The 57671-nt window shown below is 40.1% G+C and carries 52 protein-coding genes (1 of these 52 running past the window's edge); 6 read left to right on the top strand and 46 right to left on the bottom strand.

The window, feature by feature from the left end; genetic code table 11:
- From H5159_RS07405 to H5159_RS07280, 26 genes are all read right to left on the bottom strand, one after another.
- On the bottom strand, nt 1-312 hold the beginning of the coding sequence (locus H5159_RS07405; RefSeq protein ID WP_024595391.1) for a flagellar motor protein. The gene continues 453 nt to the left of window position 1, outside the view; the window shows 312 of its 765 coding nt (coding positions 1-312); the start codon lies at nt 310-312; its stop codon lies off the left edge, out of view.
- Nucleotides 305-1468: a chemotaxis response regulator protein-glutamate methylesterase gene (locus tag H5159_RS07400; RefSeq protein WP_165723525.1), complete on the bottom strand. Its 1164-nt coding sequence runs from the start codon at nt 1466-1468 to the stop codon at nt 305-307. The genes H5159_RS07405 and H5159_RS07400 overlap by 8 nt, the downstream gene beginning before the upstream one ends.
- Nucleotides 1469-1526: 58 nt before the next feature.
- Complete coding sequence (locus H5159_RS07395) at nt 1527-3746, bottom strand: chemotaxis protein CheA (RefSeq protein ID WP_182716006.1); 2220 nt, start codon at nt 3744-3746, stop codon at nt 1527-1529.
- 15 nt (nt 3747-3761) lie between these two features.
- Complete coding sequence (locus H5159_RS07390; RefSeq protein ID WP_165742705.1) at nt 3762-4535, bottom strand: protein phosphatase CheZ; 774 nt, start codon at nt 4533-4535, stop codon at nt 3762-3764.
- Nucleotides 4536-4552: 17 nt separating this feature from the next.
- The gene (gene cheY, locus H5159_RS07385) at nt 4553-4936 is read right to left on the bottom strand and encodes a chemotaxis response regulator CheY (RefSeq protein WP_008132609.1); all 384 of its coding nucleotides are present in this window, start codon (nt 4934-4936) and stop codon (nt 4553-4555) included.
- Nucleotides 4937-4976: 40 nt separating this feature from the next.
- Nucleotides 4977-5687, bottom strand: coding sequence for an RNA polymerase sigma factor FliA (locus H5159_RS07380; RefSeq protein WP_002959310.1), 711 nt, complete (start codon nt 5685-5687; stop codon nt 4977-4979).
- Nucleotides 5688-5713: 26 nt separating this feature from the next.
- Nucleotides 5714-6574: a MinD/ParA family protein gene (locus tag H5159_RS07375; protein WP_002959312.1), complete on the bottom strand. Its 861-nt coding sequence runs from the start codon at nt 6572-6574 to the stop codon at nt 5714-5716.
- Nucleotides 6567-8048, bottom strand: a complete 1482-nt coding sequence (gene flhF / locus H5159_RS07370; RefSeq protein ID WP_154903545.1) for a flagellar biosynthesis protein FlhF — start codon at nt 8046-8048, stop codon at nt 6567-6569. Before flhF ends, H5159_RS07375 begins: the two co-directional genes overlap by 8 nt.
- A 21-nt stretch (nt 8049-8069) precedes the next feature.
- Entirely contained in the window at nt 8070-10181 is a 2112-nt protein-coding gene (flhA, locus tag H5159_RS07365) for a flagellar biosynthesis protein FlhA (protein ID WP_039484610.1), read from the bottom strand.
- Nucleotides 10182-10253: 72 nt separating this feature from the next.
- Nucleotides 10254-11384: a flagellar biosynthesis protein FlhB gene (flhB, locus tag H5159_RS07360; RefSeq protein ID WP_024596365.1), complete on the bottom strand. Its 1131-nt coding sequence runs from the start codon at nt 11382-11384 to the stop codon at nt 10254-10256.
- A gap of 9 nt (nt 11385-11393) precedes the next feature.
- Nucleotides 11394-12173 carry a flagellar biosynthetic protein FliR gene (gene fliR, locus H5159_RS07355; protein WP_024596364.1) on the bottom strand — a complete coding sequence of 260 codons (780 nt, stop codon included), beginning with the start codon at nt 12171-12173 and terminating at the stop codon, nt 11394-11396.
- A gap of 2 nt (nt 12174-12175) precedes the next feature.
- Nucleotides 12176-12445, bottom strand: a complete 270-nt coding sequence (gene fliQ / locus H5159_RS07350) for a flagellar biosynthesis protein FliQ (RefSeq protein WP_002959325.1) — start codon at nt 12443-12445, stop codon at nt 12176-12178.
- Between the two features lie 40 nt (nt 12446-12485).
- A complete protein-coding gene (gene fliP / locus H5159_RS07345) occupies nt 12486-13226 on the bottom strand; it encodes a flagellar type III secretion system pore protein FliP (protein ID WP_002959327.1) in 741 nt (246 codons plus the stop codon).
- A gap of 4 nt (nt 13227-13230) precedes the next feature.
- Nucleotides 13231-13614, bottom strand: a complete 384-nt coding sequence (gene fliO, locus H5159_RS07340; RefSeq protein WP_002959331.1) for a flagellar biosynthetic protein FliO — start codon at nt 13612-13614, stop codon at nt 13231-13233.
- Nucleotides 13611-14009 carry a flagellar motor switch protein FliN gene (fliN, locus tag H5159_RS07335; RefSeq protein WP_002959332.1) on the bottom strand — a complete coding sequence of 133 codons (399 nt, stop codon included), beginning with the start codon at nt 14007-14009 and terminating at the stop codon, nt 13611-13613. Before fliN ends, fliO begins: the two co-directional genes overlap by 4 nt.
- A 20-nt stretch (nt 14010-14029) precedes the next feature.
- Nucleotides 14030-15121, bottom strand: a complete 1092-nt coding sequence (gene fliM / locus H5159_RS07330; RefSeq protein ID WP_002959334.1) for a flagellar motor switch protein FliM — start codon at nt 15119-15121, stop codon at nt 14030-14032.
- 9 nt (nt 15122-15130) lie between these two features.
- The gene (gene fliL, locus H5159_RS07325) at nt 15131-15661 is read right to left on the bottom strand and encodes a flagellar basal body-associated protein FliL (RefSeq protein ID WP_002959335.1); all 531 of its coding nucleotides are present in this window, start codon (nt 15659-15661) and stop codon (nt 15131-15133) included.
- 57 nt (nt 15662-15718) lie between these two features.
- Nucleotides 15719-17740, bottom strand: coding sequence for a flagellar hook-length control protein FliK (locus H5159_RS07320; protein ID WP_182780089.1), 2022 nt, complete (start codon nt 17738-17740; stop codon nt 15719-15721).
- Nucleotides 17741-17829: 89 nt separating this feature from the next.
- Nucleotides 17830-18276 (bottom strand): flagellar export protein FliJ, encoded by a 447-nt coding sequence (fliJ, locus tag H5159_RS07315; protein WP_002959337.1) that lies wholly within the window; start codon nt 18274-18276, stop codon nt 17830-17832.
- Nucleotides 18276-19610, bottom strand: coding sequence for a flagellar protein export ATPase FliI (gene fliI / locus H5159_RS07310; protein WP_002959338.1), 1335 nt, complete (start codon nt 19608-19610; stop codon nt 18276-18278). The genes fliJ and fliI overlap by 1 nt, the downstream gene beginning before the upstream one ends.
- A gap of 18 nt (nt 19611-19628) precedes the next feature.
- Nucleotides 19629-20435 (bottom strand): flagellar assembly protein FliH, encoded by an 807-nt coding sequence (fliH, locus tag H5159_RS07305; protein ID WP_002959339.1) that lies wholly within the window; start codon nt 20433-20435, stop codon nt 19629-19631.
- A 3-nt stretch (nt 20436-20438) separates the two neighbouring features.
- Nucleotides 20439-21479, bottom strand: a complete 1041-nt coding sequence (gene fliG, locus H5159_RS07300; RefSeq protein ID WP_007581881.1) for a flagellar motor switch protein FliG — start codon at nt 21477-21479, stop codon at nt 20439-20441.
- Nucleotides 21472-23187 (bottom strand): flagellar basal-body MS-ring/collar protein FliF, encoded by a 1716-nt coding sequence (gene fliF / locus H5159_RS07295; protein WP_039484629.1) that lies wholly within the window; start codon nt 23185-23187, stop codon nt 21472-21474. Before fliF ends, fliG begins: the two co-directional genes overlap by 8 nt.
- Nucleotides 23188-23207: 20 nt before the next feature.
- Entirely contained in the window at nt 23208-23540 is a 333-nt protein-coding gene (gene fliE, locus H5159_RS07290) for a flagellar hook-basal body complex protein FliE (RefSeq protein ID WP_039484631.1), read from the bottom strand.
- Between the two features lie 156 nt (nt 23541-23696).
- Entirely contained in the window at nt 23697-25163 is a 1467-nt protein-coding gene (locus tag H5159_RS07285; protein ID WP_182695477.1) for a sigma-54 dependent transcriptional regulator, read from the bottom strand.
- Nucleotides 25160-26272 (bottom strand): PAS domain-containing sensor histidine kinase, encoded by a 1113-nt coding sequence (locus H5159_RS07280; protein ID WP_008168789.1) that lies wholly within the window; start codon nt 26270-26272, stop codon nt 25160-25162. Before H5159_RS07280 ends, H5159_RS07285 begins: the two co-directional genes overlap by 4 nt.
- 132 nt (nt 26273-26404) lie before the next feature.
- Between H5159_RS07280 and H5159_RS07275 the strand changes: the two genes are divergently transcribed.
- A complete protein-coding gene (locus H5159_RS07275) occupies nt 26405-26998 on the top strand; it encodes a DNA-3-methyladenine glycosylase I (protein ID WP_182721181.1) in 594 nt (197 codons plus the stop codon).
- A 302-nt stretch (nt 26999-27300) separates the two neighbouring features.
- Here the strand turns inward: H5159_RS07275 and H5159_RS07270 are convergent, their stop codons facing one another.
- Complete coding sequence (locus H5159_RS07270; protein WP_182675115.1) at nt 27301-28737, bottom strand: sigma-54-dependent Fis family transcriptional regulator; 1437 nt, start codon at nt 28735-28737, stop codon at nt 27301-27303.
- Nucleotides 28738-29169: 432 nt separating this feature from the next.
- Between H5159_RS07270 and fliS the strand changes: the two genes are divergently transcribed.
- The gene (gene fliS / locus H5159_RS07265) at nt 29170-29571 is read left to right on the top strand and encodes a flagellar export chaperone FliS (RefSeq protein WP_182712652.1); all 402 of its coding nucleotides are present in this window, start codon (nt 29170-29172) and stop codon (nt 29569-29571) included.
- Nucleotides 29572-29579: 8 nt separating this feature from the next.
- On the top strand, nt 29580-29894 hold the full coding sequence (locus H5159_RS07260; RefSeq protein ID WP_182693698.1) for a hypothetical protein: 315 nt from the start codon (nt 29580-29582) through the stop codon (nt 29892-29894).
- Nucleotides 29895-29990: 96 nt separating this feature from the next.
- On the opposite strand, the gene fliD is transcribed toward H5159_RS07260, so the two are convergent.
- From fliD to H5159_RS07170, 18 genes are all read right to left on the bottom strand, one after another.
- A complete protein-coding gene (gene fliD, locus H5159_RS07255; RefSeq protein WP_182721216.1) occupies nt 29991-31391 on the bottom strand; it encodes a flagellar filament capping protein FliD in 1401 nt (466 codons plus the stop codon).
- 61 nt (nt 31392-31452) lie between these two features.
- A complete protein-coding gene (locus H5159_RS07250; protein ID WP_182712649.1) occupies nt 31453-31878 on the bottom strand; it encodes a flagellar protein FlaG in 426 nt (141 codons plus the stop codon).
- Between the two features lie 155 nt (nt 31879-32033).
- A complete protein-coding gene (locus H5159_RS21185; protein ID WP_182712670.1) occupies nt 32034-33518 on the bottom strand; it encodes a flagellin in 1485 nt (494 codons plus the stop codon).
- A gap of 133 nt (nt 33519-33651) precedes the next feature.
- Complete coding sequence (locus tag H5159_RS07240; RefSeq protein ID WP_182724509.1) at nt 33652-35088, bottom strand: tetratricopeptide repeat protein; 1437 nt, start codon at nt 35086-35088, stop codon at nt 33652-33654.
- 67 nt (nt 35089-35155) lie between these two features.
- On the bottom strand, nt 35156-36643 hold the full coding sequence (locus H5159_RS07235) for a flagellin (protein ID WP_182712647.1): 1488 nt from the start codon (nt 36641-36643) through the stop codon (nt 35156-35158).
- 276 nt (nt 36644-36919) lie between these two features.
- Nucleotides 36920-38173, bottom strand: a complete 1254-nt coding sequence (gene flgL / locus H5159_RS07230) for a flagellar hook-associated protein FlgL (RefSeq protein WP_182712646.1) — start codon at nt 38171-38173, stop codon at nt 36920-36922.
- A gap of 2 nt (nt 38174-38175) precedes the next feature.
- Nucleotides 38176-40179 (bottom strand): flagellar hook-associated protein FlgK, encoded by a 2004-nt coding sequence (flgK, locus tag H5159_RS07225; protein WP_182780088.1) that lies wholly within the window; start codon nt 40177-40179, stop codon nt 38176-38178.
- A gap of 1 nt (nt 40180) precedes the next feature.
- On the bottom strand, nt 40181-41197 hold the full coding sequence (flgJ, locus tag H5159_RS07220) for a flagellar assembly peptidoglycan hydrolase FlgJ (RefSeq protein ID WP_182724507.1): 1017 nt from the start codon (nt 41195-41197) through the stop codon (nt 40181-40183).
- 166 nt (nt 41198-41363) lie between these two features.
- Nucleotides 41364-42458: a flagellar basal body P-ring protein FlgI gene (locus H5159_RS07215; protein WP_182693935.1), complete on the bottom strand. Its 1095-nt coding sequence runs from the start codon at nt 42456-42458 to the stop codon at nt 41364-41366.
- 11 nt (nt 42459-42469) lie between these two features.
- Complete coding sequence (flgH, locus tag H5159_RS07210) at nt 42470-43153, bottom strand: flagellar basal body L-ring protein FlgH (RefSeq protein WP_002959418.1); 684 nt, start codon at nt 43151-43153, stop codon at nt 42470-42472.
- Between the two features lie 16 nt (nt 43154-43169).
- Nucleotides 43170-43958 carry a flagellar basal-body rod protein FlgG gene (gene flgG, locus H5159_RS07205; protein ID WP_002959420.1) on the bottom strand — a complete coding sequence of 263 codons (789 nt, stop codon included), beginning with the start codon at nt 43956-43958 and terminating at the stop codon, nt 43170-43172.
- Nucleotides 43959-43979: 21 nt separating this feature from the next.
- Nucleotides 43980-44723 carry a flagellar basal body rod protein FlgF gene (locus tag H5159_RS07200; protein ID WP_024589964.1) on the bottom strand — a complete coding sequence of 248 codons (744 nt, stop codon included), beginning with the start codon at nt 44721-44723 and terminating at the stop codon, nt 43980-43982.
- Between the two features lie 157 nt (nt 44724-44880).
- Entirely contained in the window at nt 44881-46251 is a 1371-nt protein-coding gene (flgE, locus tag H5159_RS07195) for a flagellar hook protein FlgE (protein ID WP_182724506.1), read from the bottom strand.
- A 60-nt stretch (nt 46252-46311) separates the two neighbouring features.
- On the bottom strand, nt 46312-46992 hold the full coding sequence (locus H5159_RS07190) for a flagellar hook assembly protein FlgD (RefSeq protein WP_002959427.1): 681 nt from the start codon (nt 46990-46992) through the stop codon (nt 46312-46314).
- Nucleotides 46993-47005: 13 nt separating this feature from the next.
- Nucleotides 47006-47437 carry a flagellar basal body rod protein FlgC gene (gene flgC, locus H5159_RS07185; protein ID WP_002959429.1) on the bottom strand — a complete coding sequence of 144 codons (432 nt, stop codon included), beginning with the start codon at nt 47435-47437 and terminating at the stop codon, nt 47006-47008.
- Between the two features lie 5 nt (nt 47438-47442).
- Nucleotides 47443-47850 (bottom strand): flagellar basal body rod protein FlgB, encoded by a 408-nt coding sequence (gene flgB / locus H5159_RS07180; protein WP_002959431.1) that lies wholly within the window; start codon nt 47848-47850, stop codon nt 47443-47445.
- A 145-nt stretch (nt 47851-47995) separates the two neighbouring features.
- The gene (locus H5159_RS07175; protein WP_138488696.1) at nt 47996-48826 is read right to left on the bottom strand and encodes a protein-glutamate O-methyltransferase CheR; all 831 of its coding nucleotides are present in this window, start codon (nt 48824-48826) and stop codon (nt 47996-47998) included.
- 20 nt (nt 48827-48846) lie between these two features.
- Entirely contained in the window at nt 48847-49779 is a 933-nt protein-coding gene (locus H5159_RS07170) for a chemotaxis protein CheV (RefSeq protein ID WP_182732723.1), read from the bottom strand.
- A gap of 140 nt (nt 49780-49919) precedes the next feature.
- Here H5159_RS07170 and flgA point away from each other — a divergent pair, with 140 nt between their 5' ends.
- From flgA to flgN, 3 genes are all read left to right on the top strand, one after another.
- On the top strand, nt 49920-50627 hold the full coding sequence (flgA, locus tag H5159_RS07165; protein WP_182716019.1) for a flagellar basal body P-ring formation chaperone FlgA: 708 nt from the start codon (nt 49920-49922) through the stop codon (nt 50625-50627).
- Nucleotides 50628-50703: 76 nt separating this feature from the next.
- Nucleotides 50704-51024 carry a flagellar biosynthesis anti-sigma factor FlgM gene (gene flgM, locus H5159_RS07160; RefSeq protein ID WP_002959436.1) on the top strand — a complete coding sequence of 107 codons (321 nt, stop codon included), beginning with the start codon at nt 50704-50706 and terminating at the stop codon, nt 51022-51024.
- Nucleotides 51017-51448, top strand: coding sequence for a flagellar protein FlgN (flgN, locus tag H5159_RS07155; RefSeq protein WP_024595784.1), 432 nt, complete (start codon nt 51017-51019; stop codon nt 51446-51448). Before flgM ends, flgN begins: the two co-directional genes overlap by 8 nt.
- A gap of 178 nt (nt 51449-51626) precedes the next feature.
- Here flgN and H5159_RS07150 read toward each other — a convergent pair whose 3' ends face one another.
- Nucleotides 51627-57641 (bottom strand): Ig-like domain-containing protein, encoded by a 6015-nt coding sequence (locus H5159_RS07150; protein WP_310742392.1) that lies wholly within the window; start codon nt 57639-57641, stop codon nt 51627-51629.
- Nucleotides 57642-57671 lie beyond the last annotated feature (30 nt).

The following is a 57671-nucleotide window of genomic DNA, read 5'->3' as shown; positions in this document are numbered from 1 at the left end:
TGGGTGAGCTAAAGCTTCATTCTCAAGCGCTAAGTAACCTTCTTGACGTGCTTTATGAGACCATCGTTTAACTTGCTCTATTGCGTCTTCAATATCGTATTGTGGTGCAACAAAAACCCACGAGCTCATATTTAGCATTTTTTTGAATGTGCTAGCAGAGGTTTGCAACATAACAGCGCCAAGCGTGCCACCAAGTACAATAATAAGCGCAGGGCCATTAAATAAAGCTGAAACAACACCGCCTTCTAAAGAATAGCCTAAACCTATTGCACCAAGTGCTACCAATAGTCCAAATATTGAGAGTTTATCCACAACCTACCTCTCTCATTATACGTGCTGCAACATCGCTCAATGCTAAGCTTTCACTTGAAAGCCCCGCATTAGCAATTGCTTGGGGCATTCCATAAACGACACAGCTTTTCTCATCCTGTGCCCAAATAGTTGCCCCCGTTTGTTTTAACATTCTTGCACCATCACGACCATCAGCGCCCATACCTGTTAAAACAATAGCAAGTACATCACCTTGGTACGTTTTAGCTGCACTAGCAAACGTTACATCTACGCTTGGTTTATAACTTATTCTCTCGCTATGATCTTCAAATACGCGCAGCGTTCTATTTGCTCCACGCCCCTCTACCATCATCTGCTGTCCGCCAGGCGCTAAATAAGCAGTTCCTGGTTGTAAGCGATCGCCCTGTTGTGCTTCTTTCACTTTTATTTGGCACAAACCGTTTAAGCGCGCTGCAAACGCGGGTGTAAATGCAGCGGGCATGTGCTGAATAAGTAAAATAGGGTGAGGAAAATTAGCAGGCAATTGAGTCAATATAGTTTGCAGAGCAACAGGACCACCTGTAGAAGTACCAATAGCTAAAAGTTGATATTGTTTTCCACTTGCTCGCATTGAGGCAACATTTGAACTTGTCGATGCAGCAGGCGCAGCTCTTTGAAAGCTTCTATCAGGCTGCTTGATTTGAGTTGTTGATGTGCTTGTGCTTTGCGAAAGTGAACTTGTTGGTTTCGTTGAAATGACTGGTTTAGCTGGTGTTGCCGCTCTAAATGTTCGCGGTAAACGTCTTCGTCCTATATCTTTTACTTTACTTTGCAAAAGCTTAATTGCATCTTCATTATTGCGTGCAATATCTTCAAATTTTTTCGGTAAAAAATCCATTGCGCCAGCATCTAACGCATCAAACGTTGCTGTTGCACCATCACGTGTAAGTGATGAAAACATTAAGATAGGAGTTGGGTTACTCGCCATTATCTCTTTAACTGCGCTAATACCATCAAGCACAGGCATTTCGACATCCATGGTGATCATGTCAGGACGCAATTGAGCTGCTTTCTCAACAGCCTCTCTGCCATTAACAGCAAAGCCTATAACTTGTATATCGCTATCTTGCTCAAGGATTTCGCTTACTCTACGGCGAAAAAAGCTTGAATCATCAACAACTAAAACTTTAACGGCCATTTAGCTCTCTTATTAAATTTATGCGTAGGTATATATTAAATATATACCTACTTTATTATTAGCCTGCGTAATGTTTTAACATGTTTGGAACGTCTAAAATCAGTGCAATGCCGCCATCTGAAGTTATTGTAGCGCCTGCCATACCTGGCGTTCCTTGAAGTAACGCATCAAGCGGCTTAATCACTACTTCTTCTTGGCCAATTAATGAGTCAACAACAAAACCAATTTGTTGCGTACCAATTTGTACAATAACGACGTGACCTTTAGATTTTCGCTGAGAACGATCTGAGCCTTTTACTAACCAATGCTCAAGGTAAAATAACGGTATCGCCTTTTTACGCACAATAATTGTTAATTGCCCATCAACTACATTCGTCTTCGTTAAATCTAAATTGAATATCTCACTAACACCAGCCAGTGGTAACGCAAATGTTTGTGCGCCAACAACGACCATTAATGTCGGTAATATAGCCAAGGTAAGTGGTACTTTTATTTCTAAAATAGTACCAACACCAAGTTCAGACTGAATGCTTACTGAGCCATTAAGTTGCGTGATCTTAGTTTTAACTACGTCCATTCCTACACCACGGCCTGAAATATCAGATATTTCTTCTTTTGTAGAAAAGCCAGGTGCAAAAATCAGGTTATATGCTTCGGTGTCAGAAAGTCGACTCGCTTGGTCATGATCGAGTACGCCTTTACTAATTGCAATTTTTTTCAGTTTTTCAGCATCCATACCTGCACCATCATCTTTGATGGTTAGCAAAATATGGTCGCCCTCTTGAGACGCTGATAAAGTAACATTACCTGTTCTAGGCTTACCAGCTGCTTCACGAACAGCGGGCATTTCAATACCATGGTCAACTGAGTTTCTAACTAAATGCACAAGCGGGTCGGCAAGTGCTTCAACTAAGTTTTTATCTAGATCGGTTTCTTCACCAATAAGTTTTAAATCAATATCTTTATTTAAGCTACGTGCTAAGTCGCGTACAACGCGAGGGAAGCGACCAAATACCTTCTTAATTGGTTGCATTCGTGTTTGCATAACCGCACCTTGAATATCCGCAGTCACTACATCTAAGTTAGAGATTGCTTTACCCATCGCTTCACTGTCTGAGTTAGTCGCTAAACTAACCAAACGATTTCGTACAAGAACTAACTCACCAACCATATTCATAATTTGATCGAGTCGTTTTGTATCTACGCGAACAGTGGTCTCTGCTGCTGGTGGCGCTGATTTTTTTGGAGCTGCTGCTGGTGGTACTTTAGCTACTGGCTTCTCTGGCGCTTTTTCAACTGGTTTTGGAGTAGGAGCTTTAGCTGGCTCAGCTTTTTTTACTGGTTCACTCACTTGTTTAGCTGGCGGTGAAACAGGTTCAGGTTGTTTTGCAGCTGGCGCACTTTCTATCGATTTAGGAGCAGTGCCTTTACCATGAAGTTCATCAAGAAGCGCTTCAAATTCGTCATCACTAATTTCATCATCTGATGAATTAACTGTATTTACAGCTGGTATAGCAGATTCTACAGGTGTTTTATTGGCATCATTTTGTTCAGGTTTGCTCGTAACTTCACCAAAACTGCCAACACCATGTAACTCGTCTAATAAGCTGTCAAATTCATCATCAGTAATATCACCACTAAAATCACTACTACTTGCTACTGGTTTTTCAACTGCAGGACCTTGTCCTTTACCGTGCAGCTCATCAAGTAAGCTTTCAAATTCGTCTTCAGTGATTTCATCTATTTCAGCATCGCTAACCGAAGGCGCTCCGCTAAATAGTTCATCAAATGCAAACGGATCTTCATCATCAGCTACCGGTGTATCCACCACTTCATTATGAGGTTGTTCAACCTCTGTTTGTGAAGAGGCTTCAGTGGCTTCGGCTTCTGTTGGAGGTAGACCTAAGATATGAAGAGTATGAAGTAATTCAGGATCTGCAGGTTCAGGCTTGTCTCTGTTTTGGATAGTCGCAAACATCTCATTAATGGTGTCTAGTGCTTGTAAAATAACATCCATTAACTCTGAGTTGACTGTTCGCACGCCTTGACGTAGTAAATCAAATACGTTTTCAGCACCGTGACAAGCATCAACAAGTTCTGTCATAGCTAAAAAGCCTGCACCACCTTTTACAGTGTGAAAACCTCTAAATATAGCGTTTAGTAACTCGGTATCTTCTGGATTATTTTCCAGCTCAACTAACTGTTCAGATAAAAGCTCTAGGATTTCTCCAGCCTCTACAAGAAAGTCTTGTAAAATATCTTCATCGACTTCAAACATGCAGTTACTCTCCTCTTAGAAGCCCAAACTTGATAAAAGATCATCAACTTCATCTTGATCAGATACAACATCATTACGCGATTCTTTATCAATAATAGGGCCTTCAGGACCTGCTAAAGTTTGTGTGGCAACTGGTTCTTTTATTTTTTGTTGTTCTACTTTATTCGCGGTGCTGTTACTGTCGTCTTGTTCAGCAAACGCAGTTAAAAGATGCAGTAAACTTTCTTCTACTTCCCTAACAAGTTCGATAACACGGCGAATAACTTGACCTGTTAAGTCTTGATAGTCTTGAGCCATTAATACATTTGTCATTAAGTTTTGAAGCTCATCAGTCTTATGATGAGAGTTGTTCATAAACTTATCGATGCTATGGCAAAGTTGCTTAAACTCACCAAGCTCAATCTCGCGGCTCATTAAACGATCCCATGTCGGTTTAATATGAGATATTTCGTCCGCTAACTGTTGGGCTATAGGTAAACTGGCCTCCACTGCATCCATTGTTTTATTAGCCGCATTTTCTGTCATTTCTATAACATAATTAAGCCGCTTTTTAGCATCTGGAATCGCATCTGTCGTTATATCAGTTAAGCGAGTATCAAGCTCAAAACTTTTAAGGGCTTCGTGCAGTTGACGAGTCAACTTTCCAACTTCAGCAAATAATTCAGACTGCTCTTTAGATGCAGCCTCTAAAATCAACTGATTTGCTTTGTCTTGCTCATCATTTTCTAAAAAAACAACGAGCTGACGAGCTTGTTCTAACGTTATTTGAGGCGCAGCTGGTGCTGGCATAAGCCTCTCCCCCATCATTAGCCTAAGCGTTCAAATACTTTTTCTAATTTAGTTTTTAATGTTCCAGCCGTAAATGGCTTAACAATATAACCATTAACACCAGCTTGCGCTGCAGCTATTATTTGTTCTTTTTTAGCCTCTGCCGTTACCATTAATACAGGGATATGTTTTAACTTATCGTCTGCACGTATTGCTCTTAAAAGATCAATACCCTGCATTCCAGGCATATTCCAATCCGTAACTACAAAATCAAACACTTGATTTTGCAACATAGGCAAAGCTGTAGACCCATCATCAGCTTCTTGAACGTTAGTGAAACCTAAGTCACGTAACAGGTTTTTTATAATGCGTCTCATTGTTGAAAAATCATCAACTACAAGAATTTTCATGTTTTTATCCAAAACATCCCCCAGTGAGGTATTAACCTTTGTTTACTTACTACTAATTTATCCAGTCATTGATTTTAGCTTTAAGCTTAATCATCGCCTGACCATGTATCTGACTTACACGCGATTCACTTACATCGAGTATATGTCCTATTTCTTTTAAATTCATTTCATCGTTGTAGTACAAAGAAAGCACCATTGCATCACGCTCTGGTAATGACTTAATTGCACTTAGCAAAGACTCATTAAACCTATCATTTTTAACATTATTAAAAGGTTTATCTTGTGCTAAATCTTGGCCTACAGGAGTAATAACATCCTCATCTACACCAAGGTCTTCAATGCCTAATATTTTACTCGTATTCGCATCATTTAAAATATGATGGTACTCATTGAGCGAAATTTCAAGTTTTTCAGCAACTTCTATGTCCGTTGGTTCGCGGTTCAGACTACTTTCGAGCTCAGTAATTGCTTCTGCAACTTGCCTGTTTTTACGGTGAACTGAACGAGGAGCCCAATCACCACGGCGCATTTCATCAAGCATAGCACCGCGAATACGAATACCTGCAAAAGTTTCAAAGCTTGCGCCTTTTGTTGCATCAAAGTTTTTCGAAGCTTCTATTAAGCCTATCATTCCTGATTGAATTAAATCATCAAGTTGAACGCTAGGTGGTAATCGAGCAATTAGATGACATGCCACTTTTTTAACAAGTGATGCATGCTTCTCAACAATCACATTTAAATTTTGTGTTGATTGATATCCCATAGCTCTATTCACCAGTGTTGTCATAATTAACCGTTTACTAGTTTCTCAATGAAAAACTCTAAATGCCCAGATGGTTGGTTGGGTATTGGCCATTTAACTGCTTTTGTTGCCAGCGTTTTAAACGCAAGAGCGGCTGGCGAATTTGGAAAGAGCTCTACTATTACTTTTTGACGACGTGTTGCTTTGCGCATATTTTCATCATAAGGAACCGTTGCTACTAGCTCCATTGATACATCTAAAAAGCGGTCGGTAACTTTAGATAGCTTTGCAAACAATTCAGTGCCTTCACGCATACTGCGCACCATATTGGCAACAATTTTAAATTTATAAACGCCGTGCTCACGACTTAATACTTTAATAAGTGCGTAAGCGTCGGTGATTGATGTCGGCTCATCGCATACAACAACCATTACATCTTGCGCTGCACGCGAGAAGCTCAGTACCATGTCTGAAATACCAGCAGCTGTATCTACAATTAAAATATCAAATTCGGTATTCAATTCGCTAAACGCACGAATTAGCCCAGCATGCTCAGATGGTGATAATTCAACCATACTTTGCGAACCCGATGTAGCGGGTACAATTTTAATTCCTGCAGGGCCTTCAACTAAAATTTCATCAAGCTCACATTCACCAGACAAGACATGTGACAAGTTACGCTCTACACGTAAACCAAGCATCACATCACAGTTTGCTAAACCCAAGTCAGCATCCAGCACTAATACTCGATTACCTTGCTGCCCAAGTGCAATAGCTGTATTTAGAGAAACATTTGTTTTCCCTACTCCACCTTTACCACCGGTTACAGCGATAACTTTTACGCCGTTGTTATTGTTTTGACTCATTTTGCGCAGGCCGCTTGCTTGATCTAATACTGTGTTAATCATACATCCCTACTGTGCTTGGCGCCACTGCTTGGTGCCTTGAATGTTGTTCTTTTGTTCTTTTTAAATATAATTGCTCAGCCTTTTTAACTAGTTTCTCAGCATTTGCAACACGAATATCCTCTGGTACTCGTTGACCATTAGTAAGATACCCTATTGGAAGGCGATTTTGAATCGCAATACTAATAATCTCACCCAAACTTAATGATTCGTCTAACTTAGTGAAAATACAGCCACTTAACTGTACTTTTTTAAAGTGACGTACAGTTTCTTGCAATACATTAATTTGTGCTGTCGCGCTAAGTACTAAGTAGCTGCGAATATCTACACGTTGGTTACGCATTAACGTGTTTAATTGCTCAGTTAAACGTAAATCTCGCTGGCTCATACCTGCTGTGTCAATTAATACTAGACGTTTATTTCGTAAATGATATAAAACTTCAGCTAATTCATTAGCATCTTTAACTTGCTTAACACCACAACCAATAATACGACCATATGTTGCAAGTTGTTCATAAGCACCAATTCTGTATGTATCAGTGGTTATTAACGCCACTTTATCGGCACCATATTTTTGTGCGCCTAGAGCTGCAAGCTTAGCAACAGTCGTTGTTTTACCCACACCTGTTGGACCCACTAACGCATATACACCACCTTGGCGAAGTATTTCATTATTGGTTGTTTGCATTTGATCTTCGACCATAGTTAACAATGCTTTCCAACCTTGCTTACGAGACACATCATCAGGTACAAAACATGCCATTTGCTGTGCTACTTCTTTATCGATACCCATACCGACTAAACGGTCAACCATACAAGCGCGTGTTGGATCGCGACGCGCCATATCTTGCTGCATCAAGCCTGATACTTGGTGTTCTAATAATTGACGGATTGCGTTCATTTCTTCACGCATTGTTGTCATTTCTTCGCTTTCATTATTAGGTGCTTGTTGGCGAGTGGTTACTGGGCTATCTAAATCATCAAAGTCGCGGTCTAAATCATCAAAACCTAAGCTATCCGCTTGAGTTTGTGGACGAACTGGCGCAGCAACTTCAGGAGCAAACATATTTTTAGTACGCTGCCCCATATCAGGTTCTTGATAGTTATCAGTAGTATCAATACCCGATTGTGAAAACATCGATGCAAGCTCAGGAGAACGAGGACGCGGTGATTGACGCTCTAATAATGCTTGTAGGCTGTCAGCAACTTTTGCTTGAGGCTCAGGCTTGGCACGCTGTGGCTCTGGTTTTACAAAGTTATGCATGCTTTGTTGTGGCGCCTGAGTACGCGGCTCTGCAGGGCGTTGTGGTTGCGCTGCTACTTTAGGGGCTGCTTTGTCATAATCAACTGCCGCTACAATTTCTACACCGTTAGCCAGTTTTTTATTTGACATAATAACCGCATCAACACCTAACTCATCTTTAACTTCTTTAAGTGCTGTGCGCATATCTTTAGCAAAAAAACGTTTAATTTTCATGATTCAACCCCTGTTAAAATCTTATTGTTGGCCTACCGAGCTTACAATTTTGATCTGTCTTTCGTCTGGTACCTCTTGATAAGACATCACTCTCAATCCTGGAATGGTGTACTTAACAAAACGAGATAACACAGTGCGTAACATTCCTGACGTTAGCAATATAGAAGGTTCGCCGGCCATTTCTTGATTTTGATGCGCTTGTGTCAATGACACTTGAAGTCGCTCTGCAAGTCCTGGCTCAATACCGGCACCTTCATCGCCTGCATTTTGTAATGACTGATGCAACATCTGTTCCAACTCAGGCGCCAAGGTTATGACAGGGATTTCTGATGACATTCCCACCGCATCTTGAACAATTAATCTACGCAGTGAAATACGCACTGCAGCCGTTAATACATCAGGGTCTTGACTACGTGGGCCATACTCAACAAGGGTTTGAACAATTGAGCGCATATCGCGAATAGCCACGCCTTCATTTAATAAATTTTGTAGTACTTTTACAATAGCAGTTAATGGCAATACATCAGGTACTAGTCCTTCCACTAAGCGAGGATGGCTTTTAGCAAGCATATCAAGTAGGTTTTGAACTTCTTCATGCCCTAGTAATAACGCTGCACTGTTAGTTAATAACTGGCTAATATGAGTGGCAACTACCGTAGCTGAATCTACAACGGTATAACCTAGTGATTGTGCTTCATCTTTTTGATCAGGCTTGATCCATACGGCATCAAGGCCAAACGCAGGATCTTTTGTTTCAACCCCTTTAATTGGACCAAATACTTGTCCTGGGTTAATCGCTAGCTCGTCGCCATGCTTAAGCTCGCTTTCACCGGTTGAAACCCCCATTAGTGTTATTCTGTAAGCGTTAGGGTCAAGCTCTAAGTTGTCGCGTATATGTACCGGCGGCACTAAAAAACCAAGCTCTTGAGAAAGCTTTTTACGCACCCCCTTAATACGATTAAGTAGCTCACCACCTTGTGATTGGTCCACTAACGGAATTAATCTATAACCGACTTCTAAGCCAATTACATCAACCTGCTGAACGTCATCCCAGCCTAGTTCTTTTTGTTCTTGTTTATTAGCAACACCCGTTGCAACGCTTCCGCCATTAGCGGCCTCTTCAGCTTCTGCCGCAGCAGCTTTTAATTTACTTTGCTGTGTGTAGTAAGCTAAGTAACCCAGTAACGCACCTAAACTTAAAAAAGCAATATGCGGCATACCAGGCACTAAGCCCATGATGATCAAAATACCAGATGCAATAAAGAGTGACTTTTCGTTGCCTAGTTGTTTCTTAAATTGGTCCCCCATATTGAGCGACTCATTTTGGCGTGTTACAACAATCGCGGTACCAATTGAAAGCAGTAAAGAAGGGAGTTGAGCAACTAAGCCATCGCCAATGGTAAGTAATGTATATACTTCCATTGCATTGCCAAAACTCAAATTGTGCTGGATCATACCGACAAATAAACCACCAACAATATTGATGATTAGTATAACAATACCTGCAATCGCATCACCTTTTACAAATTTACTCGCACCATCCATTGAGCCGTAAAAATCAGCTTCGCGAGTTACTTCCTCGCGGCGGTCACGCGCTTGTTCTGCGCTGATAAAGCCTGCGTTCAAATCGGCGTCAATTGCCATTTGTTTACCCGGCATTGCATCAAGGGTGAAACGCGCAGATACCTCAGAAATACGACCAGCACCTTTAGTAATTACTACAAAGTTAATAATGATCAGGATTAAAAACACAACCAAACCAACAGCGTAGTTACCACCAATAACAACTGAGCCAAATGCTTCAATTACTTTACCGGCAGAGTCACCACCATTATGGCCTTCAAGTAACACAACTCGAGTACTGGCAACGTTAAGTGCTAAGCGCATAATTGTAGCGATTAGTAATACAGAGGGGAAAATACCAAATTCAACTGGCTTCATCGTGTAAACAGTTACAAGTAAAACCACTAACGCGAGAGCAATATTAAACGAGAAAAGGATATCGAGTAAAAATGGCGGTAGTGGTAAAATCACCATTCCCAAGGCAGCAAGCACAAGCAAAGGTGTACCTACCCCTTTGGCATAGTCTTTTTTGTCTCTGTTAAGTTGTTGTAATACCGCTTTAAAACTCATAATTCTACAATTTCAAAAAATTGACACTACGTAGAATTTGCAATAACTATTCCAAGTTACTCAGTTAACGGTTTAATACTTGTAGGCATCGGGGATTGGCAGCTTTTTATTGAGCTTAGTTGGACGTTTACCGCGCCCTTTATTAAAGCGCTTAAGCTGAAATACATACGCTAAAACTTGCGCTACTGCGGTAAATAGCTGATCGGGTATTTGCTCTCCTACTTCAGCCGTATGATAAAGCGCTCGGGTCAACATGGGGGATTCTAATATAGGTACTTCATTCCCTATTGCTACTTTTCGAATTTGCATCGCCATTTCATCAATGCCTTTAGCAAGCACTATAGGCGCACCTGCGCGCTCCGTGTCGTATTTTAATGCTACAGAGTAGTGAGTTGGGTTGGTAACAATAACATCAGCGTCAGGAACATCTTGCATCATGCGGTTTTGCGACATTTGCCTTTGTGTTTGCCTAATGCGCGCTTTTATTTGTGGGTCACCTTCAGAGTTTTTATACTCATCTTTAATTTCTTGCATTGTCATTTTAAGTTGTTTGTTATGGTTGTAACTTTGAAATGGTGCATCAATGGCGGCAATAACAATTAAAGTGCACGAAAGGCCTAAAAACATCCACCCTAAAATCTCTAAGGCATGAATAATATTACCCGGCGCACTTTCTAAACTTAAATGCAGTATTTCATCAAAATAAGTATTAATTAAAAACACTGCAAAACTTGCTACTAAACCAAATTTTAAAAGTGACTTTACAAGCTCAATAGCCGCTTGTGGGCCAAACATCCGCTTAAAGCCTTTCATTGGCGACATTTTACTTGCTTTAGGTGCAGCAGCTTCCCAGCTAAAGTTAAAACCACCGAGTAACGTATTACCAATAAATGCAGCCAAAACGATAATTAACACAAACATAGCCATAGGAAACATCAACGCGTCTGCAACCTCTCCCCACACGGCAAACATTTTAGTAGTATCAAAGGCTTCGTTGCGGTTTAAGCTAAGGGTTCGGCCCATTACATTGTATAAACCTTTACCAATTTCAGGACCATACATCAAAAGCGATATAGCCGAAAAAATAAGTACAAACATGGTACCTAACTCTTTTGAGCGTGCTATTTGGCCTTTCTTTTTAGATTCTTCAAGCTTTTTGGATGTCGGTTCTTCTGTTTTTTCTTGTCCTGAGTCTTCAGACATGACTTTCTCCTAAGGTGAGCAACCAACTAAAGTACACATTAGCTCAACCATTTTTAACCATTGAAACTCAAACTGAGTAACAAAGTTACCTAGTGTTGCCCAAATAATAATAAGTCCAGCTACCAAGGTAAACGGAAAACCAATAGAGAAAATATTTAATTGCGGCGCTGCACGCGTCATAATCCCAAACGACATATTAATAACGAGCATTGCGGTAAGCGGTGCAAGTGAGAGTACCAGTGCTGTAGTAAACATCCAGCCACCCCAAGTCACTATGTCCCAGTAATGATCTACAGACCACCATGTGCCATCAATGGGTAGCACTTGAAAGCTATGCACCACCATTTGAATCATCATTAAATGACCGTTAAAAGCAAAAAATAGCAAGGTGGCCAAAATAAGGAAAAACTGGCCAACCGCTGGGACGCTTGCGCCATTAGAGGGGTCAATAACCGAAGCAAAACCTAAACCGGTTTGCATCGCAAGTATTTGCCCTGCTAACACAAAAGTATTTAATAAAAGTATAGATGCAAAACCAATAGCAACACCAATCAGCATTTGTTGAATAACGACTAAAATCATCTCAAACGAAAATAAATTAGTGAATGTAGCGGGCGGCAGAACAGGAACGACAAGAAAAGTTACAACAACTGATAACCCCATTTTTATACGCGTAGGGACATTTTTAGCACCTAAACCAGCCATAATCATAATCATTGAGCTAATGCGTACTAGGGGCAGCAAAAAATCGCTCAACCATTGAATAACAACTGCAAAGGGGTATTCCACGTTTAACCTGCAATTTCAGGAATAAGTAATACTAGGCGAGTAAAAAAATCCATCAGTTCTTGAGTAAGCCAGTGCCCACCTACAATTAGCGCACTAATGGTAATTAATAAACGAGGTAAAAAGCTCAACGTTTGTTCATTGATTGATGTTGCCGCCTGAAACACAGCAACCACTAAACCAATAATTAGGCCTGGGACAACGATTGCAGACACCAATTTAATAACTAAAAACAGCGCGTCACTTAGAATATCAACAAAAATTTCCGGTTCCATGTTGTACTCCTATTGTTGGGTCATGTTAATGCTTTGCATACTAAGTCCCTAAACCAAAGCTTTTAGCTAGAGTCCCCATCACTAAGCTCCAACCATCAACAAGTACAAACAGCATAATTTTAAACGGTAAGGACACTATCATGGGGGAAAGCATCATCATACCCATCGCCATTAATACCGAAGCGACCACTAAATCAACAATTAAAAATGGGATAAAAAACATAAACCCAATTATAAATGCCGTTTGCAGTTCGCTGGTTACAAAGGCCGGTATTAACACTATTAATGGCGTATCTTGTGGCGAATTTAGCTGATCGTAACCAGCAATTTTAGCGAACGTTTCTAAATCTTTTAAACGCACCTGTGAAAGCATAAATGCTTTCATTGGCTCTTTAGCAAGCTCTAAAGCCTCTACTGATGTAACCTGCTCATTTAAGTAAGGCTCTATAGCTCGCTCGTTTACCTGCTGATAAATAGGCGCCATTATAAAAATACTTAAAAAAAGTGACATACCTAATAACACTTGGTTTGACGGTGTTTGCTGTAAGCCAATTGCTTGGCGCAAAATGGCGAGTACAACAATAATTCGTGTAAAAGAGGTCATCATAATTATAGCGGCCGGTATAAAACTCAGCGCCGTCATAATTGCTAAAACTTGTAACGTTACTGAGTAATCTTGTGTGCCATCAGCGTTTGTTGTAATAGTAAGGGCATCAATTCCTTCTGCACTTACATTTGGTACAAACACCATGGCAAAAATAATAAGCAGCCACTTTGTCATAGGTTTAATTCTTTTTATTTTGGTTTGATTGCGGGTTTAAAAGTTTACCAAATCGTTTAGCGAGTTCAGGCAGTTCTTTTTCACTTAATGGGGTTTCTAACTTGTGTAAATAATTAATACTGTGGGGAGTTACACCAAGTAAGTGCTGAGCATTATCTATCTCAACAACCATTAAACGCTCGCGAGAACCTAAAGGTAGACTTCTAACTACTTTAAACTCATCACTATTTGCTAAATTAGGGTTAAGCTTTTTAACAAAAAATGCCAGTACAATAATCAGTACTAGCACCATTACAAGCGACAGCACCATAGAGAGTATATCCCCAGTGGGTGTTGCCACATCTGCTTTTGAAAAAACGGTAGTCGTTAAAGCAACTAATAAGCTCATCGTAATTTTTTGATCCGCTCTACTTGGCTTATCACGTCAGTTAAGCGAATACCAAATTTGTCGTTTACTACAACTACTTCGCCATGAGCGATTAAAGTACCATTAACTAGCACGTCTAGCGGCTCACCCGCAACACGGTCAAGCTCAACAACAGAGCCTTGATTAAGTTGCAGTAAGTTACGAATGTTGATTTTAGAGCGCCCTACTTCCATTGAAATAGTAACGGGGATATCTAAAATAGTGTCGAGTTTTCGTTTTTCATCACCACTCATTTCATGTTTTGAATCACTTAACTCATCAAGCTCTGCAACATGTGCTTCGCCACTATCATCTGGGCCTTCGGCTTCTGCTAATGCTGCTGCCCATTCATCCATTGTGTCTTGATCATCGCTCATACTTTTAACCTTTTAATCAATTACCAGTCTAAGTCTACACCGTCAGAGAGGTGTAAATCATCTTCTAGTTCTGCTAATTCTGCATCTGAGTCAATTTTCTTGCCGCCTTTGGTAAACACATGCAGCTCAGATTTAACTGAATCAGGTCGTTTAATTTTTTCACTAATTTGAAGCGCAACATTATCGCGAGAGCGACCCATCTTGGCTCTAAATGTAGGGAGTTCCTCAACAAATACGGTTATATGCTCAGGCATTTCAACCGGAATAATATCACCTGCTTTTAATTCCATAATTTGCTTTAAGGTCAAATCAACTTCAAGTAACTGAGTCGACATATCAACCTCAACATCCATTATTTCATCACGAAGTGCTTTGCTCCAACGTAAGTCGGTATCCTCTGTATCAGATTGAACACCCGCATCTAAAAGCTCTCGGATTGGCTCAAGCATCGAATACGGAAGTGCAATATGAAAATCGCCGCCACCGCCATCAAGCTCAATATGAAAAGAGCTAATAACCACAACCTCTGTTGGACTTACAATATTCGCCATAGCTGGGTTTACTTCTGAATCGAGATATTCAAACGATACATCCATAACCGGTGCCCATGCTTCTTTATAATCTTCAAAGATTATTTTAAGGAGCATTTGTACAATCCGGCGCTCTGTTGGGGTAAATTCTCGGCCCTCTATCTTTGCATGATAACGCCCGTCACCACCAAAAAAGTTATCTACCAAAATAAACACAAGTCGTGCTTCCATGGTAATCAGGCCAGTGCCTTTTAAAGGCCTAAAACGGACCATATTTAAACTGGTTGGAACAAATAAAGTATGAATATATTCGCCAAACTTAATCATTTGCACGCCGTTAATAGACACCTCTGCGGTGCGACGCATCATATTAAATAGGCTAATTCGCATATGACGAGCAAAGCGTTCGTTAACAATTTCCAGCGTCGGCATACGACCACGTACGATCCGATCTTGCGAAGAAAAATCGTACTGAAGCGTACTTCCCCCGCCATCTTCACCTTCGTGTATATCTTCCTCTTCAACGTCATCAACGCCATGTAATAGCGCATCAATTTCGTCTTGGGATAATAAATCGCTCACGCTAACCCCTTATTGCATCACAAAGCCGGTAAACAATACCCGCTCAATTACTTTACTGCCTTCAACATCCATTAAGGCTTTTTGTACCTTTTCAAGTGCAGAAAAACGAAGTGTTTCTTTACCAGAGCTCGTACTTAATTCATCAGCTGTTGTAGTAGAAAACACGCTTAATAGCGTCCCTTCTATTAGTGGAATATGTTTTTTGGCTGTTTCTTCATTTACTTCGCCACGTACTAATAATTGTACTTTAATTTGTACAATTCTATCGCGACTTGAGCCAGGCACGTTAAATACAAATGGGCGTGGCATAGCAACATATAAAGCACTACCAACTTCTGCTGATGAACCAGAAGCTGCAGGAGCAGCATCAGTCGACATCGCAGTCTCTTCATCTAAGGTTTCAACTGGCGCATCCGAACCTGACATAAAAAAGTAACCCGCAGCACCACCTGCAATAAGTAGTACAGCTACTATGATTATTATTAGTTTCTTTTTACTTTTACCGGTTTCTTCGATTTCTAAACTTGCTTCTTCAGCCATCATGATTCCTTTAATCGCAAAGGTACTTGCTTGTTTTAACTATTATAATAGCAGTACTTAGGCATAGTAATCTATTGATGATGAAGTTTGTTGTCGAGAACTTTGTGCAGTGTTATTTGCTTGCTCGTCATTTTCATCATTAACTGACTTATTATTAGCCAAATTACCTTGGGCTCCACTCTCACTTTGCTCAGCTGTTTCACCACCTGATTGCCCATAAGAAATAGTGCTTTCACCAAGCTCTAGCCCTTGTTGCGCTAACATTTCACGTAAGCGCGGCATTGATTGTTCAAGCGCTTCTTTGGCTTGCTGGTTTTGTACAACAAAGTTTATATGTGCTTGTTCTGCATCGCTACGAATACGTATTTGCATGCTGCCCATTTCTGGAGGATCGAGGCGAATTTCTGCTTCTTTATTATTAATGCTCAACATTGAGCTAACGCGCTCTTGCAGTAATTTAGCTGCATCACTTTTAACAATATTAATTGCCTGCATTACACCTGGATCAATACTTACTTGCTTAACTTGTGATGTACTTTGTAATTGTTGAGTTTGAATTATTTGGGTATCAAGTAAGCTCTGCTCGTAACTTAATGAGTCGTATTGGCTTAATGTGCTCGTTTGCTGAGTATTTAAAGCGGCTGTAATTTGCGTAAATACTTGTGCTACGCGTCCAGGAGTTTGTTCTGCCGTTATTTTTCTAAGCCCATCTTTTTGTAACTCATCAAATGATTTTAATAAATCATCACGCTTAGCTGAGGTTGCTACGGCTTTATTAATATCCGCGCCTTCGTTTGTAGATGCCTTTAAGCTTAACTTTTGTGGATCATATACTGTATTAGGAGTCTCTGAGGCCACAAACGTTTTTGAGTCTGATTTAGCGGTATCAGCAAGCCCAATTTCAATAGAAGCTTTTAACTCATTAACTGTTTGCTTAAGCACTGACAACTGCTCGCCTTTAGGCTGCTCTGTTTTAATATATGTGTTTAATTGCGTTAATAAACTTTGTTTTTCAGTTGTATTAAGTGAATTTATTTCTGCGCTAAAAGAGTGTTTTGTTACCGCGCTTTGCGCTTTTTCGTTATCAGTAATAAATTGTGCAAGCATTTGCTTAAGATTTGAAGTGTTACTAGTTGCGCTATTTGTTGAATCAGCGTTCTCTAATACCTTAACTTGCGCGTTAAGTTGTGAGCGCTGCTCAGACGTTAAACTAGCAATAACGCTATTAGCTTTAATTAAGCTCGCATCTTTAGTCATTAACGTATCTATTGCTGCATTATTATCACCTTCAGTTGTGGCTAAAGGAGACTGAGTAACGCTCGCTTTGTCGGCGGGAGTTGGCAAAACTGTATTATTTTTATCAGCAGACTTATTTTGTCCTAGCTGCTCTTTAGAACTCATTAATGCAAATTCAGGTTTTTCTACTGTAGAGCCAGGGCTGTCATCTGGCTTTTTATTTATAGAATTTAATGGCCCTTCAATAGCTTCAGCAACACCACTTTTCCGATGCTTGCCTTCATTTAATGGTAAAGAGTTCAAAGGTAGTGAGCTTAAGTTATCGCTTTTTGAATCAATTAATTTAGCCGTTTTAGAGTCTACATTAGTGGCAATTGGATTTTGCACTACACTCGCTGTATTCGCTTCTTCAGTCGTTACTTCATCACTTGTATTAGCAGATAAAATTACTGAGGTGGTTTCTAAGTCTGCGTCTTCTGATTCTATACTTTTAGTTGCATCGAACGGCTTATTAATCGAGGTGCTCATTGCTTGTGCTGAATTAATTTGATCAAGCATCTCAACAGATAAAAAAGTAACTTCGTCTGTTGTTATTTCATCTAGCTTTACGCTCAGATTTTCATTTTCTTCTGGCTGTTTATGCTTAGGTATGGCAATCGAGTTTTCGGCATCGGGATTTTTATTGCCCTTAAGCAAAGGCCCCATAGAGTTATGCGCTTCGTTTAGCTGGCTTAAAAATTCCTCGCCTAAATTTCCTTCGCCATTAGCTAAGCTATTGTCTTTAAAAGCTAACAGTGAATCTTTTTCAGAAGAAACTAAAAACGAAATGTTATTCATCGCCATAAATCACCTAATACCATTACGGCAATATGCCACCGCATACCGCCAAAAGTTGAATACCACTAAGTAACAAAGCAATTAACGTGCCTGAATTACAAAGCTTTCCGACGTTGAAAAAACTGATTAGCTGAAAACTCATCTAACATTTTTTGCTCGTTTTTAGCCATTAATGCATTTGCTTTGAGTTTTTGATTCTCGATTAATTTGGCAACTGCTTTAGCTTTAATTTGCTGCTTAAGCCATAGCGTTTTACGTTGAGTAACAACTTGCTTAGCGGTATTTACTGTACTTGCTTGTTGGCGAATTGCCTCTTCAATTTTAGCTATAAAAGCATGGTACTGACCAAACCCTGCACTAGATAAACCCGACTTACCTTTTAGGTGTAACTGTTGAGAATATTCAAGTCTAAAGTTATTTAAGCCTTGCAGCTTTTGTTGATTTGCTTGCAAATTTTGATTGGCTTGTAAGTAACTCATGCGCAAATTTTCTTCTTTATCATTTTCAATTTTGAGCAATAAATCGAGTTTATTTTTAGCCATTATGCTTGTCCTAGTAACTGAGCAAGACCTTGCAGACCATCATCGTAACTAATGACATCTCGCATACCTTGTTGTAAAAATGCATTTACTCTTGGCATCATATTTATGGCTTGGTCGAGCATTTGATCGGTCCCTTTTTGATAAGCACCTAAAGTAATCATATCTTTGTTTTGTTGATACATTGAATAAACTTGCTTAAGTACACGGGCTTGTTGCATGTGTGGTTCAGAAACGACTTGAGGCATAACACGCGAAATCGATTTTTCTATATCTATAGCGGGATAGTGCCCGCTGTCGGCTAAATCACGCGATAATACAATGTGGCCATCTAAAATAGCTCGCGCTGCATCAGCAATAGGGTCTTGCATATCATCGCCTTCACTCAACACCGTAAAAAAGGCGGTAATTGAACCTTGCCCTTCACCGCCATTACCAGCACGTTCCACCAGCGCAGGTAATTTAGCAAACACCGAAGGCGGATAACCCTTTGTAGCAGGCGGCTCGCCTACAGCAAGTGCAATTTCACGTTGCGCCATTGCATAACGCGTTACCGAATCGAGTAACAATAATACGTTTAAACCCTGATCTCTAAAATACTCTGCAATAGTTACGGCGCTCTCACAGCCTTTTAAACGCATAAGCGGTGATGAATCAGCGGGCGCTGCGACAACAACTGAACGTTTGCGCCCCTCTACACCGAGTATTTCTTCAATAAATTCTTTTACTTCGCGACCACGCTCCCCCACTAAACCAACAACAATGACATCGGCTTCGCTACCTCGGGTCATCATACCGAGAAGTACTGATTTACCCACACCAGAGCCTGCAAATAAGCCCATGCGCTGGCCTTGCCCTACTGTAATAACCGAGTTAATAGCACGCACACCTACATCCATAGGCTTAGTGATTGGTCTTCTTGAAAGCGGGTTTATAGTATTTTGTGCAAACTTTAAATGATGCTCAGCATTAATTTTACCAAGGCCATCTAGCGGTCGCCCTAAGCCATCAACCACGCGCCCTAGTAAACTCATCCCTACAGGTAAACCTAAGTTATTAACTTGAGGAATTACACGCGCACCAGGAAGTACACCAGAGATATGATCATTAGGCATTAAATACAAAGTTTGATCGTTAAAACCGACTATTTCGGCGTCTACAAAGCCGTTCATAGTTTCTATTTTACATTGGCTACCAACGGGAGCACGTAAACCTCTAGCCTCAAGGGTAAGGCCAACAACACGCGTTAAAATACCTGCCACAGCAGGCGCTGGGGTTTTAATATGTTGTTGATATTGAGATAAGCGTTCGCTTAAAGGTGCACGTTGAGTTGACATAACACGCCAATAAAATAGTTAGATACCACTATTATGCAAAAAACTATCCAACGTTTCTTTGACACGTGTTTTAAGGGTCATATCGAGTGATGATTGCGCTGTTTTAACTTCACAGCCACCGCGCTCAAGAGTGGGCTCTGCCATTAGTTGCCAGTTATTATCAATAATGGTTTGTTCACCGTAACTCTCTTTTATGAGCTCTAAATCTTCGGGGTTTAAATGAATTCGTACTTTTTCTTGCTCGGCATTAAGAGAATCTATACTTTGCTTTAACGTATGTAAAATCACATCTGGCGATGTTTTTACTTCTTGATAAATAACAGCTTCCGCTAACATACTAGCAAGTTGTACTAATTGCTTTTCAGCTTGTTCATCGACTTTATCTAGCGGTGCAGTAAGTCCCTCTAAAATAGTTTTTAAACTTGTTAACTGCTCTTCAATTAATGGTTTTACGTCATCAAGGCCTTTGGTTTTACCTTGCTCTAAGCCTTCTTTGTAGCCAGCCTCTTTGCCTTCGCCAACGCCTTTTTCAAAACCGTCTATGTAGCCTTGCTCATGACCTTGCTTGAGGCCTTCTTCGTAGGCGTCTTGCCTAATGCGTTCAAGCTCAACCATAGTAAGCGCAGGCAATTCTGGTTCTTGTGGCTCATCAATTGGCATTTCTTCAGCTAATTCTTTTTTATACAGATCACTAAGCGGTGTACCGTAAGCTGTAGAGCGATTGCCAAAGCTGCTCTCATCTGGTGCTACATCTGGAATAGCCCAGTTTTTTAATAATTCATCTGCTTCATCAGCCCGAAGTGTGCGCCCTTTGAGTTTGCTCATGGTTTACAAGAACTCCTCGCCACCGCCGCCGCCCAGCTGAATTTCACCTGAGTCAGATAAACGACGCGCTGTTGATAAAATCTCTTTTTGCGCCGCTTCTACTTCACTTATACGAACAGGTGCCATAGCTTCTAAATCATCAGCAAGCATTTCGGCTGCACGCTTAGACATATTGCCCAGTATCTTATCTTTAAGGGCATCGTCGGTGCCTTTAATTGCTTTCATTAATACGTCTTGTTGTACTTCTCGCAGGATTGCTTGAATACCACGGTCTTCAACATCCATTAAGTTTTCAAACACAAACATTAAGTCTTGAATTTGCTGCGACATCTCTTCGTCATGCTCACGAATAGAGTCCATTAACTGCCCTTCTACATTGGTATCTAGGTAGTTCATTATATCTGCAGCTGCTTTTAAGCCACCCATTTTAGCGGCTTGTGCACCTGCTTGGCCGGCAAATTGTTTTTCCATAATTTCGTTTAGCTCTTGCAGTGCTGCTGGCTGAACTTCTTCAAGGTTTGCAATACGCATTGTTAAATCTAAACGCACTTTTTCAGGGAACTGAGCAATAATCTCAGCTGACTGTTCTGGCTCTAAATACGATAATACAATGGTTTGAATTTGCGGATGCTCATTACGAATAATGTTTGCTACCTGCTTAGAGTCCATCCATTTTAATGAATCCAAGCCTTTAGCACCTGAGCCCATAACAATTTGGTCAATAAGGCTAGCGGCTTTGTCTTCACCAAGTGCTGCTGTAAGCGCTTTTTTAATAAAGTCTTCTGACTGAAAACCAATGGTACTAAAGCTTTGAATTTGTTCTATAAACAAGTTGTGTACAGCGCTAATTTTAGCTTGAGATAAATCCTGTAGCCCAGCCATTGCCATACCCACTTTTTGCACCTGTTTAGGTTCTAAGTGTTTAAGGATTTGCGCGGCATCTTCTTCTGATAAACTCAAAAGTAATATAGCGGCTTTATCTACCCCATCTAGCTTATCAACATCAAAGGCTGGCGGGAGTTGTTTTTGTTCTTGATCAGTCATCTTCTGTTAACCACGCTTTCACTACTTGTGATGATAGTTCTGGTTCGTTAGCTACAAGGGCACGAATTGCTTTGAGTAAATCTTCGTCGCCATGTAAATCCGGTAACTGCAGTGTACCATCACTTGAGAAACCAACCGAAGCAGAATCAAAGTCTTTATTTAGCATATCAAGTGTATTGTCGCCAATATCTACGCCTGAACTTAATGCATCTTCGTCGTATTCTTCTAGTGTATCGTCTGGGTAAATTAAGCGCTTAAGCATTGGTTTTACTACTGCCATTATCAATACAATTATAACTAAGGCGCCTAGTACAAGGCGGGCTATTTTCATAAACCAGTCTTGTTCCCACAGTGGCACTTCTATTGCTAAATTTGTTGCTTCACGTACAAACGGCACTGTTACTACTTCAAGTGCATCACCACGTTGCATATCAAAACCTACACCACCTTGTAATAAGCGACGAATATTTGACAATGCCTCTACCGAGCGCGGGGCCATAGTTGTTTCGCCGTTTTCTCCCACTTTAGGGACATAGTCAACAGCAACTGACACACTTATTCTGCGTATTACACCACTTTGCTGGCGCTTGTGAGAAATAGTTGTATCGAGTTCATAATTACGTGTTGCTTCTTTGTGGCTACGTGTTGGTGACGTAGCTGTGCCTGCGCCGCCTTGTCCTGCAACTTCAGGGATGTTTGAGTTTAGCGGTGGTTGATTTGTAAGCGCACCAGGAATACCAACAGCTAAACCACCAATGTTATTTTCTTCAAATGTGGTTTCGCTTCTAACCGCTGGTAGGTCTGGGTTATAACGCTTTTGAGTTTCCTCAACTGAGCTAAAGTCCATGCTCAAATCAACTTGAGCTGTATAGTTTGCAAGCCCAACAACCGGTATTAAAATACTGTCTATTTTTTCAAGATACTCTTGTTCGCGCTTACGTTCTAAATCGTATTCTTTACGAGAGCGTGCTGCTAATGAGCTTTGCGAACCTGAATTTAATAATCGACCATTTTGGTCAGTGACTGTAACACGTGCAGGCTCTAAGCCTTGTACTGCAGAAGCAATCATATCAACAACAGAGTCTACTTCTTCACGGTCAAGTGAGCGGCCACGCTTAAGTGTTAATACAACAGTAGCGGATGGTTTTTTCTCTCTGCGGGCAAATACGTTTTCTTTAGGGATGGCTAACAATACTTTGGCGCGAGTAATGTTATTTAGCTCTTCAATGGTGCGTGCTAATTGCTGTTCACGACCATGTTTTAAACGTTCACGCTCCAAGCGTTGGCTTACACCAAAGCCCATATCTTGCATAATTATGTCAGAGCCAGATGCAGGGCCTTGCTCTAACCCTTCGCGGGTCATTAGCAATTTAATGTTTTGGTATTCGCTTTCATCAACCGATACAACATTGCCATCTAGTTGGTATTCAATTTTTTGCGCATCTAAAAAGTCTAATGTTTGAATAAGTTCTTCTGTTTGCATTTTGCCTAACGGGCGCATATCTGGCTGACGAGCCCAAATAATAATAAAAATCGCGATAGCTAAACAAATAGCCAATGCTATAACCAATGTTACTTGGCGCAATACATCAACACCATTTAAAGCACTTAAGTAGCCTGACTTTTGTTCTTGTTGATCATCACCACCACTTTGGTCAATACCGCCACCAGCAAGTGCTAGGTCTGTAGATTGGTTAGATTGCGCCACAATAATTCTCCACTACCTAATTAAACAGGCATGTTCATGATTTCTTTATAAGCTTCAACAAGTTTATTACGAACCTGTACTGTAGCCTCAAAAGCAACTGACGATTTTTGAGAAGCAATCATCGCCTCAGCAAGGGATACACTTCGATCCCCCATCTCAACCGCTGTTACTTTTTGCGCGGCATCTTGTTGTAATCCGTGCACTGAATTTATTGCATCACTTAGCATGTCGCCAAATTGTGCTGTAGAAGTAGACTGCACCTGAGTTGGCAGTTTATTAGTTTGATTATTACGGCCGGCTTCTAAAGCCATTGATTGCATTTCTTGAAATACAGCACTGTTTTGAATTTTCATAATTTATCTCTGACACGCAGTGAACTCTTATAAGTAATAAAGCACAAAGCATGCCAAATAATTAATCATTAAAATACAATGGGTTAACTTTAATTTGTGTGAGTCAGAGTTTTGACAACCCTAAGCTCGCAGCGCAAACTTAGGGTTTATAGGAGGTTATGCAGGAAGTGAAATACCTAAATCGCGCATTTGCGCTAGTTTATAACGTAAAGTTCGTGGGCTTATACCCAACGTTTCAGCAACGTCTTTACGCTTACCTTGGCAACGTGCAAGGGTTTCTAAAATAATACGATGCTCTTTGTCTTTAAGCTCATCTTTATAGCTACCGGTATCTGCCGCTAGCAAACCTTGATTAGGCTCATCCTCAGCATGCAATTTTTCATCATAATATGCAGAGCTTAACGTGCTTTTATCAACACCTTTATCTGCATGAGCTAATTCTGTTGGCGATACGGTTTGCGCCGGTGCCAATGAAGGCTCCATAACAAAGTTATTAGATACTAAGTTTTCGATAAAAATAGCATGCTCGTTTATTGTATCGCCACTTCGCAGTATAAGTGCACGCTGTATAACGTTATCAAGTTCGCGCACATTACCAGGCCACGCGTGAGCCAGTAACTTTTGCTCGGCAGCTTTATCTAAATACGCCATAGGCTCCTTGCTTTTACTTATATGGCGCTCAATTAAATGCTTAGCCAATACAATAATATCGCCAGGGCGTTGGCACAATGGACGCCACATAAGTGGAAAAACATTAAGCCTGTAATATAAATCTTCTCTAAACTGATTTTCAGACACGGCTTCTTTTAAATCACGATTACTGGTTGCCAAAATACGTACATCGAGCTGAATTGTTTTACGCCCCCCTAAACGCTCTACTTCACGTTCTTGCAGTACGCGTAAAAGTTTAGCTTGTAGTCCTAAGTCCATTTCAGTAATTTCATCAAGTAAAATAGTACCGCCTTGTGCTTGCTCAAACTTACCCGGACATGCTTGAATCGCCCCCGTAAAAGCCCCTTTTTCGTAACCAAATAACGTGGCTTCGAGCATATTTTCAGGAATAGCCGCGCAGTTAATCGCTACAAATGGCTCATTACATCGGCTCGACTTATCATGAATATAACGCGCAAGTACTTCCTTACCCGAACCACTTGGGCCAAGTACCATTACACTTGCATCAGAGCGTGCTACTTTACTTGCAAGCTCCAATAATTGAATACTAGTTGGATCAGCAACAACGGGGCCGTCGGTTTCTTTTGCTTTTTCAGGCAAATAACGGCTCACCATATTTAACAGCACTTCAGGTGCAAATGGTTTTGCCATGTAGTCAATTGCACCTAGGCGCATGGCCTCTACCGCATCGTCAATTGTGGCATACGCCGTCATCATCAATACAGGTAAATCAGGGTGGTTTAATTTAATACTGCGTAGTAAATCAAGTCCACTCATTGCGCCCATTTGCACGTCGCTTACAACAAGCGAAAATTGATCTTTTTTAAGCAGTAACATTGCTTGCTCAGCACTGCTCGCTGCAACACATTCAATACCCGACATTTCAAGGGTATCTATTAAGGCTTCACGAAGCCCTGCGTCATCTTCGACAACTAAAATAGTGTTACTCATAATGACCCCTCTAATTTAGATGTTGCCTTAATAGGCAGTAACAAGCTAAAGCAGGCACCACCATGCGTATTATTAGTCACATCAACACGGCCTTGGTGCGCACTAGCCACCGAACTCACTACAGCAAGCCCTAAACCTGTGCCCTGACTTTTTGTAGTAAAAAATGGTTCAAAAATTTTATCGCTTTGGCTTAAATCAACACCTGGGCCGTTGTCGCTCACACTAATACGAACCATATCTAAATCTTTTAAATCTCTTTGTGCGCTAATTTTTACTTTTGCGCCACCGCCAATAACTTGAATACTATTGTGCACTAGATTTTGAATAGCACTGGCCAATGCCGTTTTATTACCAACTATTTGTATATCGGGTTCTGGTAAGCTTACATCTAGCTCACTTTCATTAAGTGCGACCATCGCATCAGCACCTGCTTTAACTTCGGTTAAAAGCTGCTGCATTGAAACTTGCTCAACAACTTGCTGATCGCCACTTTTAGCAAATAACAGCATGTCGTTTACTTGAGTTTCTAAATCTTTTAAACGCGACATTAACTTTGTTTGAAAATTATCGCGAGATGCTTCGGGTAAGCGCTTTGACCCTAAATTAGCAGCATAAAGCATAGCGGCTGAGAGCGGCGTACGGACTTGATGCGCTAATGATGCAACCATTTTGCCCAGCGCGCTTAATCGCTGCATATGTGCAACACGTTTTTGTAAGCGGCGAGTTTCGGTTAAATCCGTCATTAAAATAAGTTGCCCAGGCTCTGGTGCTAAAGCAGTAATATCAAGTTTTATTAGGCGTCCGTCTTTTAAAGACACTTCATGGCCATCATCTTGATGTGGCCTAAAAGAGCGCTGAATAACATTAAACCAGCGTTCGCCTTCAAGTGGCTCGCCAAGCATATCAATCGCTATTTGATTCGCTTTTGCAATCAACCCTTTGCCATCAAGTACAACCACGCCTGCTGGCATGGTATCAACCAAATGCGAAAGCCAACTTGCTTGCTTGCGCAGATCGCTTAATTCACCAATGTACTCCTCTTGAAGTAAACATGGGTTATACTGATTTGCAGAAAAAAACTGTGGTTTTAGCACGCTAGCAAGGGCCATAATCAAATCTCGAATTGATGTAGATACATGTCTAAATGCACGATTTATACCAAAATTTATTTACATACTTATCATTAAGTTACATCAATAATTTGAGCGACATAAAAATGACGCACACAAAAAGGAATAATAATGAGTGAGCAAAAAAAGTGCCGTTGCCCGTGGCTCGACACCACTAAACCCGACTACGTTATTTACCATGATGAAGAATGGGGCGTCCCTCTTTATGATGATACAAAGCTGTTTGAATTTATCACTCTTGAATCAGCGCAAGCCGGCTTAAGCTGGTACACAATTTTAAAAAAGCGTAGCGGTTACAAAAAAGCATTTGCTAATTTTGATGTAGATAAAGTGGCACAATTCACACAAGATGACGTTGAGAGACTAATGCTTGATGAAGGGATTGTGCGCAACCGATTAAAAATTGCGGCAACTGTTAACAACGCAAAGTGCTTTATAGAAATACAAAAAGAATTTGGAAGTTTTAGTAACTACCAATGGCAGTTTGTCGATAATAAACCGATTATAAGTAATTTAAATAACGCTGAGGACTACCCAGCAATTACAGAGGCATCAACTGCATTTGCTAAAGATTTAAAAAAACGGGGTTTTAAGTTTTTAGGCCCAACAACGGTATATGCGCATATGCAGGCCTGCGGTATGGTTAACGATCACAGTAATGATTGTTTTAGGAAAGAAGAAATTATTAAGACTTTTAGTGAGTAAGTGATTTATAACCATAAAAGTGATTAGTTCACAAAGAGGTTAAGAGACGCTGCGCTTTAGAGAAGTAAAGCGTAAATTGACTATGGTTTCTCATTTACCTTCGTTTTTCTCTTTGTGAAATAACGTTTTATTTAAATGATTAAAAGCTACGCTTTTCACGCGAGCAAACTCAGCGTCTACCGCCAAGGTTTAAGTTTGGGTTATCTTGTAGACGCCATGCTTGCGTGACGGGCAAAGCCCGTAAAGTGATTGATCACAAATGAATAATAAATAACGAAAAGTATTTCACCATTTTCGTACTTCTAATCTCGTGAAAGATTATACTTTTTCATTTTCTCAACGAGTGTTGTTCTGCGAACCCCTAATATCTCTGCAGCGCGAGCTACAACGTAATCATAGCGCTCTAACGCTTGGGTAATTAAGCTAATTTCAAGCTCTGCTAAATAATCTTTAAGTTCAATACCATCATCAGGTAATAGCCCACTACCCGTTTGGCTAAACTCAGCGTCTGGCTCACTTTCGTAATCACTAAAGCCTGTACTAAATATGTCGTTAAAGGCGTCTTTTTCCATTAACTCTTCAGGGTATTCTGGCTCGTAGGCTTCAACTTCAATGTAACGATATTTGTTAGGTAAATCAGGAATATCGACCACTTTGTCAGGGAACATAATAACCATACGCTCCACCAAATTAGCAAGCTCACGAATATTACCAGGCCAAGCATGTTCTTTTAAGCTCTCAACTGCGCGCTCTGTAAACTTAGCGGTAGAACCAGTCTGGTCGTTAACACGGCGCATTAACTCTTTTAAAAGCAGCGGAATATCATCAGCTCGTTCACTCAGCGATGGGTTTTCGATAGGGAATACATTTAAACGGTAATATAAATCTTCCCTAAAACTACCCTCTTCAATCATTGTTTCAAGATTACGATGCGTGGCCGCAATAACGCGTACATCAGCTTGGATTGCCTTTGTACCACCAACACGTTCGTAGCTGCGTTCTTGCAATACTCGCAGCAACTTAACTTGCATTTGCAGTGGCATATCGCCTATTTCATCTAAAAATAGCGTCCCGCCTTGAGCTAGTTCAAAGCGCCCTTTACGAGCCGATATAGCACCAGTAAACGCGCCTTTTTCGTGGCCAAATAGTTCACTTTCGAGCAGCTCTGCCGGAATAGCACCACAGTTTACAGGTACAAACGGTCCATTAATGCGCTTTGAAAGCAAGTGTACATTACGGGCAACCACTTCTTTACCTGTGCCTGATTCGCCCAAAATTAAAACATTAGCATCAGTTTTTGCCACTTGTTCAATTAAAAAGCGAACATCTTTGACTGCCTCTGTTTCACCAACAAGTCCATCAAAAGTTTTATGTGGTTTAGAATGCTTATGCTCATTAGGCAGCATACGCTGATACTGCTGGCAGTCGTGAAGTAACTGAGTTGTTACTTCGTGATTAAACGGCTCGCAAATAAGCCCCACTACATTAGCTATACTTAATAGTGGTTTTAGCGTTTCGCCAATTAACAAAAAGGGTAATGTTGGATAGCGTTTAATTAAGCTTTCGTGGTCAAGTGATTGCAACGCTCCTAAAATAATCATGCATTCTTGCTGCTGATATTTTTTGCATTCTTGTTCAAAGCAGTCTTCGCTTAATAGTTGAGCAGCCTCACCAATAAAGCCAAGTGAAGCATTTAATCCTATTGCGCGGTTGTTATTATTATCTAAAATCAAGATCATATTTAGCGAGCCGTACTTTCACTAATTTGTATAATTAGTTAAATTGTAAGCCAGTTCAGCATGGATGCAAGTGATAGCGGCAGTTTTTTGACATAAACGCCAAAAAACAGGCGGGCTAGTTAAGTCAATCATACTTAATAGTTAATCATTAAGTATGGGTTATAGTTTTAACTTAGCCATTACTTAACTATTACCTAACTATTACCTAACTATAACTTAGCCCTAAAAATTAATTTACTCTGCAATAAAAATGCTATTGTTAGTAAATAAACTCAATTATAAATTTAAGTTGAAGTTACAAATGCCGATACATAAATAAGTGAAAATGCTTGGCATTAATATTGCTTTGTTCTTATAAAAGTATAAAAGCTTAATTAATTTTTTGTATTAGCTTTCACATAATTTTATCGTTTTAAATTTTAGGATTTTCCCATGGCTCATGTCTCAGTAAAAAAATACAGTCAAGTTCGTGCCAGTAGTATTGCCGAAATGGCTCCTTACGAACAAATAAACCTTATATTCAGTAATATTATCGGTCGCTTAGCAGCAACAAAAGGGTTTATTGAGCGCAAAGAAATACAAAAAAAAGGTGAAAACATTTCAGCCTGTGTTTTATTATTTGGTGCACTGCAAGACGCACTTAATTTAGAAGTAGAACAAGACCCTAGTATTTCTAACAATTTATTGGCACTTTACGATTACTGCCAGCGCCGTTTAACGCAAGCGAACATAAACAACGATATTGAAGCAATTGTGGAAGTATCAAGTATTGTTAAAGAAATTAAAGAAGGCTGGGATAATATTCCGCTAGATCAACGAAGCCCTGCGGTTTAATTTCAATTATGGACTCGCCAACATTTTCAGAGCCATTAACTAACTACTCTGAGCTCATACAAAACTTGCTTAGTAAAATTGAAGTGTTAGTAAATGATGATAATGCAGACGAAGCTCAGCCTCTTTTAGACACTTTAAATGTTGAACTAAAGCAATGGTGCGAGAGCAGCGACGGCCCAAGCGCAGAGCAATTAGAATTAGTTCAGCTTCGTATAAATACTATTTTAGTAAAAGCGAATAGTGCAAAAAACGAGTCATCTAAAGCTATTATTAAACATAAAAAATCAGGTAAGGCGATTAAAGCTTATAAAGCAAGTCGCTAAAATCTACTTAAATAGAAAACACAAAAAAACCGTTTTAAATAACGGTTTTTTTGTGCTTTCTTAATTTAGTTATTAATTTAATATCATACTTATCTACTAAGAGTTATCTCGTACTACGCCTGGCATATTCTCTAATTGAGCTTGAACATAACTGCTGGTGTTATTAAGGCTCGCCACTAATAAATCCATCGCATTATATTGAGCATATAAGCGAGACGATAGCGACTCCATTTTACTGGCAAGGTCCAAGCGCTGATCATCTAAATCGTCTAGCTGATTTGTTTTACTATCAATTCGGTTTTGGATAATGCCGTCAGAATCTGTATAAAAGCTCATTAGCTCATCAAAAGACTGTGCGAAGCCATCATCGTCATTACCTACAAAAAACTGCTGCACTAAATTTACATCTGCGTCTATTTGCTCATCGAGTGTTTCTGTATTTAGCGTTAAAACACCATAACGGTCTGTTTCTACACCTAGCCGCGAAAGTGATAACGAGTTACCGTCACCTAAATCAACTGATTCAGTTATTTCACTACGAAGCTTTGACATAACGCCTCGAAGTAGTGAATCTCCAGCCATGACTCCTGCACCCGCTTCACTTGAGGCACCTAGGTTATTGCTCAGCTCTAACAGCTCATTATAACTTTCAATAAAGCTATTTAAGCCTGCTCTAATATTATTATTATTTTCGGTAATTGATATGTCGCTTATGTCGTCATCGATATCGTGCGGTTTTTTAGCTGTTATTGTTATACCGTCAATCACTCCGGCAAATTCATTAGATGAACTACTTACAGTTAGCGAGCCATCAATGGTAATTGATGCATCAATTGCTGCAATTACTTCACTCGCATTTTGCACACCAGCAGTGTCAAATGCCAAACGGGAAAGACCATTTACATCAGTGTTATTACCATCGGTATCAGCAATCTCTATTTTAATTTCATTTTCTGCACCGCTATTTTTAGCGGACATAACCAAATGCTGGCCACTATCATCAGTAATGATAGTCGCATTAATACTGTCGTTATCGTTGCTATCGTTTATCGCATCACGAATTTCACTAAGTGTCGCAGTATCTGAGACTTCAATTTCAAAGCTATTATCACCAGAGGTTAGGGTCATTGTTCCCTCACCTACCGCCGTATCAGCATCGAATGCTTGCGACAATATTTTATGCTCCGTGGCTAAGTTGTTAACTTTTACATCATAACCACCTGGTTGAGCATCTTCGTCTGCACTTATAGATATAAAGTCATCAGTACCTGATGTACTACGTTGTTGGTATTTGTCGCTATCACCCAATGCTTCCATTGAGGTTTGCACTTTTTCAAGCGCTGACTTAAGTGCACCAACAGCAGAAATATCTGTCGTTAATTTACCTTCTGTAGTATTTAAGCGAGACTCAGCCGGTGCTTGTTCAGCATTAACAAGTGCATCAACAATATCTGATACCGCTAGCCCTGAACCTAAACCAGTAAACGAAATAGCCATACTTCACCTCTTTGAATACTTAAAAATATATTAACTTAATATTGGTAATTACAACTACCAACTAAACTGTTTGGTCAATTAAAATTCCTGCAGATTCAGACAGTTTAGACACTAAACTTAATACTTCCTCAGAAGGGTATTGCTTAATAACTTCGCCACTGTTTTTATCGAGCACTTTAATCACATCGCGGCCTGAATCTTCATCAACTTTAAATTGTAAGCTGCGGTTCATTTCACCCATAAAATCCTGCAATTGTTGCGCCATTTGTTCTAGCTGTTCGCGTTCTAACGGCTGAGCTTTTTCATCTTGATTATTATTGTTGTATTGATTTTGCTGTAATTTTTGTTGATTTTGTGCATCCGTCTGCTTTACATCATCAATTGCTCGCTCAGTTAAAGAGTGAGCAGCTTGTCCTATTTGCTTATCATCACCAGCAATGGGAGTCGGTAATGTTGTAATTTCTGCGTTTGAAGTAATTGTATTCATAACAGATTCCTATGTGTACTTAATTAAACCAACAATAGCTTAGTTTATATTCTTAAACCACAAAAGGAGGTAGCTAAAGCCACCTCCTTTTTTAGAATACTAATACTGACTTTATGTATTAGTTAGCTAACCATTAAGCTATTACTTTTGACTTATTAACCTAATAAGCTAAGTGCTGTTTGTGGCAACTGATTCGCTTGCGACAAGATTGATGTACCCGCTTGTTGCAAGATTTGGTTTTTCGTCATCTCTGCAGTTTCAGTTGCAAAGTCAGTATCTTGAATACGACTGCGTGATGCAGATACGTTTTCTGAGATATTAGAGAGGTTACTGATAGTAAAATCCAATCGATTTTGTACCGCACCTAAATCTGCTCGCTGACTATCGATTTGAGCAATCGCACCATCAATAACAGCCAACGCATTTTGAGAGCCTGAAGCTGTAGATAAATCAACATCACCAATAGTATCCAATGCAGAAACATTCGCTGCAGTATCTGCACCTAAAGTTACATCACCTGATGTTACAGAAAACGCTTGAGTAGATGATAATCGAATACTCCCAGCAACTGATGTAGAGTCCGCAGTACCGCCAGCAGTTAAGGTTATTGCTGTTGCACCAACTGTTCCATCATATTCTACACCTTTAGCTACTATTGTGCCTGCTCCTGTAGAATCAACGAAATCCTCAATATTAATATCATCACCAGACTCATCAGTTAATATTAGGTTACCAGTTTCTGCAACCTGAGCCGAAACCCCTGTTTCGCCAGCTCTTTCGTTAACAGCATCGGCAATTGCAGCCATATCTGTTGTTGATGTTGGATTAGCAGAAATAACGCTTCCGTTTAAGCTGAAAGATAACGCTCCTGAGTTACTTAACGCAGAAAGTTCAACTTGCGTACGAGCATCAGCTGTTATACCGGTATCTGCTTGATTAGCATTTATAGAATCGGCAATGGTAGAAGCGCTAGCTCCCGCAGCATTTGTAATAGGAGTATTAGCACCATCTTTACCTACTAACGTAAGACCACCATTAGTAACACCATTACCGTTTGTTGCTGCAGTTGCACCAGCAGTACCTGCTTCACCTAAGCCGGCAGCGGTACCAGCCAAATCGAATGACTGTACACCAATGTTACTCGCACTAATATTCTTTAAAGATACAGAAATTGTTTCGTTAGCATTAGCACCAACTTGGAATTGTTTTGTACCAAAGCTACCATCTAGCAATTGCTGCCCACCAAACGAAGTCGTATCTGAAATGCGTGTTAGTTCTGTTTGTAACGCTGAAACTTCTTTTTGTAATGCTTCACGGTCAGTAGCTGAGTTTGAACCATTAGATGATTGTAATGCAAGTTCACGCATACGTTGTAGTATGTTGGTAGACTCATTCATTGCACCTTCAGCCGTTTGCGCCATTGAGATACCGTCGTTAGCGTTACGTTGTGCAACCGCTAAACCATTTACCTGTGAAGTTAAACGGTTTGAAATTTGCAGACCTGCCGCATCATCTTTTGCGCTATTTATACGCATACCCGATGATAAACGCTCCATTGACGTTGCAAGGTCAGAACCTGAAGCTGAAAGGTTACGTTGAGCGTTTAGTGAAGATACGTTTGTATTTACTGAAATCATAATAAAACTCCTGATTACTTTCGTAATGTTGCTGTTTAAGTTTAACCAAGAGCTATCACAATTATATGTTCAAGCTCCTTACTGATTAGGTTAACGGCAGCAAAAAAAATAACTTTAATCTTTTTTGTATTTTTATTTATTTTTGTAATTCGAAAAGTTCAGAAACAGTATTCGGTTTAACATGATGAACATCTATATGATACTTAAGATTACTTACGCCATTGTCGTCAGTTAATTTGTACACATCTAAAAAAGGCATGGAATTAGTTTTACAAAGTTTTTTAAGTTTAGAGTTAAAGTAGGCAATTAAAAGCTTAAATTCATTTTTTTTGTTAACATCAAGACTCAATATAGCTTGGGGGTGCGGGGAAGGAACACCATATATAATAAAAGTATGCCTATTTTTATTTTCTTCTTTTAGCATATTAAAATATTTTTCTAGCATGAAATCAACCACTAACAAAGGATCTTTACCATGCTTTAAACTGTAATTAAATATGCCTTCGTTAACCCTGCAATCAATTTCACCAAAACCTAGAATAATAGTACTACTTTTAGGCAGACCGCTAAAAACAACTTTTAGGCTGGATTTGTACTGGTTGTAATCACCTATCAGGTGAAATATTTTTGTACCAGTAATAAAAAGAGACTTTACTGTATTTTTCTTATTTTGATATTTTACTGTCATTCCATTAGGTGCAAAACCATTACTTTCAGATATAAAGTAAATGCTGGGTTGTATTTCTGCTGTATAGCTAAACTGATTCGATTGACGATATATAAATAGTTGCTTGAGGTAGTGGTGGAAAATACGATGATTTTTTAAGTTTAAATTTTTAGACTCAATAGTATGTATTTTTTCACTTAACAATATAGCCTGCATTCCTTCAATATCATTATCGAAAAGCCAAAATAAAATAGCTTTACCTATTAATAACTCACATAATTGAAAGTCATCAAGCCGGTGGCTCATTAAGCCAATATCAGCGAACTCAAGAGCATCTTCATATTGATGTAGAAACATAAAGTTACTGAATATCTGAAAGTAAACTTCTGATTGCTTTGAATCAATTTCTAAAATTTTTAATTGCAGGTTAAGTGCGTCATGGAAACGTCCTTGCTCTGTAAGGAAAATACTAAAGTCTAGTAAATACTTAGCTTCAATTGGATTACTTTGAATAGCTTTTTGGAAGTTTTTCTCGGCATCAATGTGTTTACTCAACCTTTTTTGAGTATTTGCTAGGTTAATTAAAGCTTCACAGTAATTTTTTTTAATCTGCAGTGCTTTATGGTAGCTATTTTCTGCTGATTTGAATTCTTTTTTATCAACAAAAACATTACCTAGGTTATTAAAAAGCGAAGCTCTGTAGGGAGTTTTTTTTATTAACCGATTAAAAATATTTATAGACTCATCTAACTCGCCGAGCTGATGCTGCATGAGAGCTTTTAAATGAAGCGCGTCAAAAAGATTCGAATTTTTTTTTAATATCTGCTCTAATAATACAGATAGTAGGTCAAATTCCCTTTGTTTGTATAGCTCACTAGCTCTGCTAATTTTTTCCTTAATTCCCATAATTTATCCCCATAAAAAAAGGCTATGATATTAGCCTTTTTTAAATATTTAAAAAACAAGATTAAACTTAACCGCCAAGAAGGCTAATAGCCGCCTGAGGTATTTGATTAGCTTGAGAAAGAATTGAAGTCCCTGCTTGTTGCAATATTTGGTTTTTAGTCATATGCGCTGTCTCTGTCGCAAAGTCTGTATCTTGAATACGACTTCGTGATGCAGAAACATTTTCAGATATATTTGCTAGGTTACTAATTGTATGGCCAAAACGATTTTGCACAGCACCCAAATCAGCTCTTTGACTATCAATCTGAGCAATTGCACCATCAATTATAGATAGCGCATTTTGTGAACCTGATTGGGTTTGAATATCTATAGATCCAACAGTATCTAATTCAGATACATTAGCGGCGGTATCTGCACCTAATGTTACATCCCCAGCAGTAACAGAAAAAGCCTGAGTAGAGGATAGTCTAATGGTACCGGCAACTGAAGTAGAGTCATTACCACCACCAGTTAAAGTTATTGCTGTTGCACCAATTGTTCCATCATATTCGACACCTTTAGCTACAATAGTTCCTGTTCCTGTGGAATCTAAAAAGTCTTCAATCTTTATATTCTCACCAGATTCATCCGTTAGAATTAAATTCCCTGTCTCAGCAACGGCTGCAGAAACACCTGTTTCACCGGCTCGAGCGTTTACTGCATTAGCTATAGCAGTCATATCTGTTGTTGATGTTGGGTTTGCTGAAATAACATTACCATTTATTTTAAACGATAAGGCTCCTGCATTGCTCAACCCTGAAAGTTCAACTTGAGTTCTCGCATCTGCGGTAATACCAGTAGATTCTTGATTAGCATTTATAGAATCGGCAATAGTATTTGCACTTGCACCGGCTGCATTTGTAACAGGTGTGTTTGCACCATCCTTACCAACTAAAGTTAGACCACCGGCTGTAACACCATTAGCCGTTACTGAGCTTGCATCAGCTGCCGCAACTCCAGCTTCACCTAAGCCAGCAGCAGTCCCAGCTAAATCAAATGACTGAATACCAATATCACTTGCCGCAACACTATTTAATGACAAAGAAATAGTTTCATTTGCATTAGCCCCTACTTGAAACTGCTTAGTGCCAAAGTCACCATTAAGCAGCTGTTGCCCACCAAAAGAGGTAGTATCTGATATTCGAGTTAATTCGGTCTGTAATGCCGAAACCTCTTTTTGTAATGCCTCTCGATCAGAAGCGGAGTTTGAACCATTCGCTGATTGAAGAGCTAACTCTCGCATACGTTGGAGAATATTAGTAGATTCATTCATAGCACCTTCAGCAGTTTGTGCCATTGAAATACCATCGTTAGCATTACGCTGCGCAACCGCTAGACCGTTAATCTGAGTAGTCAACCGGTTTGAAATTTGTAGGCCGGCGGCATCATCTTTTGCGCTATTAATACGCATACCTGATGACAAACGCTCCATCGAAGTTGCTAAGCCTTCGCCAGATTTAGTTAAGTTACGTTGTGCGTTTAGTGACGACACATTAGTATTTACTGTTAATGCCATTTTACCATCTCCTAGGTTTAAACAGAGTGTGGTTCAACACGATTTAACAGGAACCACTGTTCGATAATTTCTTACAATAAGAAAAGCATTTACTGTGCCAACTTTAATTTATTTTTAAGATGCTGTTTTTATTGATAAATATGACGCTTATTAAATTGTAAATAAATAGTGAAGTGTTTTAGAAGGGAGTGACATTTTTTTGCCGCGGTTTTGTAGCCAATTTTTGCCGCAAAGTATTGCCGCTTTAAAGTAGGTAAAGCGGCAAGGTATTTCTGCTTATAAGTAATCGAATAATGAAAGGTTAGTTAAACGGCCAAAAGTAGCTTGCGATGCTTGCAGTGCCGTTTCTTGTTTGGTTAGTTCGCTAATAGCTTCTGCCATATCAACTTCAACTAAGTTAGAGCGATTACTTTTATTTTGAATATCGAGTGCTAAGTTTGAATCACTTACTCTTTCAAGTGCATTCATACGCCCACCTAAACTTGCTTGGGTAAACACGACTTGCTCACTGGCGTTTTGTAATTGCACTAAGCCATCAGCAAGTACTTGCTGAAAGTCATCACCTTCAAGTGTGCCATCGTTAAGGCCGGTAATAAGTGCTTGTAGTGTATTGAGTACGTTTTCTTTGCCTGGTTTTTCAAGGCTAAAATCGAGTTGGCCTGGTGCAGTGCCTTCAAATTCAATTTTCATACCTGCAAAATCGATAGGCTCATCAGTAACTTCACCTGTTACTGCGGGGGTTAATGCTGCGCCGTCTCGGTATATTTCGTAGGTTTGTGGATCTGTTGCTGTAGCACCTGGGCTTACTAATACACTATATGTATTTGCAGTTGCTAGAGCTGTTGGGTCTGCGTTGTAATTTGCTTGATGAAACTTATCAAACTCAGCTTGGCCGTCAACATATACACTTGCCGCTGTAATAGAGCCTGAAACACTTGCCGTGTTAGATTCTACATTTAATCGCGCGTTAGTTTTTTCAAACGTATCAAAGCCGTTATCACTCGCTTTAATTGATACCCCTTCAGCTATAGTTATTTGGTGCTGGCCTTGGTCGCCATTATAGGTGTACATACCCGCTGCAGAATCAAACTGATAAGGCTGCGTGCTGTCTTGGTATCCTGAAAATATAAATTTACCGTCTTCTGATCGGGTGTTCATTAAGTTAGCTAACGTTTGTTGAATGCCACTAAGTTCTGATGCAAACGTCTTTAAATCGTCCTTAGTATAAACACCATTACCAGCCTGAATAGTGAGCTCTTGCGCTTGTTGAATATTACTATTTATACTTTGTAATACGCTTTCTTCTGTTTCTAGGCGGCCATTTAGCTGATCGATATTTTTAGTGTATTGCTCATTCGTTTGTATTTTATTTGAATACAGCATAGCTTGCGAAATAGCAGCTGGCGCTTCTGAAGTGGTTAAATACTTTTCACCTGTTGTTACTCGCTCTTGAGCATTTGCAACACCTTGTTGGTTGTCGAGTATTTTATTTATGTTGTTTTGGTACATTAAATTATTTGATAAACGCATAATTACCTCGCCGCATTTAATAAGGTGTCAAAAATTTCTTGAGCTGCTGCTAAAACTTGTGCTGATGCTGAATATGATTGTTGAAAACGCAGTAAATTTGCGGCCTCTTCATCTAGGTTTACACCCGATAACGACTCGTACCATGCCTCAGATTGCTGTGCTAGAGCATCAAATGCAGCCCCACTTGTGATTGCTTGGCCAGTTATAACACCTATATCACTCACTAATCCTGAATAAGCTTGGTTGAACGTTTTATGGTTGTCGGCCGTTGCTGTTGTTTCTACATTTAAACGGACTAACTCACCATTTTGTAAATCAGCTAATTTTAAACCATTACGGTTATCGTCAAAGCCGCCTTCGTTAAACTCAAGTGTAAAGGTATCGCCTGTTGCTGGAGTACCTTCTATATCAAAATCGAATCCGTAGGAATCAAATGGAGCACCCGCTTGCGATAACATTCCTTTTGCAGGAGGCGTAATAGTAAAAGTGCTCGTTCCGCTATTATCTGTAATTTGATATTCGTTAGCATTACCTGTTTTAACAAGCGTTATTTCACCGTTTGTTAAGCTTGGTGTTGAAGTAAATCCACCGGAGGTAACACTTGTTACTTCTCCCGCTGAAATAGTAGCGGTACCTATATTATTTAAATCGTTAGCAGTACGGATTGGCGATGCTAGTGCTAAATCTTCTGCGCGCCCTGTTGCAAGTGTAATACTTGAAGCAGCATCTGAATTAAGCTTTATTTGAAATTGATCCCCCTCAACACCAGCCCCAGATACATTTACTTGAAGACCAAATGATTCGCCTGAGGTTATAGTCGATGAATCAATAACACCTGACGATATATCAGCAAGTGAAGGCTGCCCCAGCGGATCGCCTTTGTTATCTATAGGCTGAATACTTACTTCGTTGGCATTGCCTGTATAGGTAATAATAAAGTCACTGGCAGGAAGTTCACTGCCCTTACCTGGCTCTACCGTTGCAGTCATACCAGCAGTGCCCGTGTTAGCTTGATACGCATATGCGCCAACGGTAGGTATATTAAAAATATTACCCCCTAGCTGACCTGTTGCATCCATACCCAATTTGTTTTGTTCGTTAAATGCATCAGCAATAGCTAAGCCCATTTGACCAATTTGGTTTTGCGCAGGGACTAATATGTCATCTCTAAAAGCAAGTAAACCGCCAATTTTGCCTTTAAGCTTGCTTACATCAACTTCAAGCGGCACAGCTTTGCCACCATTAACGTCAAGCGTGAATTCTTTAAAGTTAGGATCAGGATCCCCTGTCATCGAAAATAAGTTAAATGCGCCATTTTGCATAACAACCGCTTCGCCTGTGCCCATAAAAACGAGTTTTTCGCCATTTGGACCATCAAGCGTTTCTATGTCTATTAGCTCTGACAAGTCGCGTATTGCTTTATCGCGTTCGTTATAGGTAGAGCTGGCATCTGCGGCGTTATTAGTGCCATTAACTGCTGCAATATTTTGATTTAGCGTACTAATACTTTGAATGAGTGAGTTTGCTTCATCTGAAAATATTTCGAGCTGCTCGTTTACTATACTTTTTTGATCAAGCACGATGCCCGAAAGCCTATCCATTTGATCAATTAAACTTTGCGCATCTGTCATTACTAATGAGCGAGCAACAGTAGACGAAGGCTGATTTAACGCCTCTTGCACGTTATTAAATAAAGAGTTAATACCAGTCGAAAGGTTGTTCGACTCTTCAGAGAAAATAGTATCAACCCGATTAGCCTCAGTAATAAACTGATCGAAAAACGATTTATTAGAGGTGTCACGATTTAGCTGTGACTGAGCAAACTCGTTTAATAATCGGTATGTTTCGCCTCGCCCCACTTGGTTATCAACCATAGTGGTAAACTCTGTACGCTCACGCACATAGCCTTCGGTATTTACATTGGCGATATTTTTACTTGTCGTTTGCAGTAGCTCCGAGCTTGCTCTAACCCCAGAACTGGCAATGTTCAATAAATTAAACGACATGTTACTCTACTCCTTGGCGGATCACGTTTGCCGCAATGTCTTTTAGCTGACTGCTATTGAGCACTTTTTTTATTTTGCTGGCATAATTTGGATCGGTTGCATAACCTGCTTTTTGTAATGAATCTAAAAAGTCGTTTGGTTTAGCTGTATTTTGTAATGCTTCTTTGTAGCGTGGGTTTTGCGTTAAAAAATCAACGAAGTCGTTCACGCTGTCTTTAATTGAATCGTAGGCTCTAAAGCTGGCTTGTTTTTTAACGGGTGTACCTTGCTCAAACTCAAGCGTTATTTTGCTTGCTTTATCACCTTCCCAGCTTTTATCTGACTTAATATTAAACAAGTTATTTGAGCTGCCACCGTCACTTTTATTAATAATGTGTTTACCCCAACCGGTTTCAAGTGCCGCTTGTGCAACCATTACCGCAGGATTTAAACCAATTTTTTGCGCTGCCGTTTTAGCGTGTTCCCACACTGAACTTACAAACTCTTCTGCATTTTTAAATGTTGGGCTATAGGTTTTAGTCTCTGCAGTATCGACTTTAGGCTCAGCAATATCGGCTTTAGTACTCTTAACGATAAGATCGGGTTGCTTATTTTTTTGCTCATGAGGAAGAGCGGAACCGACTTGCGTATCGCTAAAAATATCGTTGGTTGTTCTAAGCACCGAGCCTGGCATAAAGTTTTTAGACTCAGGCGATAACTGCTGAACTATTAGATCGGCAAGGCCTAACGAGCCATTTGATGAAAGCTCTGTTGAAAGTTGCTGATCGTGCATTTCTTCAAAAAACTTTACGCCACTTGAATTAAATGGGCTGTCTTTGTCTTCAAATGCTTCGTTAGCTTTACGCATTCCTTTGAGCAACATTTGCGTAAAAATAGCTTCAAATTGTGCGGCCGCTTTTTTGAGCGCAGCTTTAGAGGCATCAGTTGATGCATCGCCACTCGTTAAGGCTTCTTTACGAAGTGAATCTAAGTTGCCTAAATCAAAAAAGTTTTGTTTATCGAGGTGATTAGTTTCCATCGGCTTTTTGACACAAAATGAATAATACAGTTAAAAATGCAAAAATTGAGCCACTACAGATAAAACAAGGAAGATAAAAATAATAAACTTAAGTTGCTGTAAATAAAAAGCCCTAATTTCAAAAATATAGGGCTTAAGTAATACGTTATTTATTGGCTTGAGTTATTTATATAACAACGAGCTGTCCGTTAATTGCGCCGGCTTCTTTTAGTGCTTCTAAAATAGCCATTAAGTCGCCAGGCGCTGCGCCTACTTCGTTAATTGCGCGAACTAAATCGTCAAGGCTTACACCTGGATTAAATACAAAGGCGCGCGAGTCATCTTGATTTACATCAATAATGCTCTGCTGCGTGACAACAGTATCACCGTTTGCTAGCGGGTTTGGTTGTGACACATTTTGTTGTTCTGCAATTGTTACTGTTAAGCCACCGTGAGTTATAGCGGCAGGCTGAAGCTTAACGTTTTTACCAATTACAATTGTACCTGTGCGCGAGTTAACTATAATTTTAGCGGCCATATCAGCTGGCTTAAATTCTAAGTTTTCGAGTGTTGATAAGTACGATACACGCTGGGATGCATCGCGTGGAGCTATAACACGAATAGAAACAGAATCAATTGCCTGTGCGCTATTTGGGCCAACTAAGTCATTAATTGTTTTTTCTAGGCGTTTTGCCGTTGTAAAGTCTGGGCGGTTTAAATTAAAAGTAATGTAATCGCCTTGCATAAATGGGCTTTCCACGGCGCGCTCAACTGTAGCGCCATTTGGTATACGACCAACTGTAGGGGTGTTAATTACAACTCTACTACCATCAAGGCCTTGTGCGCCTAAGCCACCGACAATTAAACTACCTTGTGCAATTGCGTACACGTTACCGTCTACACCCTTTAAAAAAGTTTGTAGTAAAGTACCGCCACGTAAGCTGCCTGCACTACCAATAGAAGAAACCGTAATATCGATTGCTTGCCCAGGCTTTCTAAATGCAGGTAGTTCTGCATGCACCGCCACAGCGGCAACATTTTTAATTTTAGGGCTTTGAGTTGAGGGTAGCGTAATACCAAAGCTGTTCAACATGCCTCTAAAACTTTGTTGTGTGTATGAGTTTTGCTCGCCAGTGCCCGGTAAACCAACCACTAAGCCATAACCGACTAATTGGTTAGAGCGTACGCCTTCAACCATAGACACATCTTTTATGCGCTCAGCACTGGCAGTAAACTGCCAACCTAATAACACAACTAAACATAAAGCTTTAAGGCTATTCATGTTGTTACCCTCTAAAATGGAAACAGCGAACTGCTAAAGAAACGTGTAAGCCAACCAGGACTTTGCGCCTCTTGCGTTTGCCCTTTACCTGAGTATTGAATACGTGCATTAGCAATACGATTTGATTCAACCGTATTATCGGCGCTTACGTCTTGCGGGCGTACTAGCCCTTCTAAACGAATAAACTCTTCACCGGTATTAAGCGTTAGCCATTTTTCGCCGCGTATAACTAAATTACCGTTAGGTAAAACGCGCATTACATTAACCGAAATATCGCCCACTAAGCTGTTTGACTGGTTTGATTTTGAATCACCCGTAAACGACGAATCGCTGCCAATACCAAACTGGATACTATCGCCACCTATATTTACAGGTAGACCACCTAAGCCAATCACTGGGTCTAAGCTTGCGTCAGTTTCTTTGTCTGTTTCTGTTTTAGCGGCCTTTGTTGCTTGAGTAGACTCTTGCAATTTAACCGTAATTATATCGCCAGTACGTAGCGCTTTTTTATCGGAATATAAGTCGTTTGATGTATGAGTATTAAACAATGAACCTGTGGCTACCAGCGGCTCTAAAATGGGCTCGGGGTACATAGGTGCGTAGTAAGGGTCGTCCTGCACTACCTCACTATTTTGCGTAGACATACAGCCACTTAAAAATAATGTGCCCGCTGCAAATAAAATAATATTACGCATAATTCCCCCTATTCTATTAAAGCTGTTGATTGATATAACTCATCATTTCGTCAACGGCCGAAATTACTTTTGAGTTCATTTCGTAAATACGCTGAGTTTCTATTAGATTTACCAGCTCTTCAGTCACATTTACGTTAGATGTTTCGAGTGAGCCTTGAATAATACTACCTAACCCTTCAACACCAGGATTACCTTGTACAGGCGCACCACTTACAGCCGTTTCGGTATAAAGGTTTTGACCAATTGGCTCAAGACCCGATGGATTAATAAAGTCACTAATAGTCAGCTGACCAATTACAACGTTATCGGCTTGGCCTGCAACACGTACAGATACTTCGCCGTCTTGCGAAACCGTAATTGATTGCGCGTCATCTGGTACATTCATTTCTGGCTGAATAACGTAACCTGCGCCCGATGTTACAATTCGTCCATCGCCATCGGTAGTAAACTGACCATTGCGCGAGTAAGCAATATTGCCATCTGGTTGCAGTACTTCAAAAAAACCTTCGCCAGAAATCATCCAATCTAGTGAGTTTTCGGTGGTCAACATGTTGCCTTGCGTAAACTCTTTTTGGTTAGCTACAACTTTAGCACCCGCACCTAACATTAAGCCCGACGGCATTTCGGTATCTTGCGATGAACGACCACCTGGTTGATTAATATTTTGATAAAGTAAATCTTCAAATATAGCGCGGCTTTTTTTGTAACCTACGGTACTCGCATTCGCTAAATTATTTGAGATAACCGATATATCGGTTTGTTGAGCGTCTAGCCCAGTTTTACTGATCCACAATGCTGGATTCATAATCGTGTCCTCACTTTAAAGTTAAACTATGCGTAATAACTGATCTTGACGCTCGTCAATTTCTTCAGCTGTTTTCATTAATTTCACTTGTAATTCAAATTGGCGCTGGTGGCTTATCATGTCGACCATTTCGTGAACAGGGTTCACATTTGACATTTCAAGCGAACCACTTAAAACTTTTACATTGGCAGAGGTATCTACTGTTACATTTGCTTTTGGTCTAAATAAACCATCGTTACCTTTTTCGAGCTGGGAGCTATTTGCTTCTACCACTCTAAGCGTGTCTATTTCTTCTAAAAAGTTAGCGGGAGCGCCTTGCGGTCGAACTTGAATAGCGCCATCTTGGCTAAACCCTATTTTTTCGACTGGGACGGGTAAAATAACAGGTCCCCCTTCGCCAATAACTTGACGACCGTGGCTGGTTACGAGCATGCCTTGAGCAGTAATGTTTAACGTACCCACTTTTGTGTAAGCTTCATTACCGGAGGCATCTTGCACAGCAAGCCATGCATTATCGCTCATCGCGATATCTAAGTCTCGCCCGGTTTGAACAATGCCACCCGATACCATGTTTGAACCCGGACGCTCTTGCATTGAAAATACACGTGTAGGCAAACCTTCGCCAAACGCTTGCATAGAACGCGCCTGGGCAAAGTCAGCTTTAAATCCTGTTGTATTTGCATTCGCCAAATTATTGGCTTTAAGCGCAAGCCCTTGTAGGCTTTGCTTAGCGCCAGAGGCCGCAATGTAGACCATTTTGTCCATAGTATCGACTCACATAAAAAATCTCTGAACTTATAAATGCAAAATAGGTGCCAGATTAAATTTGACGCAACATTGAGAGGTATTTAGAAGGGCTTACAAAGAGGACTTATAAAAAAGGCTGCAAAAATGCAGCCTAATATATTTAATGGGGTTTAGCTTATCGAATCTGCAAAATACTTTGCTGAATAGTTGAGTTAACTTCAAGCGCACGTGAGTTTGCTTGGTAATTACGCTGTGCAGTAATTAAGTCTACAAGCTCGTTTGTAAGATTAGTATTTGATTGCTCAAGCGCTGATGAGTTAATTCCACCAAACGTACCCGAACCGGCTTCACCCGCTACAGGTTCACCTGAATCAATACTTTGCTTCCAGCTTGTATCACCCACTTGTGATAACCCTTGTGAATTTGGAAAACGTACCATAGCCACTTGGCCTAGGAATGTTGAGTCACCATTACTGTAAGAAGCGACAATTTTACCGTCTGTTCCTATATCAATTCCGGCTAAACGACCTACTGTTGAGCCATCTTGATCGAGTGCTTTTACTTCAAAACCACTTGAATACTGAGTTGGGATACGTCCAGCTGTGTTGTTTTCATCGCGCCAGTTAAGCTCAATACCAGTACCTGGGAAAGTTGCACCATTGTCTAGTAATGTTGATAAGCCAGTACCAGAACCCGCTGGTAGTAGTATTTCATCAAAAGTAGTTGTATTTGTATTTGCTACACCGCCTGTTGTTGATGGTAAACCACTTGAGTTAAAACCTAGGGTGGTCAGTGGTGTATAAGGTGTCGTTGTTTGTTCTCCACCAGTTGTGGCATCAACTACTTTGCCATCGAGTGTTGCGTATACTTCCCAACTGTTATCTGTACCACCTGCTGCGGCATCATCTTCTTTAGCAAAAAAGTACTGTAAAATATGTGGTTCACCTAGTGAATCATATACCGTTGTTGACGTAGATGAGTTATAAGTACCACTAGATGTTGGGTCAAAAGCAATACCCGGAGCATCTGCTGTTGCATCTAAGTTAAACGACAAAAATACATTTTCTGTTGCGCGAGGTGAACCAGACGAATCAGGGATTTGAATTGGATCAGTTGTGCTCAAACTTACCGACGTTGTATCACCTGTAGATGAGTCAACAGGGAATGCTTGTAAAAAGTTACCTTTTGCGTCAACCATAAAGTTATCTTGGTTAAGCTTAAATGCACCCGCACGTGTATATGTTAAATCTTGCGAAGATAAATCGTCTGTCATCGCAAAATAACCTTCACCAGTGATTGCTAAATCAAGTGAGTTATTTGTAAATTGCAGTGAGCCTTGGTGAAACTGCTGCGCAACCATGGTTGTTTGCACACCGTCACCATTTTTAGTCTTACCAGAGCTAAACACTGATGAAGCGTAAACATCGGCAAACTCAGCGCGTGACTCTTTAAAACCTGTGGTATTAACGTTTGCAATATTATTTGCAGTTACGTCTAAATCTTTTTGTGCGGCAGCTAAGCCAGTTAATGCAATATTGAAGCTCATAATTCACCTCTAACCTGTTAATATTTAGCCTGCTGACAGGCGAAGTATAATTAAAATTTATTACGCGATTTCTGCGACGTCTGTCAACCTAACCGCACCTTCTTTAGTGTTAATAATAATGCCACTTGAGCCATTAATATTAACGCTTTCAATGTTCTTAAATGTAGCAATGGGTAAGCTTGAAAATTCACCGTCAGTACTTCCTTCGGCGGTTACTGAGTATTCACCTTCAGGTAAACGCTCACCAGCTTCATTTTTGCCATCCCACGCAAAACGTACCGCACCTGCTGGCTGAGAACCCATATCAATAGTTCTTACTAGCTGACCTGATGCATCAGTAACTTTAATTTTTAAGTTATCAACGGCTTCTTCTGCCACTGCAGAGCCTCTGGCATCACCTGTTTCATTTAAATCCAGGGTGTTTGACTCTAGTAAAGCTTGTTTGCCTACAAGTGTAGATGCTTGCAGTGCTGAATTAGATGTCATTGAAGAGGCTAAAGATTCAAAGTTAGTATTTAAATCTGTAATCCCTTGCGCCATCGTAAAGCTGGTCATTTGAGCAATCATTTGGTCATTATCCGCAGGGTTACTGGGATCCTGATACGATAATTGCTGAGTTAACAAAGAGAAAAAGTCTTCTTGTGTTAACGCATCACTCTCATTATCACTGGTAGCAACTTGTTGCTCTTGCCAGCGTATAGAGTCTAAATAGGATGAAGATGTACTAATATCGTTACTCATAACCTACCCTCGGTTACCGCTGCCCTAGCAACAGTGTTTTACTTAGCATTTGCTTAGCTGCATCAGCAACTTGCACGTTTGTTTGGTAAGAACGAGAGGCAGAAATCATATTTGCCATCTCCTCTACAACATTAACGTTGGGTTTATAGATATAGCCATTTTCATCCGCACTTGGATGGTTTGGGTTATATTCAATTTGTAATGGTGCATCGCTTTCAACAATGCCCAAAACTTTAACACCAACTGCGGAGCCCTGCTGGTTACTTACTGATGCTGAAGCCTTTGTTAGCTCAGCCGCAAATACAGGTTGGCGCGCTCGGTACGTTTTGTCTTGAGATGAACTAATGGTATTAGCATTAGAAATATTACTAGCTGTAGTATTTAAGCGAACGTTTTGTGCGCTCATACCCGAACCTGCAATATCGAAAACATTATATAAACTCATAATTTTTATCCTTGACTACCGAGAGCTTTATTCAGGCCTTTAAATTTGCCACTTAAAAATTGCAAGCTGGCCTGATACTCCATAGCATTCTGTGTATACAAGTTTCGTTCCACTTGTATATCAACCGAGTTACCATCACCAGTATCTGATTGATTTGGCAAACGAAATGATTCTGAACTGCCCATACTATGAGTACCTCCACCAATGTGTTTATCATTAGTTCTTACCATAGTATTGCCGCTTTGCTGGGTTGACCTTGCCGCTTTTAAAGCAGAGGCAAAATCAATATCTTTTGCTTTATAGCCAGGCGTATCAGCGTTAGCTATATTAGTTGCAATTAATTCTGCTCGCTGTGAACGGATCAACATGGCTTGCGGATGCACACCTAATGCTTTATCAAAACTGATAGCCATAACCTTCTCCAAAAAATTGACTTACCCATTAATAAAGCAAAAAATAAGCCATTAATATTAGGGCTTGCTATATTTTTATAAGGCTATGTATCTAAATAGAAAAACGACGCTAGGTGCGTCGTTTTAGGGAAGGAAGTTAGCTTAATTACTTCTTTTGGTAAATAATACCGGGGTTGCACCTAACCATATCAAACTCAGTACTTAGGCCAGTTAGGGACTCTGACGCGCCTAAAAATAGGTAACCGTTTGGATTTAACGCTTGTGCAAACTGGTTAATAATTTTAGCTTTTATTTCAGGCGCAAAATAAATTAGTACATTTCGGCAAAAAATAATATCAAACTTGCCCATTAACGCGTAAGAATCAAGCAGATTTAAATGCCTAAAACTAACTTGTTTTTTTATTGTATCGTTTACTTGTGCCATACCGTTGCCGCTGTCTTTAAAAAACTTTTTACGACGCTCTGCAGATAACCCTCTGGCAAGTGCCAGCGCGTCATACTCTGCATTTTTACACATATCAAGCATGGTATTAGATATGTCGGTACCGATAATTTGTGCCCCCATACGAAGCACACCTGGTTGCTTAGCATTAAATTCAGCAACCGACATAGCTATTGAATAAGGTTCTTGGCCTGACGAACTGGCAGCAGACCAAATTTTTAAAGGCCTTCTTAAATCTTTAAATTCAGGGAAAAGCTTGTTTTGGAGCAACTCAAATGGGTATTGATCTCTAAACCACAAAGTTTCGTTGGTGGTCATTGCATCAACCACAGCGGCTCTTAATTGCCGCTCGTGAGGCCCAAGAGTTTTACTAACCAATTCCGATAAAGATCCCACATTAAATCGAGTCATTAACGGAGCAAGTCGGCTTTTAACTAAATACTGTTTATTTTCACCTAAAACAATGCCGCATTGCTGCTCTAAAAACGAACGAAACTGGTCGTATTCACTTTGCTGCAAATCTTTATTATTCAAGTTAGTAGCACCTATTTTTGTTAATCACAATGAACCCACTTTTTAACCGCTGTTGCTAATTCATCTGGGTTAAATTTAGCAATAAAGTCATCTGCCCCTACTTTTTCAATCATCGCTTGGTTAAAAACACCACTCAAAGAGGTATGCAAAATAACATGCAAAGGTGCAAGTTTGGGATCTGCTTTTATTTCAGCTGTTAAGGTATAGCCGTCCATTTCTGGCATTTCAACGTCTGAGATCAGTAATGCTACTCGCTCTGTAATATCATTATTACAATCAAGCTCTGCTATTTCTTTAAGCCTAATTAAAGCTTCCTTACCATTTTTAGCAAGCTCTGTTTGAACACCTAGCGGCTCTAAGGCTCGTTTAACTTGATTACGCGCAACAGCAGAGTCATCTGCAATAAATACGATACGTTCGCCTAAATCTCTTTGAATATCGCCACTTTGTGCAACTTCAGCACTTACTTCTGTGTTTACTGGACAAATTTCGTTGAGAATTTTTTCTACATCGAGAATCTCGACTAATTCATTTTCGATTTCGGTCACTGCCGTTAAATATGAATAACGTCCGGCGCCTGATGGCGGTGGCATTATTTTTTCCCAATTCATATTTACAATGCGTTCAACTCCGCCCACTAAAAACCCTTGCACAGAGCGATTGTATTCAGCAATGATTATAAAGCTGTCTTTAATGTTGTCGATTGGGCGCCCACCTACAGCCATTGATAAATCAATAACCGAAATGGTTTGACCACGAATATGTGCAACACCACGAATATACGGATTAGATTTTGGCATGCTTGTTAGTGGAGGGCATTGCAGCACTTCTCTCACTTTAAATACATTAATACCAAAACGCTGACGCCCTCTGAGCTTAAATAAAAGTAATTCTAGGCGGTTCTGCCCAACCAACTGTGTGCGTTGGTTTACTGAGTCTAAAATGCCTGCCATTCAAATCTCCTAAAGAAAACAAATAATACGGAACGATAATTGCTTTCTATTTATAAAGCTACATAACATCGCGGGTGCGTCTACTTTTTGACGCAAAATATTTATACCCTGTTTGAAACCATAAGCATAGTCGAAACATTATGAGTTTGTTAAAAAAAATCAGAAGATACAGTGTTTTTTATTTTGTTACTAGCTTGTGCTTTGCATTCCCTTTGCACGCTAAAGTGTTTAGTAAAGATTTATTACAAGACATGGCCGTTGCTTACATAGCTAAGCAGGTTGGTACATTACAAAATACTAATATTCAATTAAGTGCACTGCCTTTAGATAGTCGCATCCCTGATCGTGTCTGTAATACTGAGCTTGAATTATCAACATCCGATGAACCACCATTTAACCGCCAAGTAACCTTACAAGCCAAGTGCAATGATGCGCAAACGTGGACTCAATACGTTCATGTAAGAGTTGTTGAAATGGCTCCAGTTGTTGTTGCCACTGCTAATTTAACTCGTGGTGAAGTAATAACTAAATCGCATTTAAGTATTGAAATGAAACCAACTCACTTTGTACGAATTCAGTACTTAGATGACCCTACAATGCTAATAGGCAGCAGAAGTAAACGAAATATTAGAAGTGGTATGCCAGTATTACTAAACCAAATTTGTATGGTGTGCAAAGGTGACTCTGTTAATATTTACGCTAATCTCAGAGGCCTTAGAATTAAAACCACAGGTATTGCTTTAGAAGACGGTACTTTGGGCGAACAAATACAAATAAAAAACAAAAAATCAGGTAAAGTTTTAAATGCGCGAGTAGATGGTGTAGAGTCTGTTCAAGTGAATATTTAATTTAGATTTATACTAAAGTATCCTACGTATATGCCGATAACATGGCATAAGTTGGGTAATATACGGGTTTATTATTATGGTTAATCAAGTTAATGGCAGTAATCAACAAGCTAATGCGTTAACAAATGCAAAGCAGCAACAAGTTGATTTAAAAAAAGATAACGCAAATACACAAGCTGCTCAGGCCCCTTCGCCTAAAGCTGCAAGTGATTCTGTAAGTTTAACGCCGCAAGCGCAGCAATTAAAAACGCTTCAAGATAAAGCACAGCAATCGCCTGGCTTTGACAGCGATAAAGTTGCTGAGCTAAAAAAAGCAATAACTGAAGGTAAATACCAAGTGGACAGTGAAAAGCTTGCTAAAAACTTAGCTGATTTTGAGTTTAACGTGTATGGCTGATCATAATAGTTTAATTAGCGTAAAGCTAAACCAACAAGTAAGTTGTTTAGACTCTTTACATACGCTATTAAACGATGAGCTTACTGCTATTGCCTCACGACGTGGTGCTGGTTTAAAAGAAATTGCCCAACAAAAAATGTCTTTTTTAACTAAGCTAAGCACTCTAGATAAAGAGCTAAGTAAGCTAATTGCCAGTAACGATTCACAAAATCCTGAAATATCTGAGCTAATAAGCCAAGTTAAAACTCAACTTGCACAATGCCAAAAACAAAATAATGTTAATGCTCATGCTGCCCGTCAAGCGCAGCTTAGTGTTAAACAATTAAAAGAGATATTAATTGGCGCACCAACGTCAATGACCTACGACCAAGCCGGTAAATCTGTAAATACCGAGAGTAAACTGGTTCGTAATCTAAAAGCGTAAGCCCAAAATTTTACATTAAAAAAGCCTTATTGATTTATCAATAAGGCTTTTTTAATGTCCTTGTCTCGTCCTGAAATGTGTTTACACATTTAGGATTTATTATGACCAAGTCAAATAATATCAATTTGCTTAATAATGTAAGCCCCCTTAAAAAATAATTAAGAGGGCTTTATTGATATTAAATATCCGTTTGATTATTACTACTTTCAATTAAGTGTTTAATCATCTCTTCCGATTGATTTTGTACATCAACCGCAGGTGCTGCTGCATCAATGCTTCCTCCACTTTGAGCTGGAGTATAAGCAATTGCAGAGCCTTCGTCCTCAACCAGTGTATTTAGCGCTATAAGCTGCTCTGCATCTTCGCTAATAATAACGTCATCAATATTAAGCGGTTCTGCCGAACTCATTTGCACCGTTTGCTCAGGTGTTGATAGAACACTCAAGTTACCTAAATCAATCGTTTCAGTGCTTAATACGTTGCTGCCTGAAACTTCATTAGGAATTGTATCGCCTAGAGCCGACTCTTCGCTAAATGATGTAGGGATTGTGTCGCCAGAAGCAGCGCTTGCTCCATTAACGTAAATATTTCCCGTACCTTCTATTGCGTTGTCAGTATTTTTGATTAAGTAGTTTCCAACTTCATCTACAGTTACAAAGTAGAATTGCTCTCCTCCACCTATGTTTAGATTGAGTAAATTTAGAAAGCCTCCCCAATTTCCATTGCTATCAGAAGTAAAACTTCCTGCATTATCTAGTACATCTAAATCTAGACCGAGTAAATTAACACCCAATAATGAAGAGCCAATAATATACACTTCAGTATCTGGTTCTGTTGTTCCTTCAACTGATGGGAGTAAAAGACCTAATGCTGATCTAAAATCAGTAACCTCAAAACCTATTGGCGTGGTATCAATAATCAATCCAGATATGCTACCGCTTGAAGTTGTATTGCCTGATGTATCAGTTGCTACGGCTGTTACTGTGTACTCCCCATCTGCTAAATCAGTATCCGGTGAAGCACTCCATTCACCTGATGCATTAACAGTTTTTATTAATACAATACTTTCAGTTGGACCATTAAAGGTAACAGTTACAGACTCACCTGGAGCAGCTGTACCTGTTATAACTGGGCTTTGTTCTGCTGTTAGTTCTAGTCCCGAGTCAATTGTAATACCTGAGTCAATTGCGCTACTTGATGATTGCGTACCAGTATTACCTGCACCATCAGCAATGCCAACATCTACAGTGTAGTTGCCCTCAGGAAGTACTTCTGCTGATGTCACACTCCACGTCCCATCAGCTCCAACTGTTGTTTGAACATTGTGAGTGGCACCAGCTGAATCAGTAAACATAACTATAACCGCTGCACCTGCAAAACTTCCGGTTACTGACCCCGTAACAGTAGGCGTTGTATCTTGCCCTACTGTAATTGGGTCTATCACTATAATTGGTGCAGTGAAGTCTGTACTTGACACCATTGTATCGCTTGATGAGTTACCCGCAGCATCACTCACTGTCGCAGTAGCGCTAAAACTACCTTCACTAAGCGCGGTGGTAGCTGTGACTGACCATGTGCCATTGCCTGCAACTTGAGCGGTAATAGTTTGTGAATCGTTATTAGCATCAGTAATAACAACACTCACATTTGTACCTGCTGGTGCATCACTTATACCTGTTATAGTCGGTAGCGGGTTATTGGTTACAGATAATTGATCAACTTCAACTGTTGGTGGTGTTAAATCAATTATTCCACCAAGACTTGTAGAGCTTGAAAGCCCTAAGTCTTCAACTGTAGCACTTACAGTAAAGGCGCCTTCAGCTAATGGTGTTGTAGGTATTAGAGTCCACATACCTGCTATAGCCGTTGTATTATAAGTGGTAGCGGTACCGTCACTGTCAGTAATAACGACTTCTACATTGCCGTTTATTACATCGGTAGTACCACTAATAGTAGGGGTTGTATCGCTTGTATCAATTATTGGGTTTATCAACAAACTTGGCAGGGTTGTACTGACAGTACCTATTTGATTTACAGTGGTTGTATTACCAGCGCTATCGGTACTTATGGCCTCAACTGTAATTTCTCCTTCAGGTAATAAAGGAGCAATGACAGACCAAGTACCATCGCCTAAAACAGTAGCAGTAACTGTTTGTACTGCGGCTGTTGAGTCAGTGATATTTACTGTAATTGAACTTCCTACTTCCTCATCGCTGGAGCCTGTAATTGTTGGTGTTAGAGTATTAAGTACTCCAAACGCATCTATCTCTAACGCTGGTGGAATGGTGTCTATAGTTACTTGTTCAATGGCTGACTGCCCAATATTACCTGCGGCATCAGTAATACTCGCATACACATCATAAACACCATCTGATAAGCTGGTGGTTACTAATGACCACGTGCCATCGCTACCAACTACAGCATCAAATACTGTTTCATCACCATTGCTACCAATAACTGTTACGTCAATGTCTGTACCGGGTGTTTCTTCCGATGTACCTGAAATTGTTAATATATCAGTGTTGCTAATGCTCAGTGGTAAAATTCCAACCACTGGCACTAGCGTATCAACGACGAATTCAAGCGTATCAGTAACTACGTTTTCTGCTTCATCTGTAATGCTTACATTAGCCACATGTTGCCCTTCAGTTAGTACATCTACCTCGAGTGAAAATAATCCAGCTGCATTAACCGTAGTGGTTAAAACTGAACCACCATCAAGTTGTATTTCAACAACACCATTAATTAAATCACTGGTACCTTGGATAATTGGCGTTGAATCCGATGTTGTACCAATAACCTGTAAGCCAAGTGTTGGCGATATTGTATCTACAACTCCGTCAAGTAGTTGCGTGGTAGTAATGCCGACCTCACTTAATACGTCAACTGTTATGCTAAATGTACCTTCAGCCAATGATTGAGGTACCTGTACTACCCACGTATTGTCATCTTGTACTATTGCAGTAAGCTCTTGTACTACATTTTCGCTATCCACCACTCTAACTAGCACTTCAGTGCCTGGTGCTTGGTCGGTCGTACCACTAATTATTGGTAAATCGCCTTCTCCAGTTACAAAGTCAACCACCGCATTCAGTACTGGGGTTGAAGCGTCTACATCAGCCGTAGTTATAGTGGTTGTATTACCAGCATCATCAGTTGCAGAAGCTTCAACAACCGATAAGCCAATAACATTAACTGCTAGGCCTAATAGCTCCCAATCACCATTGGCATCTGTGGTTACATCGTATGTTAAATCGAGTAAATCACCTGCAAGCTCTAGAGTAACCGTAACGGTTTTACCTTCGCCCAAATCAGATGTACCAGATAAAGAAACCAACTGACCTAATAGGAAGGAAGGCACAATTGTTAGCTCTGGTCCCACAGTATCAACCTCACCACCGGTTTTATTGTCGACCGAAGTATTGCCCGCAGCATCGCTAATAGTTGCACTAACACTGTAAACACCGTCAGCTAAAATATTATTAGCAGCCGCTTGCCAGTCTCCATTGCCATCGGTTTGAACGGTCATTTGATGAGAAACTCCAGCAGAATCAGTAAAGGTAACAATAACGTTTGTATTTGCCTCGTTAGACGTGCCACTAATTAATGGAGTGCTATCTTGAGTTAGTATTAATGAACTTTGATTAATACTAATTTCAGGAGCAATTGTATCAATGGTTGCTGTATTTGTTGCGTCCCCGGTATTACCAGCGCTGTCAGTAACAAATGCTTCAACTGAATAATCTCCTTGTGAAAGAGAGCTACTTGCCTCTACAGACCATACACCTCCAGTTTGAACCGTTGTATTTACAGTGTGCTCATTACCTTGTGCATCAGTGAATACCACTGCAACAGCATCACCCACATTAGCACCTGTCACACTTCCTGAAATACCTGGAGTTAGATCGGTACTTCCAGCAATATCGTTAATGGTCACAACTGGCGCTGTTATGTCAACTTCCCCTGTAATACTTGTGTTTACAGGATTACCGGCAGTATCTGTTGTTGAAGCTAAAACCGTGTAAGTGCCCTCGCTCAACTCTGTACTTGCAGCGACTGACCATGTGCCATTTGCACCAACAGTAGCATTAACCGTTTGCTCTGCACCTAAGCTATCTGTAATTAAAATAGCGACTATGGCGCCTTGTGGAGCTGTAGTTGTGCCTGAAATTGTTGGCGTTGTATCATTTGAAATTGTAAGCGGTGTAATATTAAGTGCTGGTGGAGTTAAATCGATAACACCGCTACCTGTTGTATTACTCGTTAAGCCTCCTTCAGTTACACTTGCCGAAACAGTAAATTCACCTTCAGGTAGAATATCTGTCGCATCAACACTCCAGATCCCACCTACCACAGTTGTAGTTACAGTATATGAAACGTTATTAACGTCAGTTATGACAACCGTGATTTCTGTGTTATCTGCCGCACTACTTGTGCCTGATATTGCTGGTGTTTGATCGTTTGTATCAACAATTGTATTAATATTAATTGTAGGCGCATTGGTATTTAACGTTGCGGTACTATTTGCAACTGATTCATTCCCTGCGGCATCAGTAACACTTGCAGAAACTGTAACTTCACCATCAGTCAGTGCATCTGTAATATCTACAGTCCAAGCACCACCTGCACCAACAACAGTTGTGTAAGTCTCGGTACTATCTGCATCGGTCACAGTTACTGTAATACTCGTGTTTTCAGGTTCATTGGATGTGCCTGAAATAGTTGGCGTGCTGTCATTAATTGTACCTAATGCGTTTATAGTAATACTTGGTGCTTGAGTATCAATAAAGCTCGAGCCTGTATCCACACCTTGATTGCCAGCATCATCGGTAATACTTACCTCTACATCATAATTACCATCAGGCAAGCTTGGCGCCGTAACTTGCCAATCGCCGTTATCATCAACTATTGCGGTTAAAGTATGTATATCACCGTTGCTATCTGTAATAACAATATCGACCACCGTATCCTGTGGTTCAGTTGAAGTACCATTTATAACTGGTGTCTCAGTGTTAAATACAGTTATATCATTAAGTACAATAACAGGTACTTGGGTATCAATTGTTAAATCAATTGTCGTGTTGCTGATATTATTAGCGTCATCGGTAACACTTACTTGAGCCGTATAATCACCATCAACAAGTGCTACGGGGACATCTACTTGCCAATTGCCATCAGTACCCACTGTTGCTGTTAGTGTTTGACCGCCGATAAGAATGGTTACATCAGCACCAATCTCATTACTCGTGCCTGAAATTGTAGGGGTTGTATCTATTGTCGCGTTAACTTCGTTCACAATTAATGTAGGAGCAACGCTATCTATTTCACCTTGAGCCTGCTGCGTTGTTAAATTACCAACACTGTCTCTAACCTCTGCAACAACAGTGTATTGACCTTGCGCTAGCTCTGCTGGTACAGCAACAGACCAGTCGCCATCGGCTTGAACTGTCGCAGTAAACGCTTGGCTTTCTCCTTCACTATCAGTCACGGTTATATTAATTACCGTGCCTTGCCCCATATCGGTGGTGCCGCTAATTACTGGCGTACTGTCATTAGATAAAGCATCAACACTAACGGTTAGTTCTGGTGCTACGTTATCAAAATCAAGTGTATTGATTGTTCTGACATTACCAGCGGCATCCGTTGCACTGGCAGTCACATAGGCAAGGTTTAGTAAAGGTACTGTTATGTTTGCAAGCCCCCAGGTACCATCAGGATTTGTCGTTGCTGTATAAGTTGCGCCAACTAACCCACCAACTAGGTACTCTGTAATAGTGATTACAGAGCCTCCTGGTAAATCAGAATCCCCCGAAAGAGAAACTAAATTACCTAATAAAAACGATGGAATAATTTCAAGTTCAGGAGCAGTTACGTCTACTTCGCCACTGTCTGTACCTGTACCTGTGTTGCCTGCGGCATCGGTGATGCTGGCGCTAACGCTATAATTCCCTTCGGCTAATGTGCCTGTTGGTGTCGCACTCCAGTTACCATTGGCATCGGTTTGTACATCAATGGTTTGCACTGCATTTGCTGCATCTGTAAACGTCACCGTGATGGTGCTGTTAGGTGCATCACTAGTGCCTGTCACAGTTGGCGTACTGTCATTTGTTAATAATGGCGCATCTACACTCACACTTGGTGCTGTGGTATCAATGGTGCCGTTGCCGGTAATATCGGTGCTGTTACCTGCCACATCGCTAATACTTGCTTCGATGCTATATGG

Source organism: Pseudoalteromonas sp. SG43-1 (assembly GCF_014164415.1).
Lineage (GTDB): Bacteria > Pseudomonadota > Gammaproteobacteria > Enterobacterales > Alteromonadaceae > Pseudoalteromonas > Pseudoalteromonas distincta.
This window is presented reverse-complemented; position numbering and strand designations above follow the sequence as displayed.

Excerpts from the sequence above, each read along its gene's own strand:
- H5159_RS07170 (WP_182732723.1), bottom strand. The coding sequence starts at position 49,779 with ATGGCAGGCATTTTAGACTCAGTAAACCAACGCACACAGTTGGTTGGG.
- flgG (WP_002959420.1), bottom strand. The coding sequence starts at position 43,958 with ATGAATCCAGCATTGTGGATCAGTAAAACTGGGCTAGACGCTCAACAA.
- H5159_RS07395 (WP_182716006.1), bottom strand. The coding sequence starts at position 3,746 with ATGTTTGAAGTCGATGAAGATATTTTACAAGACTTTCTTGTAGAGGCT.
- flhA (WP_039484610.1), bottom strand. The coding sequence starts at position 10,181 with ATGAGTTTTAAAGCGGTATTACAACAACTTAACAGAGACAAAAAAGAC.
- H5159_RS07375 (WP_002959312.1), bottom strand. The coding sequence starts at position 6,574 with ATGATTAACACAGTATTAGATCAAGCAAGCGGCCTGCGCAAAATGAGT.
- H5159_RS07190 (WP_002959427.1), bottom strand. The coding sequence starts at position 46,992 with ATGAGTAACGATATTAGTACATCTTCATCCTATTTAGACTCTATACGC.
- H5159_RS07270 (WP_182675115.1), bottom strand. The coding sequence starts at position 28,737 with ATGATCTTGATTTTAGATAATAATAACAACCGCGCAATAGGATTAAAT.
- H5159_RS07390 (WP_165742705.1), bottom strand. The coding sequence starts at position 4,535 with ATGCCAGCACCAGCTGCGCCTCAAATAACGTTAGAACAAGCTCGTCAG.
- flgH (WP_002959418.1), bottom strand. The coding sequence starts at position 43,153 with ATGCGTAATATTATTTTATTTGCAGCGGGCACATTATTTTTAAGTGGC.
- H5159_RS07235 (WP_182712647.1), bottom strand. The coding sequence starts at position 36,643 with ATGGCATTAACAGTAAATACTAATGTGTCGTCACTAAACGCACAACGT.
- fliQ (WP_002959325.1), bottom strand. The coding sequence starts at position 12,445 with ATGGAACCGGAAATTTTTGTTGATATTCTAAGTGACGCGCTGTTTTTA.
- flgN (WP_024595784.1), top strand. The coding sequence starts at position 51,017 with ATGGCTGATCATAATAGTTTAATTAGCGTAAAGCTAAACCAACAAGTA.
- fliH (WP_002959339.1), bottom strand. The coding sequence starts at position 20,435 with ATGAGCAAACTCAAAGGGCGCACACTTCGGGCTGATGAAGCAGATGAA.
- flgJ (WP_182724507.1), bottom strand. The coding sequence starts at position 41,197 with ATGGAAACTAATCACCTCGATAAACAAAACTTTTTTGATTTAGGCAAC.
- flgA (WP_182716019.1), top strand. The coding sequence starts at position 49,920 with ATGAGTTTGTTAAAAAAAATCAGAAGATACAGTGTTTTTTATTTTGTT.
- flgC (WP_002959429.1), bottom strand. The coding sequence starts at position 47,437 with ATGAGTTTATATAATGTTTTCGATATTGCAGGTTCGGGTATGAGCGCA.
- H5159_RS07280 (WP_008168789.1), bottom strand. The coding sequence starts at position 26,272 with ATGGCCCTTGCTAGCGTGCTAAAACCACAGTTTTTTTCTGCAAATCAG.
- fliG (WP_007581881.1), bottom strand. The coding sequence starts at position 21,479 with ATGACTGATCAAGAACAAAAACAACTCCCGCCAGCCTTTGATGTTGAT.
- H5159_RS07215 (WP_182693935.1), bottom strand. The coding sequence starts at position 42,458 with ATGAATAGCCTTAAAGCTTTATGTTTAGTTGTGTTATTAGGTTGGCAG.
- H5159_RS07380 (WP_002959310.1), bottom strand. The coding sequence starts at position 5,687 with ATGGGATATCAATCAACACAAAATTTAAATGTGATTGTTGAGAAGCAT.
- fliL (WP_002959335.1), bottom strand. The coding sequence starts at position 15,661 with ATGGCTGAAGAAGCAAGTTTAGAAATCGAAGAAACCGGTAAAAGTAAA.
- H5159_RS07240 (WP_182724509.1), bottom strand. The coding sequence starts at position 35,088 with ATGGGAATTAAGGAAAAAATTAGCAGAGCTAGTGAGCTATACAAACAA.
- fliO (WP_002959331.1), bottom strand. The coding sequence starts at position 13,614 with ATGAGCTTATTAGTTGCTTTAACGACTACCGTTTTTTCAAAAGCAGAT.
- flgM (WP_002959436.1), top strand. The coding sequence starts at position 50,704 with ATGGTTAATCAAGTTAATGGCAGTAATCAACAAGCTAATGCGTTAACA.
- fliE (WP_039484631.1), bottom strand. The coding sequence starts at position 23,540 with ATGAAAATTCAAAACAGTGCTGTATTTCAAGAAATGCAATCAATGGCT.
- flgL (WP_182712646.1), bottom strand. The coding sequence starts at position 38,173 with ATGCGTTTATCAAATAATTTAATGTACCAAAACAACATAAATAAAATA.
- flgB (WP_002959431.1), bottom strand. The coding sequence starts at position 47,850 with ATGGCTATCAGTTTTGATAAAGCATTAGGTGTGCATCCGCAAGCCATG.
- H5159_RS07260 (WP_182693698.1), top strand. The coding sequence starts at position 29,580 with ATGGACTCGCCAACATTTTCAGAGCCATTAACTAACTACTCTGAGCTC.
- fliJ (WP_002959337.1), bottom strand. The coding sequence starts at position 18,276 with ATGGCTAAAAATAAACTCGATTTATTGCTCAAAATTGAAAATGATAAA.
- fliI (WP_002959338.1), bottom strand. The coding sequence starts at position 19,610 with ATGTCAACTCAACGTGCACCTTTAAGCGAACGCTTATCTCAATATCAA.
- H5159_RS07320 (WP_182780089.1), bottom strand. The coding sequence starts at position 17,740 with ATGGCGATGAATAACATTTCGTTTTTAGTTTCTTCTGAAAAAGATTCA.
- H5159_RS07275 (WP_182721181.1), top strand. The coding sequence starts at position 26,405 with ATGAGTGAGCAAAAAAAGTGCCGTTGCCCGTGGCTCGACACCACTAAA.
- H5159_RS07400 (WP_165723525.1), bottom strand. The coding sequence starts at position 1,468 with ATGGCCGTTAAAGTTTTAGTTGTTGATGATTCAAGCTTTTTTCGCCGT.
- fliS (WP_182712652.1), top strand. The coding sequence starts at position 29,170 with ATGGCTCATGTCTCAGTAAAAAAATACAGTCAAGTTCGTGCCAGTAGT.
- flgE (WP_182724506.1), bottom strand. The coding sequence starts at position 46,251 with ATGAGCTTCAATATTGCATTAACTGGCTTAGCTGCCGCACAAAAAGAT.
- flhB (WP_024596365.1), bottom strand. The coding sequence starts at position 11,384 with ATGTCTGAAGACTCAGGACAAGAAAAAACAGAAGAACCGACATCCAAA.
- H5159_RS07285 (WP_182695477.1), bottom strand. The coding sequence starts at position 25,163 with ATGAGTAACACTATTTTAGTTGTCGAAGATGACGCAGGGCTTCGTGAA.
- H5159_RS07200 (WP_024589964.1), bottom strand. The coding sequence starts at position 44,723 with ATGGACAAAATGGTCTACATTGCGGCCTCTGGCGCTAAGCAAAGCCTA.
- flgK (WP_182780088.1), bottom strand. The coding sequence starts at position 40,179 with ATGTCGTTTAATTTATTGAACATTGCCAGTTCTGGGGTTAGAGCAAGC.
- flhF (WP_154903545.1), bottom strand. The coding sequence starts at position 8,048 with ATGAAAATTAAACGTTTTTTTGCTAAAGATATGCGCACAGCACTTAAA.
- H5159_RS07250 (WP_182712649.1), bottom strand. The coding sequence starts at position 31,878 with ATGAATACAATTACTTCAAACGCAGAAATTACAACATTACCGACTCCC.
- fliP (WP_002959327.1), bottom strand. The coding sequence starts at position 13,226 with ATGACAAAGTGGCTGCTTATTATTTTTGCCATGGTGTTTGTACCAAAT.
- fliN (WP_002959332.1), bottom strand. The coding sequence starts at position 14,009 with ATGAGCGATGATCAAGACACAATGGATGAATGGGCAGCAGCATTAGCA.
- fliD (WP_182721216.1), bottom strand. The coding sequence starts at position 31,391 with ATGGCTATTTCGTTTACTGGTTTAGGTTCAGGGCTAGCGGTATCAGAT.